This window comes from Nocardioides ganghwensis, from assembly GCF_014779655.1.
GTDB classification, from domain to species: domain Bacteria; phylum Actinomycetota; class Actinomycetes; order Propionibacteriales; family Nocardioidaceae; genus Nocardioides; species Nocardioides ganghwensis.
This window is the reverse complement of record NZ_JACXYX010000009.1, coordinates 56190-112521: the sequence shown is the minus strand read 5'-3', so window position 1 is coordinate 112521 and position 56332 is coordinate 56190. Positions and strand designations below refer to the sequence as shown.

The window sequence follows — 56332 nt, the reverse complement described above, 5'->3', positions numbered from 1 at the left end:
ACCGCGTGCCCGGACCGACCGGCGCACCAGCGCGACGTCGGAGTGCTGGGTGCAGTCGAGGGTCGTGGACCCCACGGGCGGGACGGCCACCGCGGACAGGTCCGTGAGCATCGCGAGCGGGTCCTGGAAGCCGGGGTTGGCCGCCACCGATCCGCCCCGGCGCATCCCGCCGTGGGAGTGCACCGCGATGTCGAGCAGGTCGCTCGGGAGCGCGGTGTCGTAGGGGCACAGCAGGTCGACGGGGTGCTCGGCGAAGACGAGGTTGATGGCGGACTCGAGCCGGCGGTAATCGACCAGCTCGGCCGGGGTCCGTCGCCCGAATCGCTGCTCGGCGATCACGCACGAGCGCACGTCGGGGGCTGCGGCGGCGAAGTCGAGCAGCACGCGGTAGGCGTTCCACTGCGGCGCGTAGGCGATCGAGTCGTCGACGAAGGTCACCTCGTCGGCGTCGTTGCCCAGCTCGGACCGGAGCAGCTCGGTCCGCGACGGTGGCGCCATGACGAGGGTGCGGTGGCCCCGTTCGAGCCCGTCCCGGAGGAACCCGCCGGCCTCCGCGGCGTAGTCGCGGTCGGTCCCGTAGAACATGCTCGTGTGGGTGGCGGACGGGCTCATGGCTCCAGCCTCAATCTGTCGTGCCCGAGTCCGGTGGCGTCCAGGATGCGGCGTACGACGGCGGGCACCTGCGCGAGGACGAGGTATCCGCTGTCGGGCAGTGCGGCGGCGATCGAGCGGAGGCGCGCGACGGTGCCGACGTCGGCGAACGTCAACCCGGCCAGGTCCAGGCGCAGGCGCGGCACCACGGCGGCCCGAGACTGGACCATCCGGTGGAGGAGGTCGCGGTTGGAGACGTCGACCTCCCCGGTGACCCGCAGCCCCCACGGCTCGTCGACGGCGAGGAAGGTGGCGATCGGCGGCACGTCGAGGTCGGGGGCCAGGCCGTCGTGCTCCGACGCGAGGGCCGCGCCCTGCCCCTCGACGAGCGCGCCGGCGTCGTAGAGGCAGACCGAGCTGACCTCGAGCTCGCGCTGCAGGCCGCCCGCCATCCGCTCCCACTCCACGACCTCGTCGAACGAGCCCAGCAGGTCGGCCAGCGGATCCATCCGGGCCGCCACCCGCAGCCCCGGGAAGCCTCGCTTGCGCGCCAGTCCGGCCGCGGCGCGGAAGCCGTCCGCGACGGTCGCGAGGTCCTCGGGCCTCGACGAGCCGTAGGCGTCGCCGAACGAGCTCGTCATCAGCTGGCCGGTCCCGACCGCCTGCCGCGCGTCCAGGTTCCCGGGGAGCACCCGGAGGAGCTCGCCGACCTCCTGCTCGGAGGCGATGTAGAGCACCTGGTCGCCGGCCGCCAGGCCCTGGGCGACGAACGTCGCGGCGACCCGGTCGAGCCGTGCGCTGCCCTGCTCCAGCGCGCACAGGTGCGTGCCTGGCTCCATCGAGCCGAGGTCGGAAGGCGCGCGGTGCGTCCCGAGAATCATCCGCTCACTGTAGGCGGGGACCGGACCCCGGAGTCCACACTTTCACCGCAGGTTCTCGGGTCCGGCCCACCCGGGAGGCGGGGACCGGCGACCGACTCGCCGAGATCTGGGTACTGGGCGCAGGTGACCGAGCGGCGCCCCACCCGCGTACGTGACGACGGGGGCCGCACCAGACTCCGACCGGAGGCCCGATGCCACAGCACGACCAGTCCACCCAGCTGATCCTCGTCCGCCACGGCCAGTCGGAGGGCAACGTCGCCGCCGAGGCCGCTCAACGCGACGGCCTCGAGCGCATCGACGTACCCGCACGTGACCCCGACGTCACCCTGTCGGAGACCGGCCGCGAGCAGGCGGCTGCGATCGGTCGCTGGCTGTCCGCGCTGCCCGCGGACCAGCGGCCCGAAGTGGTGTGGAGCAGTCCCTACCGGCGCGCCCGCGAGACCGCCGAGGTCGCCCTCGAGGTCGCCGGCCTGGACCTCGACCAGCGCGTCGACGAGCGACTGCGCGATCGCGACATGGGCGTCACCGACATGCTGACGGCAGCCGGTATCCGGGCGGCGTACCCCGAGGAGGCCGAGCGACGCGACTGGCTCGGGAAGTTCTACTACCGCCCGCTCGGCGGAGAGTCCTGGGCAGACGTGGCCCTGCGCGTCCGCGCCGTGCTGACCGACCTGGCCACCACCGAGCACCAGCGGGTCCTGGTCACCGGGCACGACGTCGTGCTGCTGCTCTTCTGCTACGTGGCCGAGGGGCTCGACGAGGAGCAGGTGCTCGCCCGCGCACGCGACAACGCGCTCGGCAACGCTGCCATCTGTCGTCTCCGGAGCAACCCGGACTCCGCCACCGGCTGGGACGTGACGGACTACAACGTCGACGAGCACCTCAGGGAGGACGACGTGCAGGTGACGGACGAGCCGGGTGCCGACGCCGAGGTGGAGGACGACGATGCCTGACGCCCGTGACGAGGCCACGACCGGGGGAAGCCCCGACTCACCGCGGGTGGTGACCGCGGACCTGCTGCGCTCCTGGCCGCTGCCCGAGCCGGCAGGAACCAAGTACGCACGTGGCCAGGTGCTGGTGGTCGGGGGCTCCTGCACGACGCCGGGCGCGGCCATCCTCGCCGGCACGGCAGCGCTGCGGATGGGTGCGGGCCGGCTGACCGTGGCGACGGCAGAGGGGGTGGCGACGCAGCTGGCCGTGGCCCTGCCCGTCTGCGGCACCCTCCCCCTTCCCCAGGACGAGCGGGGTTCCGTCACCGGCGAACGGGTCGCCACGCTGCTCGAGGACGAGGTCGGGCGGGCGGACGCGGTCCTCGTCGGTCCGGGACTCCTGGGCGGCGACGGAACCGTGCGCCTGCTGGCGGAGATCGCCGGCGTGCTACCCGACGACCTCCCCGTCGTGCTGGACGCCGCGGCCGCCACCGCCCTGCCCGACCTCGACCGCGAGTCGGCCCAGGCGTTGGGTGGACGCCTGGTCCTGGCCCCCAACACCCGCGAGCTCGCTCGCCTCCTCGACGTGGACGAGGTCGACGAGGAGGACCTCGCCCGGGCCACGGCCCGGGTCTCCACACGGTTCGACGCCGTGGTCACCTGTGGTTCCTGGGTCGCGGCGGACGGCGGCCTGTGGCACGTCTCGACGGGCGACACCGGCCTGGGCACCTCCGGCAGCGGGGACGTGCTCTCCGGGGCGCTGGTGGGGCTGGTCGGCCGCGGGGCGAGCCCCGTGCAGGCGACGGTCTGGGCCACCCACGTCCACGCGGCGGCCGGCGACGTGCTGGCGGCTCGGTGGGGCCGTATCGGCTACCTCGCCGACGAGATCACGGCCGAGCTCCCGCACGTGCTGCGGTCGCTCGGTGGGGACTGAGACTGCTGCGGGTCACCGGCCCACCGACAGCCGGCGACCGGCGTCTCGGCCCCTGCCCTACCGTGTCGGCATGAAGGCTTTGGTCCTGGAGAACATCCACCCGACGGCCGAGGAGGTCCTGAGGTCCCGAGGCTACGAGGTGGAGGTGCGCTCAGGAGCCTTGCCCGAGGCTGAGCTGATCGAGTCGCTCGACGGCGTCCAGCTGCTCGGGATCCGATCCAACACGACGGTGACCAGACGGGTCCTGGAGGCGGCTCCGGCCCTCGAGGCGATCGGCTGCTTCTGCATCGGCACCAACCAGGTCGACCTGCTCGCGGCCGCGGAGCAGGGCGTCGGTGTGTTCAATGCGCCGTACTCCAACACGCGGAGCGTGGTCGAGCTGGTGATCGGCGAGATCATCGCGCTGGCCCGACGGCTGCCCGAGAAGACGCAACGGATGCACGACGGCGTGTGGGACAAGTCAGCACGGGGCAGCCACGAGGTACGGGGCCGGACGCTGGGGATCGTGGGCTACGGCAACATCGGCACCCAGCTGTCGAACGTCGCCGAGGCGCTCGGGATGCGGGTGATCTTCTACGACAAGGCGGATCGTCCGGCCCACGGCAACGCGCGCCGGATGGCGTCGCTCGCGGAGCTGCTCGAGAGCGCCGACGTGGTCAGCCTCCATGTCGACGGCCGGCCCGGGAACGCAGGCCTCTTCGGTGCCGAGGAGTTCGCGGCCATGAAGCCACGGTCCCTGTTCATCAATGCCTCGCGCGGCATGGTGGTGGACTACGACTCGTTGCGCAGCCATGTGGTGTCCGGCCACGTCGCAGGTGCGGCGGTCGACGTGTTCCCGGTCGAGCCGAAGGCGCAGGGCGACGCGTTCGAGTCGGTGCTGCGCGGGCTCGACAACGTCATCCTGACCCCTCACGTCGGCGGGTCGACCCAGGAGGCGCAGGAGGAGATCGGATGGTTCGTGGCGGAGAAGCTCGCCGGTTTCACGCTCCACGGGAGCACGGCGCTGTCGGTCAACCTCCCGCAGGTCCTCCCGCCCTCCCTGGACGAAGGGCACCGGCTGGGCTTCCTCCACCACAACGTTCCCGGCGTGCTGGCCAGGCTCAACGCGGTGTTCGCGGACGCCGGCGACAACGTGATCGGTCAGCACCTGTCGACCCGGGACCACCTCGGCTACGTGATCACCGACGCGTCGGAGCCCCTGTCCGCCGAGGCCATCGACGACCTGCGGCGCTCCGAGCACTGCGTGTGGGCGCGCACCTGGTGACGCAGGTCGTTCCGCCGGGCTGAGGACACGCTGCCGCTGGCACTTGCCTCGCGCGATCGATCGGGTGAACAGTGAGCGGACACTCGCACCGTCGTACCGAGGGGGAGGAGTCGTCGCGGTGAGCAAGGAGGCCGGTGGCAGTGTGAGCCAGGGCCCTCCGGTCGCGACCCGGCCGGAGGCGATCCGCAACGTCCTGGTCGTGGGTGCGGCGGGTGGGGGGAAGACCACCCTCGTCGAACGGCTGCTGGTCGAGGCCGGTGTGCTGAACCGGGCCGGGAGCACCGAGGACGGCACCACGGTGTGCGACTTCGACGAGATCGAGCACCGTCAGCGGCGCTCAGTCGCGCTCGCCCTCGCACCGCTGGTGCACGACGGCGTGAAGGTGAACCTGCTGGACGCGCCCGGGTACGTCGACTTCGTCGGCGAGGTGCGGGCAGGCCTGCGGGCTGCGGACTGTGCTCTCTTCGCCATCGCCGCGAACGAGGGCGTCGACGAGCCGACGCGGGCGCTCTGGCGCGAGTGCGCCGACGTGGCCATGCCCCGCGTGGTCGTCATCACGAAGCTCGACCACGCCCGCGCCGACGTCGACGGCGTGGTGGCCCAGGCGCGCAGCGCCTTCGGCGACCGGGTGCTGCCGGTCCACCTGCACGAAGGCGGTCGTCTCGTCGGTCTGCTCACCGACGACCACGGGCACGCGGAGCAGCGGGCGGCGCTCGTCGAGGGCATCATCGAGGAGTCCGAGGACGAGACCCTGATGGAGCGCTACCTGGGCGGCGAGCAGGTCGACCCCGACCTGCTCGTCCGAGACCTCGAGCTCGCAGTCGCTCGGGGATCGCTGCACCCGGTCGTCCCCGTCGACGCGATGAGCGGTGTGGGAGCCAGGGAGCTGCTCGACCTCATCGTGTCCGCCTTCCCCTCACCGCTCGAGCACCGGACGCCGCCGGTCTACACCCCCGCTGGCGGGCCGGGCCCGGAGATCGAGTGCGACCCGTCCGGTCCGCTGGTCGCGGAGGTGGTCAAGACGACCACCGATCCCTACCTGGGGCGGGTCAGCCTGGTCCGGGTGTTCTCCGGGACCCTGCTGCCGGACGCAAGCGTCCACGTGTCGGGGCACCGCTCGGCCTGGGCTCCCGACGACGACACGGCGTCGAGCCATCCGGACCACGACGAGGTGGAGCGGATCGGGACCCTCTCGGTGCCGTTGGGCAACACCCATCGACCGGCTCCGGCCGTGATTGCGGGCGACATCTGCGCCATCGGCCGGTTGAGGCGGGCCGAGACCAGCGACACCCTCGCCCCGGTCGACACGCCGCTGGTGCTGCAGCCGTGGCAGATGCCCGACCCCTCGTTGCCCGTGGCGATCCAGGTCCTCACCAGAAGCGACGAGGACAAGCTCGGACCGGGACTTCAGCGCCTTGCTGCCGAGGACCCCACCCTGCGCGTCGAGCACCACCCCGAGACCCACCAGGTCGTGCTGTGGACGATGGGCGAGGCCCACGCCGACGTGCTGCTCGACCGACTTGCGCACCGCTACGGCGTGGCCGTCGAGGAGGTCGAGCTCCTCGTGCCGCTGCGGGAGACCTTCGCGCGGCCCGCCACCGGGCACGGGCGGCACGTCAAGCAGAGCGGAGGGCACGGCCAGTACGCCGTGTGCTCCATCGAGGTCGAACCTCTGCCGCAGGGCAGCGGCTTCGAGTTCGTCGACCGCGTCGTCGGCGGTGCGGTCCCCCGGCAGTTCATCCCCTCGGTCGAGAAGGGCGTCCGGTCGCAGATGAGTCGCGGGGTCGACACGGGGCACCCGATGGTCGACCTCCGGGTGACCCTGACCGACGGCAAGGCCCACAGCGTCGATTCCTCCGACATGGCGTTCCAGACGGCCGGCGGGCTGGCGCTGCGCGACGCTGCGACGCGTGGGGGGACGTGCCTCCTCGAGCCGGTCGACGAGGTGGAGGTGCTGGTCGACGACTCCCTGGTCGGCACGGTCATGGGCGACCTGTCCGCGCGACGGGGAAGGGTCCTCGGCAGCGAGCCCGCCGACCGCCCCGGCATGGTGGTGGTCAGGGCGCACGTGCCACAGCTCGAGCTGCGCCGCTACTCCGTCGAGCTGCGCTCACTGACCCACGGGTCCGCGTCCTTCACGCGCGCGTTCGCCCACTACGAGCGGGCTCCGGACGGGATCGCCTGATCCCTCTCCCGGCCCGGACCATCTCCGTCGCTCACCTGCGCAGGAGCAGCGCCGAGTCCCCGAACTCGTGCCAGAGGTAGCCCTCGGCCACTGCCGCGTCGTACGCCGCCTGCGTGAGGCGCGGCCCGGCGACCGACTCGACGAGGAGGAGGTGCGAGGCCATCGGGTCGTGCCAGCCCGTGACCAGGCCGTCGACGACGCGCGGCGGCTGGGCGGGCGAGACCACGCGCGAGGTCCAGCCCCGGCTGGCGACGACGTGCCGGCCGAGGACGGCCGACTCGACCGCACGGGTGGCGGTGGTGCCCACGGCGACGACGCGGCCGCCGTTGTCCCGCGCCTGGTTGATCACCCGCGCGCTCGTCGCGGGCACCTCGAACCACTCCGGCCCCGGCGCCTCACCTGCCTCCTGCGAGGAGACGCCGGTGTGCAGCGTGACGGGCGCGAGCTGCACGCCGGCGGTCACCAGGCGGGTCACCAGCACGGGGGTGAACGGTCGCCCCGCCGAGGCCATCTCGGCGCTGCCCGGACGGGTGCCGAAGACGGTCTGGTAGTCCGCGAGCGGGTAGCGGCGGTCGAGGTAGCCGTACGAGATCGGCCGCCCGTTCCACGCGAGCTGCCGGTCCAGGTCCCCGCGGACCGAGGCGCGCCAGAGCCGGTTGCCGGAGCCGGTCGGCGACGACGCCCCGCCCGGCCACGGCGCGCGGAGGGTCAGGCGTACGTCCCCCACGCGGACGACCGCCCCGGCGCTCGCGTCGAGCACGGCGCGCGCAGCGTCGGGAGCCGTGCGCAGCTCCACGACGCTGTCGCCGTCATCGAGGCGGTGCGCGACGTGCAGCACGACGGCGCGCCCGTCGAGGTCGGCGTCGACCTCGGCGGCGACGGTGGCGGAGGTGTTCACGACCAGTACGTCCCCCGCGCGCAGGTGGTCGGGCAGGTCGCGGAACTGACCGTGGGAGATCCCGTCCGGTGTCGCGACCAGCAGCCGCACCTCGTCGCGGGCGAGCCCCCGCGCCTCGGGCGGCTGCGGTGCGAACGACGACGCCTCGAAGCGGGTGTGCGGGGTCTCGTGGAGCAGCGTCATCGGACGTCACCTCCGAGGTCCGCAGCCCGGTAGCGGCCCGACGCCGGTCGCTCGTCCAGCAGCGCCACGAGGTGCGGCACCACGGTCTCCGGAAGCGGCCGGTCGGAGATGTCCTCACCGGGGAAGGCGTCCTGGTGCATCGCCGTCCGCATGTCGCCGGGGTCGACCGCGTACGCCCGCAACCCGGTCTCGGCACCGTAGGTCAGCGTCACGTGGTCGAGTGCCGCCTTGCTCGCGCCGTAGAGGCCCCACCCCTCGTAGTGGTGGACCGCGGCGTCCGAGCTGATCGAGAGGAGCACGCCGTTCGCCTCCCGCAGCCACGGCAGGAGCGCCGAGGTGAGGACCAGCGGTCCGCCGATGTTCGTCCGCCAGACCTGCTGGAGGTCGGCGATGTCCACCTCGGCCAGCGGTCGCATCGGCAGCGGGCCGAGCGTGCTCGCGTTGTGCACCAGCAGGTCGAGCCGGCCGTACGCCGACACCTCGCCGACCAGCGCCTGCCGGTGGTCGGCATCGGTGAGGTCGCCCACCACGACGGTCACCGCGTCAGGGAGATCGGCCTCCTTGAACTTCTCCTCGCTGCGGCCGTCCGTGATCACCCTCCACCCCCGGCCCGCGAGCTCCCTGCACAGGGCCAGCCCGAGGCCGGCCGATCCCCCGGTGACCAGTGCCACCCGTGCTGCTGTCGTCTTGTCAGTCATGGCACCATGGTTCAAGTTGAAGTGAACTTGAGTTCAAGGGGTGATGTCGGATGGATGCCAAGGACCTCCTGCCGATGGGCGAGATCACGCGGCGCAGCGGCTTCGCGGCTTCGGCGATCCGCTACTACGAGGCCGAGGGGCTCATCGAGGCGCACCGCTCCGGCGGCGGCCAGCGGCGGTTCGAGCGGGGCGTGCTGCGCCGTCTCGCCTTTATCCGCGCGGCGTCCAACGTCGGGCTCAGCATCGAGGAGATCCGGGACGAGCTCGGCCGCCTTCCCGGCAACCGCACGCCGACGAAGGCCGACTGGCACCGCATCTCGCGGCACTGGGGACGTCGCCTCGACGAGCAGATCGCCGCCCTCCAACGGCTCAAGGGCGGCCTCGACGGCTGCATCGGCTGCGGGTGCCTGAGCCTGCGGTCGTGCGCCTTCTCCAACCCCGACGACGTCCACGGCGAGGACGGCGCGGGGGCGCGGCTGCTGCCGGACTCGCTGCGGCGACCGCACCCGACGAAGCGGGCCTCCGGCTAACCGGTGGGCTTCTCGAACGACCTGACCAGCGCCTCCAGGGTGGCCGTCCGCTCCCGCCGCGCGAGGACGCGCAGCAGCGGCTTGCCGAACGCGTAGATCCCGTTGGCCCTCAGCCGCGCGTCGTGACGCACCAGCGTCTCCCGCTCCCCCACGGCTTCGAGCGTGTACCCCGGCCAGCCCTCCATCTTCACCCGGCCGGAGGAGGTGGCGTCCCACCAGTGGTACACCAGCCGGTGGGGCGCGTCGTGCTCGACGACCTCGCCGGGCGTGCGGCCCAGGCGGGTGTCGTCCTCGTACGTCGTGCCGACCCCGACGGGTCCGGGCGACGTCTGGCGTGAGCTTCGCAGGATGCTGCCCCTGCCGGGCACCCAGCGGTTGTGGCCCTCGATGTCTGCGAGGCGGGCGAAGACCTCGGCGACGGGTGCCGGCACGGTGCGCTGGATCTCGAGCTCTACCTCGGCCATCTCCTCATGATCGACCCGCCCCGGCCGCCGGACAAGACCGGTCCAGCACGTCGGCGATGATGCACCCGTGAGCGATGCCTACGAGATCCGCACCGACCTCGCCGACATGGACCTCGACCTCGTCCACGAGTGGCTCAGCACCGACGCCTGCTGGTCGCTCGGCCGCACACGTGAGGCGGTGGGCACGGCCGCCGAGCACTCGCTCAACTTCGGTGCGTTCGCCGGCGACGGGCGGCAGGTGGCGTACGCCCGCGTCGTCACCGACCACGCCAACTTCGCCTGGCTGTGCGACGTGTACGTCGACCGCGACCACCGCGGCCGCGGGCTGGGGACGCGGCTGGTTGCGACCGTCACCGAGACGCTGGACCCGCTCGGCATACGGCGGATCCTTCTGGCGACTCGCGACGCGCACGAGGTCTACGCGGGCTTCGGGTTCGAGCCGCTGCCCGACCCCACCATGTGGATGATCAGGACGCCGCCAGCGACGTGAGGTGCATGCCCGGGGGGGGGCGCGGGCCTCCTGGATGGAGTTCCACCCGCACGCGTGGAAGTTCAGGCGAGCTTGCGCCCCTCGAGCGTGGGGCGGGATGAAGTTCCGCCCGTACGCGTGGAAGTTCAGGCTCGACCTCGGGTCAGGGCTCCTCGCCCAGCGTGAACAGCGTCAGCTGCATCCCGTCCGGCGCGGCGACGCGGGCGTTGCGGTCGCCCCACGGCGTGTCCACAGCCGGCGCGACCGGGGTGGCGCCTGCCGCGACGAGCGAGGTGGCGGCCGCGTCCGCGTCCGGCACCTGGAGCGCGAACCGGACCTTGCCCGAGACCCGGTGCCCGACCTCGAGGTCGTCGACCATCGCGGCCTGCGCCTCGTCGAAGAGCTCGAGGGTCGCGCGGCCCGCGTCGAGCAGCAGCACGCGGCCCCGATCGCTGCTCCAGTCGGCGACCTCGGGCAGTCCGAGCGCGTCGCGGTAGAGGCGTACGGCGGCGTCGAAGTCGTCGACGGTCAGCGTGATCCGGAACTCCTGGACGTCGGTCATGGGGACGATCGTCGCGGCTCAGGTGCACCTGAGGTCAAGGCCTACCCGCGGCGGAGCTCGCCGATCACCGTCACGCCGTCCTGCGCGTAGAGCGGCACGTCCTGGCCCTCCGGGCTGGGGCTCGCCAGCTCCTGGTCGAGGGTCCTGGCCGGCTGGGGGAGGTCATCGGCGCGGACGAAGCCGCAACGGCCGTTGCTGCCGTACGCAGCGACGAGGTCCGGCCCCGGGTCGTCCTCGTCGACGCCGGCGCCGGCGCCGTAGGTCATCCCGTTCTCGTTGACCGGGTAGGGCGGCGCGGCGGGGAGACGCGGGCAGTCCTCGAAGACGACCTCGTCGGTCATCTCGTCGGCGTGGGCCCGCGGGTCGATCGCCCGGGCCACCGGCTCCGGCTCCCCCGACGCGGCCACCACCTGCTGCACCTGCACCCCGCCGAGGAAGCCGAGCACGACCGCGGCGACGCCGAGCACGATCCTGGTGAGCACGATCCTGGTGAGCACGGTCCTGGCGAGCATGGGGGTGGGACGAGGCCGGGCGCCCGGAAGTTGTCAGCCGACGGCGACCGGCGTCGGGCTGCTCCCGACCAGGCGGCGTACGACGTCGGCGCAGCCGCCGCAGCCGGTCGTCGCGCGCGTCCGGTCGACGCACTCCCCCACCGTGCCGCAGGCGCGGATCTCGCCCGCGCTCACCCCGGCGCAGGCGCAGACCTCGGCCTCGTCGGGCAGGGGCGTCGGAGCGTCCGCCGCCTCCGGCAGCAGGAGCTGGCCGGGCTCGTCGGGTCCGAGCAGGGTGCCGCGGTCGTAGAGCTGGGTGATCAGCCCGACGCGCGAGAGGTCGCCGACGAGCGCCGCCGCGACGATCCGCCCGCCGTGCACCACGAGCCGGCGGTGCGAGCCGACGATCGGGTTCGACATCTCGACGATCTCCCCCTCGGCGTGCTCCGGGTCGCCGAGCACGGCGACCTCCAGCCCGGTGGCCCGCAGCCGCGCGACGCTGCGCCGGCCGTCGTACGCCGCGTCCTCGCCGCGCAGCACGCGGGCGAGCACCTCCGCCTGCTCCCACGCGGGCGGGACGAACCCGGTCGTACGCCGGCGGTGCTCGGCGCAGTCGCCGATCGCGTGGATGCGGTCGTCGGTGACGCTGGTGAGGGTGGAGTCGACCACCACGCCGCGTGCGACCATCAGCCCTGCCCGTCGGGCGAGCGCGGTCGACGGGCGGCCGCCGGCGGTGAGGACGACGAGGTCCGTCGGGAGGACGTAGCCGTTGTCGAGCTGCAGTCCGTCGTCGGTGAGGCGTACGGCGCGGGCGCCGGTGTAGACCTCGGTGCCGAGGCGCCGGAGGTCGCGCGCGAGGACCCGCCCCGCCCCGGGGCCGACCTGGCTGGCGAGCAGGTGGTCGGCGCCCTCGACGACCTCGGTCTGCAGGCCGCGGACCGAGAGCGCGCGGGCGACCTGCAGCCCGAGCAGGCCGCCGCCCACGACGACCGCGCGAGTGCCGGGCGTGAGGGCCTCGTCGAGCCGGCGGCAGTCGGCGAGCGAGCGGAAGGCGTGGACCTTCGGGTGCAGCGTGCCGTCGCGCCGGACCAGTCCGCGGATCGGGGGCAGCGTGGGGATCGATCCGCAGGCCAGGACGAGCCTGTCGAATGCGAGTCGTTCCCCGTCCACGAGGACGACCTCGCGCGCCTCGCGGTCGATCTCGAGCACCCGCGCACCGAGCCGCAGCTCGATGCCGTGGTCGGCGAACCACGCCTCCGAGCGCAGGGTCAGCGCGGACGGCGCGTGGGTTCCCTCGAGGACGGCCGAGAGCAGGATCCGGTTGTACGGCGCGTGGGGCTCGTCGGCCAGGACGGTCACCGCGAACCGGTCGTCGTCCGCCAGGTGCTCGGCGAGGCGGACCGCGGCCATGCCGCCGCCGACCACGAGGATGCGCTCAGGCATGCGCCACCGAGGCCGCGCAGACCTTGAACTCCGGCATCCTCGAGGCCGGGTCGAGGGCGTCGTTGGTGAGCCGGTTGGCGCCGACCCAGTGGAACGGCACGAACACCGTGTCGGGCCGGATCGTGGCCACCACCCTCGCCGGGGCCGTCATCTGGCCGCGGCGGGTCGCGACGCGTACGGACTGCCCCGTCGCCACGCCGAGGCGTCCGGCCAGCAGCGGGTGCAGCTCGACGAACGGGCCGTCGTCGGGCAGCGACCGCGTGCGCCGGGTCTGCGCGCCGGACTGGTACTGCGCGAGCACCCGCCCCGTCGTGAGGTGGACCGGGTAGTCCGCGCACGGCTGCTCCGCGGCACCGCGGTGCTCGACGGCCAGCATCCGCGCGCGACCGTCGGGGTGCGCGAAGGACTCCCCGAAGAGCCGCTCGCCGCCCCAGAACACGCCGTGCTCGGCGCGGATCCGGTCGTAGGTGATCGCGGAGTAGTCGGCGGGCCCGCCCTCCGAGGCCCGGCCGAGCTCGGCGAAGACCTCCTCCGGGTCGGTCGGGAAGGACGCCGTCGACCCGAGCCGCTCGGCGATCCCGGCGATCACGTCGAGGTCCGACCGCACGCCCGACGGAGGCGTGATCGCCTTCTGGCGCAGGACCACGCGGCCCTCGAGGTTGGTCATCGTCCCCGTCTCCTCGGCCCACTGCGTCACGGGCAGCACCACGTCGGCGAGCGCCGCGGTCTCCGACATCACGATGTCGCACACCACGAGCAGGTCGAGCGACTCCAGCCGCGACGTGACGTGGGTGGCGTTCGGCGCGCTGACGACGATGTTGGAGCCCAGCACCAGCAGCGCCGACGGCCCGTCGGGCGTGCCGAGGGCGTCGAGCAGCTCGTACGCCGACCGGCCGGGGCCGGGCAGCGAGTCGGGCTCCACGCCCCACACCCCGGCCACGTGGGCGCGGGCCGCGGGGTCGTCGATGCGGCGGTAGCCGGGCAGCTGGTCGGCCTTCTGGCCGTGCTCGCGACCGCCCTGGCCGTTGCCCTGCCCGGTGAGGCAGCCGTAGCCGGCGCCGCGCCTGCCGACCATGCCCAGCGCCAGCGCGACGTTGATCCAGGCGAGCACGGTGTCGGAGCCCGTCGAGTGCTGCTCGGCGCCGCGGGCGGTGAGGACCATGACCCGCGGCGAGCCGGCGAGCATCGCGGCGAGGGCGCGCACCTCGTGCGCGTCGATCCCGGTCACCCGCTCGACCCGCTCGGGCCACCAGGCTGCGACCGAGTCGCGGACCTGCTCCCAGCCGGTCGTCCGCTCGGCGAGGTACGCCTCGTCGACCGCGCCGCCGGCGACGAGCAGGTGCAGCAGCCCGAGCGCCAGCGCGAGGTCGGTGCCCGGCACCGGCTGGAGGTGGAGGTCGGCCCGGTCGGCGGTCGGCGTACGCCGCGGGTCGACCACCACCACGCGACCGCCCCGCTCCCGCAGCCGGTCGAGGTGCCGCGCGGCGGGGGGCATCGTCTCGGCGAGGTTGGAGCCGACGAGCACGAGGACGTCGGCCTCCTCGACGTCGGCCAGCGGGAACGGGAGCCCGCGGTCGAGGCCGAAGGCACGGATGCCCGCCGACGCGGCCGACGACATGCACCAGCGGCCGTTGTAGTCGATCTGCGAGGTGCCGAGCGCGACCCGGGCGAGCTTGCCGAGGGCGTACGCCTTCTCGTTGGTCAGCCCGCCGCCCCCGAAGATGGCGACACCGTCCGGCCCCTTCGCCGCCTGCGCCGCGCGGAACCCGTCGACCACCCGGTCGAGCGCGTCGTCCCACGTCACCGCCGACCACTCGCCGGTCTCCCGGTCGCGCACGAGCGGCGACGTGATCCGCTCGCGCCCGCCGTACAGCCCGGCCGCCGACCAGCCCTTGCGGCACAGCGCGCCTTCGTTGACGGGGAACTCCTCCCACGCCGACACCTCGGGTGCCCGCCGGCCGGTCAGCCGCATCCCGCACTGCAGCGAGCAGTAGGGGCAGTGGGTCTCGGTCGCCATCAGGTCAGGTCTCCGCTCAGATCCCGGCGCCGGCCAGGCTCTGGGCGCGGACCTCGGCGGGGCGCCGCAGGTAGACCGCCCAGGTCACCGCGCCGCAGACGACGTAGAACGCGGTGAAGACCACGAAGGCGCCCTTGGTGGCGGACATGGGGTCGGCCACCCACGGTGCGCTGAAGGCCATGGGGATGAGGAAGCCGCCGATGGCGCCCACCGCGCCGATCACGCCGATCGCGGCGGAGGCCTGCTTGGTGCCGGCCAGCAGGGCGGCGGTGCGCTCGGGCGTGCCGGGCGACGTGGCGCGCTCGGCCTCGGTGCGCCAGATCGCCGGGATCATCTTGTAGGTCGAGCCGTTGCCGATGCCGGTGGCGGCGAAGACACAGAGGAAGAAGCCCAGGAACCACGGGAACCACGACTGGTTGGCCGACGCGATCGCCGGGTCCGCGGTCGGGTTGGGGGTGAGCTGCATGAGCGTCCACAGTACGGCCAGCGTGAAGGCGACCATCGCGCCGAACGCGCCCAGCGTCACCTTCGCGCCACCGAGGCGGTCGGCCAGCCAGCCGCCGAACGGCCGGGTCGCCGAGCCGACGAGGGCGCCGAGGAACGCGAAGTAGGCGAAGTAGATGCCGGTCCCCAGCGGCGCCGGCTCCGGCACCCAGAAGTTCAGCTTGATGAGCAGCGGCATGGCGGCCGAGTAGCCGATGAAGGAGCCGAAGGTGCCGATGTAGAGGAAGGCCATGATCCAGGTCTGCCGCTTGCGCACGACCTGCAGCTGCTCGCGGGGGGAGGACTTCGCGGTGCTCAGGTTGTCCATGAAGAAGTACGCCGCGAGCGTCGCGACGACCGCGAGGCCGGCGTACACCCAGGCCGCGCGCTGCAGGTCGATCCCGCCCTCCGACGCCTTGACCAGGCCGAAGATCCCGGCCCCGCCGACGATGACCGGCAAGAAGAGCTGGATCAGGGAGACACCGAGGTTGCCACCGGCCGCGTTGAGGCCCAGCGCGGCGCCCTTCTTGGCCGAGGGGTAGAAGAAGTTGATGTTGGCCATCGAGCTGGCGAAGTTGCCGCCGCCGAGGCCGGCCGTGGCGGCGATGAGGCAGAACACCCAGTACGGCGTGTCCGGCCTCTGCACGGCGTACGCGAACCCGAGCGTGGGGATGAGCAGCAGCGCCGCGCTCGCCATCGTCCAGTTGCGGCCACCGAACTTCGGCACCGCGAACGTGTACGGCAGCCGCAGCAACGAGCCGACGAGGTTGGGCAGGGCCACCAGCAGGAAGAGCTGCTGCGGCGTGTAGTCGAACCCGGTCGCCACCAGGAAGGCCGAGCTCACGCTCCAGATCAGCCACACCGAGAAGCCGAGGTGCTCGGCGAAGATCGACCAGATCAGGTTGCGCCGGGCGACCTGGCGTCCGGTCGTCTCCCAGAAGTCGGGATCCTCGGGACGCCAGTCCTCGATCCAGCGGCGGCTACGACGGGTGGGGGTCTGCATGCTCATGACAGGAGGGTGGCCACCGACTGTGACGAGCGAACTGCCGTCGCGGTGGCAGGACCGTCACATTCTCCTCACGACCTCACGAGGCCGCGGGCGCTTCGTGGTCTGGTCCGCCGACAGGGCCTGTTGACGCCGCGCACGGGCGGGAGTAGAGCTCGTACGAGGTCGGGAAACGCACCACGTTCGTCACGCGCACACGCAGGCGCGATCCGCTACGAGCACGGGAGTTTCCAATGCATGGAAGAAGGCTGTCCAGGGTCCCAGGGGCCCTGCTGGCGGTGGGAGTGCTGTTCGTGGCACCCGCCGCCGTCGGCGCGCAGGCAGGCTGGCCGAGCGCCGGTCACGACCTCGCGAACACGAGGAACGGCGACAGCACGATCGGCGTCGGCGGTGCCGCCAAGCTGGCACTGAAGTGGAAGGTGGCGACCGCCGGCAACGTCTCGGCGACCCCCTCCGTGGAGAACGGGGTCGTCTACGTGCCCGACGACAAGGGCAACCTGTACGCCCTGGCCGCCGCTACCGGCGCCGTCATCTGGCAGAAGAACCTGAGCACCGACTACGGGGCACCCGATGGGGACTACTCCCGGGCGACCCCGGCGATCTCCGGCAACACGCTGGTCCTCGGCGACCAGGCCGGCAAGGTCTTCAGCCCGGACGGATGGGTGTTCGCCGTCGACAAGCGCGACGGCTCCCTGCTGTGGAAGACCACGGTGGAGGGCGGCTACCCGATCCTCACCCAGTCGGCGACGATCGCCGACGGCACGGTCTACATCGGCGCGGCGTCCTACGAAGAGGTCCTCGTGCGGTTCGGGGTGCCGTTGACCTTCCGAGGCTTCTTCATGGCGCTGGACCTCGCGACCGGTCAGGTGAAGTGGAAGACCTACATGACCCCACCCGGATACACCGGTGCGGCGGTGTGGGGCAGTGCGCCGGCGGTGGACACCAAGCGCGGGACCGTCTACGTCGCCACCGGAAACAACTACTCGATCCCCGACTCCGTGACCGCCTGCGTCGCCGCCGCGACCTCGGACGAGGACCGAGCGGCCTGCGTGCCGGCCGACAACATGTTCGACGCGATCGTCGCGCTCGACACGGGAACCGGCGCGGTGAAGTGGTCCACGCGGGCACTGCCCGTCGACGCCTGGAACGTCGCCTGCGGCATCCCCGTGCCCGGTTTCGAGGACCCGGTGGAGGGCTGCCCCGAGAACGCCGGCCCCGACTACGACTTCGCGCAGGCACCGATGCTGTGGAGGACGGGCGGCAGGGACTTCGTGGGCGCGGGCCAGAAGTCAGGAATCTTCTGGGCCCTGGACCCGGACACGGGTGCGGTGGTCTGGAAGACCCAGGCCGCTCCCGGCGGCCTGGCGGGCGGCCTGCAGTGGGGATCGGCCACCGACGGGACGCGGATCTACGTCGCCTCGGCCAACACCGACCAGAAGTCGTGGACGCTGAGCGACGGGACCACCATCGACCACGGTCACTGGGCGGCGCTCGACGCCGCCACGGGCCGCCTGATCTGGGACCGTGCCAACCCGGCGGCGGCCACCGCCTCCGGCGCGGTGACCGTGGCCCGCGGTGTGGTCTACGCGTGCTCCGGCGACGCGGCGGGCCACATGTACGCCCTCAAGGCGAGCGACGGCAGCCAGCTGTGGGACCACTCGTCGGGGGACTTCTGCTACAGCGGCGCTGCGGCCGTGGACGGAGCGCTCTACTGGGGCAGCGGCTACAACCTCGGCGTCGAGCTGCCCGGGCAGGCGATCCACTCGTTCACCGTCAACGGAAGGTAGGAACGCCCGTCGCTACCCAACCTGGGGACTACGTCCGCCCCGCGCTCGCGCGTACCGTGGCGAGGGTGGACCGTCGCGCCTGACGCTGCGCGACCCGACCTTTCGTCAGGCGCGACCACCCGCCTCACGGACCCCACTCGCAGAAGGGCCCCGACCGCAGCTGCGGTCGGGGCCCTTCGTGAGTGCGTACGTCAGACGACGCGGACGTTCTCGGCCTGCGGGCCCTTGGGGCCGGCGGTCACGTCGAACTCGACCTTCTGGTTGTCGTCGAGCGACTTGTAGCCGCTGGACTGGATCGCGGAGAAGTGGACGAACACGTCCTCGCCGCCGCCGTCCTGCGCGATGAAGCCGAAGCCCTTGTCAGCGTTGAACCACTTGACAGTTCCCTGAGCCATGATCTTTTCCTTTGTTTCGTGTCGGGGCTGTCTGCCCCTGAACTGCTGAAGACATCCATGCGTACTGATGTCCAGCGAACCGAAACCAGGAGTACGAGATACGAGCCACGCATCGTGCGCGGCCAGGACGACTGGGTGCTCCGTCCCTTCAACACCCTCGACTGTACGGCACTGGGCCCCAGCCGACGACTCCTCGCCGCTGCCGAGCCGCGCTGACCGCTCGTCGTACGCCGCCGACCGCTGGGCGACCGGCCGCACCCACCGGTCGCCCAGGCCGTGCGCGACCCTCCCGGCCGGGAGGTGAGCGGTGTCACGGTGACCGCGGTCACAGAGGTGACCGCCAGCCACAGTTCGAGAGGACGAAGCCGTGACTATCGAGGCACCCGACCAGGCCGCGCGCCACGATCCGGTCTATGACCGGCTGCACGAATCCAGTGAGTACACCGAGCTGAGGAAGCGCTACCGCGGCTTCGTCATCCCGGCCACCGCCGCCTTCCTGGCGTGGTACCTGCTCTACGTGATCATGTCGAACTGGGCGGGCGGCTTCATGGCCACCAAGCTGGTCGGCAACATCAACGTCGCCCTGGTCTTCGGGCTCCTCCAGTTCGTCACGACCTTCGGCCTGGCCTGGATGTACAGCCGCTACTCCAACGCCAGGCTCGACCCGCTGGCCCGCAGCCTCGAGCAGTCCTACCGCGACCAGGCCGGCACCGACGCGAAGCGGGGCCAGGCATGAGCCAGCGCAGCGAGCGAACCATCCAACACAGTGCGACATGTGCCTCATGCGCGCACGGAGCGAAGCGAGTACGCGCATGAGCGACCAGTTCCTGACCACGTTCCTGTTCCTGTCGGTCGTCGCACTGACGGTCGGCATCACCTTCTGGGCCAGCCGCCAGACCAAGACGGCCACCGACTTCTACTCCGGCGGCCGCTCCTTCTCCGGCTTCCAGAACGGCCTGGCCATCGGCGGCGACTACATGTCGGCCGCCTCCTTCCTCGGCATCTCCGGGGCCATCGCCGTCTACGGCTACGACGGCTTCCTCTACTCCATCGGCTTCCTCGTCGCCTGGCTCGTCGCGCTGCTCCTCGTCGCCGAGATGCTCCGCAACGCGGGCCGCTACACGATGGCCGACCAGCTCGCCTTCCGGATGAACCAGCGCAAGGTCCGCACGGCGGCGTCGGTCTCGACCGTCGTGGTCTCGATCTTCTACCTGCTCGCCCAGATGGTCGGCGCCGGCACGCTGGTGGCGCTGCTCCTCGGCGTCGAGAGCGAGGCGATCAAGAACATCACCATCATCGGCGTCGGCATCCTGATGATCTTCTACGTCGTCGTCGGCGGCATGAAGGGAACGACGTACGTCCAGATCGTCAAGGCCGTGCTGCTCATGCTCGGTTCGGCGCTGATCGTGCTGCTGGTGCTCGCGGAGTTCAACTTCAACCTGTCCTCGCTCCTCGGCGCCGCTGCCGAGAACTCGGGCAAGGGCGACGCCTTCCTGCAGCCCGGCCTGCAGTACGGCAGCTCGCTGACGTCGCAGATCGACTTCCTGTCCCTCGGCCTGGCCCTGGTGCTCGGCACCGCCGGTCTGCCGCACATCCTGATCCGCTTCTACACCGTCCCGACCGCGCGTGACGCGCGGAAGTCGGTGCTGTGGGCGATCGCCCTGATCGGCGCCTTCTACCTGATGACGCTGATCCTCGGCTTCGGTGCGGCTGCCCTGCTCGACCGTGAGGTCGTCGACCCGGCGGCGGGCGGCAACCAGAACCTCGCGTCCCCGCTCCTCGCCGAGGCCGTCGGCGGTGGCGACGGGTCCACCGGTGGTGCGATCCTGCTCGCCCTCATCGCGGCGGTCGCCTTCGCGACGATCCTCGCCGTGGTGGCCGGCCTGACCCTGGCCAGCTCCTCGTCGGTGGCGCACGACCTCTACAAGGGGGTCCTCAAGAAGGACCAGCCGGTCAGCGAGAAGGACGAGGTGCGGGTCGCCCGCATCGCCGCCTTCGGGATCGGTGCCGTCGCGATCGTGCTGTCCATCCCGGCGCAGCGCCTCAACATCGCGTTCCTCGTGGCGCTGGCCTTCGCGGTGGCCGCCTCGGCCAACCTGCCGGCGATCATCTACAACATGTTCTGGCGCCGCTTCAACACCCGCGGTGCGACGTGGAGCATCTACGGCGGCCTGCTCTCCGCCGTGGGCCTGGTGCTGCTCTCGCCGGTGATGTCGGGGCTGCCCACCTCGATGTTCCCCGACTCCGACTGGGCGATCTTCCCGCTCAACAACCCGGGCATCGTCTCGATCCCGCTGGGCTTCCTGCTCGGCTACATCGGCACGATCACCAGCCAGGAGCCCACGGCGGAGGACCGCTTCACCGAGCTGGAGGTCCGCGCCCTGACCGGTGCGGGTGCCGAGGGCGCCACGCACCACTGATCGAGCACCCCACCGGGCTGGTTCACCCGTGACCCCCTCGCCGAGCCGGAGTAGGTTCGGCGAGGGGGGCGGCCACCGCCCCACCCCTTCTTCAACGCCGCACCCGATCCCGCACGTCGACCCCGTACGAGTCCCGCCAGAGGAGAGAGCCTTGTCCGAGCAGACCCTGTCGAACCTGATGCACGAGGACCGTCGATTCGAGCCGCCGGCCGACCTGGCGGCGGACGCCAACGTGAAGGAGGAGGCGTACGCACGTGCCGACTCCGACCGCGAGGCCTTCTGGGCCGAGGCCGCCGAGCGCCTCGACTGGGGGAAGAAGTGGGACCAGGTCCTCGACTGGTCGAACCCGCCGTTCGCGAAGTGGTTCGTCGGCGGGACCCTCAACGCCTCGGTCAACTGCGTGGACCGCCACGTCGAGGCCGGCAACGGCGACAAGGTCGCGATCCACTGGGTCGGCGAGCCCGACGACGATACCCGCGACATCACCTACGCCCAGCTCAAGGACGAGGTGTCCCGGGCGGCCAACGCGCTGACCGAGCTGGGCGTCCAGAAGGGCGACCGGGTCGCGATCTACATGCCGATGATCCCCGAGGTCGTCGTCGCGATGCTGGCCTGCGCCCGCCTCGGCGCCCCGCACACCGTCGTGTTCGGCGGCTTCTCCGCCGACGCCCTCGCCTCGCGCATCACCGACTGCGAGGCGCACGTGGTGATCACCTCCGACGGCGGCTACCGCCGCGGCGCGGCCAGCGCCCTGAAGCCGGCGGTCGACGAGGCCGTCGCCAAGACCGGCGACCTCGTGCGCCACGTGCTGGTCGTCCGGCGTACGGGCCAGGACGTCGACTGGCACGGCCGGGAAGAGGGTGGGCGAGACGTGTGGTGGCACGACGCCGTCGACGGCGCCTCCGCCGAGCACGAGCCCGAGATGCACGACTCCGAGCACCCGCTCTACGTCATGTACACCTCCGGCACGACCGGCAAGCCCAAGGGCATCCTGCACACCACCGGCGGCTACCTCACCGGCACGTCGTACACCCACTGGGCGGTCTTCGACCTCAAGGACGACGACGTCTACTGGTGCACCGCCGACGTGGGCTGGGTGACCGGGCACTCCTACATGGCCTACGGGCCGCTGGCCAACGGCGCGACCCAGGTGATGTACGAGGGCACGCCCGAGAAGGGCCGCTGGTGGCAGATCGTGCAGGACTACAAGGTCACCATCCTCTACACCGCGCCCACCGCGATCCGGACCTTCATGAAGCAGGGCCGCGAGATCCCCGACGGCTACGACATGTCGTCGCTGCGGCTGCTCGGCTCGGTCGGCGAGCCGATCAACCCCGAGGCCTACGTCTGGTACCGCGAGGTCATCGGCGGCGACCGCTGCCCGGTCGTCGACACCTGGTGGCAGACCGAGACCGGCCAGATCATGATCAGCCCGCTGCCCGGCGTCACGGCCGGCAAGCCGGGCTCGGCGATGAAGGCGCTGCCCGGCATCTCCGCCGACGTCGTCGACGACGACGCGAAGTCCGTCGGCAACGGCAACGGCGGCTACCTCGTGCTCAAGGAGCCGTGGCCGGCCATGCTCCGTACGCTCTGGGGCGACGACCAGCGGTTCAAGGACACCTACTGGTCGCGCTGGCCGGGCCTCTACTTCGCCGGCGACGGCGCCAAGCTCGACGAGGACGGCGACATCTGGCTGCTCGGCCGTGTCGACGACGTGATGAACGTGTCGGGCCACCGCCTGTCGACCACCGAGATCGAGTCCGCGCTCGTGTCGCACCCCAAGGTCGCGGAGGCCGCAGTGGTCGGTGCCGCCGACGAGACCACCGGCCAGGCCGTGTGCGCCTTCGTCATCCTGCGCGACTCCGCGGGCGACGGCGGCGAGGACATCGTCGAGGAGCTGCGCAAGCACGTCGCCAAGGAGATCGGCGCGATCGCCAAGCCGCGCCAGATCATGGTCGTGCCCGAGCTGCCCAAGACCCGCTCCGGCAAGATCATGCGCCGCCTGCTCAAGGACGTCGCCGAGCACCGCGAGGTCGGCGACGTCACGACGCTGGCCGACTCGACGGTGATGGACCTGATCAAGACGAGGGAGGGCTCGTCCTCGTCGGAGGACTGACCCGCGTCGGGTGCGCTCACTAGGGTTGGCCCGGTGAGCGCACCCATCGCCGAGGTCGCCGTCATCGGCGGCTCCGGCTTCTACTCGTTCCTGCCCGACGCGACCGAGCACGCGGTCACCACGCCGTACGGCGACCCGTCCGCCCCGATCGCGGTCGGGGAGGTGGCGGGCCGGTCGGTCGCCTTCCTCCCGCGCCACGGCCGCCACCACGACCACCCGCCGCACGGCATCCCCTACCGCGCCAACGCGTGGGCGCTGCGCTCGCTCGGCGTACGCCAGGTGCTGGCGCCCTGCGCCGTCGGCGGGCTCCGCGACACCGTGGCGCCCGGCGACCTCGTCGTGCCGGACCAGCTCGTCGACCGCACCCACCGACGGGTCGGCTCGTTCGTGGAGTCCGGCGCGGTCCACCTGCCGTTCGCCGACCCCTACTGCCCGGGCGTCTCCGCGGCGCTCGCCGGCGCGGACCCCGACGTACGCGCCGGCGGCACCATGGTCGTGGTCGAGGGGCCGCGCTTCTCCACGCGCGCCGAGTCGCGCCACTACGCCGACCAGGGCTGGGACCTGATCAACATGACGGGCGCCCCCGAGGCGGCCCTGGCCCGCGAGATGGGCCAGTGCTACGCCTCCCTCGCGCTCGTCACCGACATGGACGCCGGCGCCGAGTCCGGCGAGGGCGTCGGGCAGGAGGAGGTCTTCGCCCTCTTCCGTGCCAACCTCGAGCGGCTCACCCTGCTCCTCGGCGCGGCCATCGAGGGCCTGCCCGGTCCCGACGGCTGCGCCTGCGGGTCGTGGTGGGACGGCGTCGACCTGACCTACGAGGTGCCGAACCGGTGAGCCGCTGACCGGGGCCGCCGGCCGACCACGCCTCCTCAGTCCTCGAGGGCCTGGCGCACCGGGTCCGGTTCCTGGTCGGGCTCGTGGTGGTCGTCGTCGTAGGTGCGACCGCGTGTGCTCGCCAGCAGCATGACCACCCCGACCACGGCGGCGAGGAGCGAGGCCATGAGGATCGCGATCTTCGCCTCCTCGGTGAGCAGGTCGGATCCCGGGAACGACAGCCCGGCGATGAAGATCGAGACGGTGAAGCCGATGCCGGCGACCGCGCCGAGGCCGAACACCATCGACCACGAGGTGTTCTCCGGCAGCTTCGCGATGCCGAGGCGTACGGCCAGGAAGGACGTGAGGAAGATGCCGACCGGCTTGCCGACCACCAGGCCGAGGATGATCCCGAGGCCCACCGGCTCGGTGAAGACCTCGCTGATCGCACCCAGCTCGACGCCGGCGTTGGCGAGCGCGAAGATCGGCAGCACGACGTACGCCGAGAGCGGGTGCAGCGAGCTGATGAGCCGCTCGACGACGGACACCGACTCCTTGAGCAGGAACCGGAGCCGGGCCAGCTCGTCGGGGTTGAGGTGGCGGTCGCGCAGCGCCCGGGTGGCGTACTCGCGGGCCACCTCCTCGTTGAGCAGCGGCCGCGCGGGGGCGAGCAGGCCGATGGCGACGCCGGCCAGGGTGGCGTGCACGCCGGACTCGAGCAGGGCGAACCAGACGCCGACGCCGAGGATCGCGTAGACCACGACCGTCCAGATCCGCAGCACCCGCGCCACGACCATCGCGCCGAGCAGGCCGATCGCGATCGCCAACCAGGTCAGCGACAGGTCGCTGGTGTAGAACACCGCGATCACGAGGATCGCGCCGATGTCGTCGACGATCGCCAGGGTCAGCAGGAAGAGCCGGGCGGCCGACGGGATCCGGCGCCCGAGGACGCCGAGGACGCCGACCGCGAACGCGATGTCGGTCGCCATCGGGATGCCCCACCCGGCGCCGCCGTCACTGCCCGGCGGGTTGAGCGCGAGGTAGAGACCGGCCGGCAGGACCATGCCGCCGACGGCGGCGACGATCGGCAGGGCAGCCGTCTTGGGGTCGCGCAGGTCGCCGTTGACCAGCTCGTACTTGATCTCCAGGCCGACGACGAAGAAGAAGATCACCATCAGGGCGTCGTTGACCCAGTGCTGGAGCGACTCGTCGAGGTGCAGCGGACCGACGTCGAGCGTCAGGTGGGCGTGCCAGAGCGCGTCGTACGACTCGGCCCACGGGCTGTTGGCCCACAGCAGGGCGGCGGCCGCCGCGACGAGCAGCAGGATCGACCCGGCCGCCTCCACCCGGAGGAACTCGCGCATCGGTCGCGCGACCAGTCGGGCCAGCGGCTTGTCGCTCGCGATGTAGACCGGGCCGGTCTGCCAGACCTCGTCGTCGGGCCGGGGGTCCTGGGGCTTGCGGGGTGAGGCCATGCGGCGGCGCATCCTTCGGGGGTCGTCGGGGAACCGTCACCGCGGATGATCACCACGGGCCGACCAGACTTCCCGGCTCACCTGCAGCTCAGTCTAGACGGAGCGGTGATGCGCGCGGACCCGTTGGTAGGGTCGCAGCGTCAGCTCCCCCGGCGTACACCGAAGGACCGCAGCACATGGCCAACGAACCGATCCAGGACGGCGATCCGACGCTCGGCAAGCTCGTCATGGACGCGCAGCGGGACATCTCGAGCCTGATCTCCAAGGAGATCCAGCTCGCGAAGAGCGAGATCAAGGTCAGCGTCAAGCACGGCGGGGTCGGCATCGGCCTGTTCGCGGGGGCGGCGTTCATCGGCCTGCTCGCGATCATCATGCTCTCGGTCGCGATCGCCTACTTCATCCACTGGAACGGCCAGGGCCTCGACCTGCACTGGGCCTTCCTGATCGTCTTCGCGCTCTACGTCCTCATCGCCGGGCTGCTCGCGCTGGTCGGCCTCAAGCAGGTCAAGCAGGTCAAGGCGCCCGAGCGCGCGATCGAGCAGGGCAAGCAGATCCCGCAGGCCCTCAAGGGCCGGGGCTGACGCAGGCCGTACGTCTCCCCGGCTCAGCGCACGCATGTGCCGGTGTCGACCGGTGATCCCCGCGTCAGGCCCTCGGCCGCGGACTCGGCGACCTGGTCGGCGGTCAGTGCGTAGCCGGTGTCGGGGTCGCTGACCGAGGCGGCGAAGACCATCCCGGCGACGTCGCCGGCGGAGGTCACGATCGGTCCGCCGGAGTTGCCCGGGCGGATGAGCGCGCGCAGGGAGAAGACCTGGCGGATGACCGTCCCGTCGCCGTAGATGTCGGGCGAGCGCAGCCGCTGCTCGGCGCGGATGCGCCCGGACTCGACGGAGTAGGGCCCGTCCTGCGGGTAGCCGAGGACCGCGACCGGGTCGCGCGGCTCGGCCTCGGTGTCGAACGCGAGCTGCGGCACCCCGGTGTCGGGCAGCGCGAGCACGGCGATGTCGAGGTCGGCGTCGTAGAGCACGACCGACGCGGTGACCGACGTCCCGCCGACCTCCACCTCGGGGCGCGTCACGCCCGCCACGACGTGGGCGTTGGTCATCAGCCGGCCGGGGGCGTAGAAGAAGCCCGTGCCCTCCACGCCGCTGCCGCAGCCGTTGGCGCCGCGGACCTTGACGACGCTGGCCTCGGCGGCGAGCACGTCGGGGTCGGTGAGCATGCGCGGGTCGCCGGGCCGGACCGCCACGATCCGCTCGGGCGCGAAGGGCTCGAGGTAGCGCGGGAAGAAGGTCGTCCCGACGACGTTGTTGAAGGTCTGCAGCACCTTGCCGGAGTCGGTCGGGAGCGTCTGGTCGACCTTGGCGAGGATCGCCGAGTCGCGCACCATCGGCGTGATCGCGCCGATGCGGGTGCCGGAGACCGCGACGCCGAGCGCCCACGCGACCAGCAGCACGGCCACGGCGCTGAGGGCCGAGCCGCCCACCGCGTCGACGGCGCGGATCGGCTGCCAGGTGATGCTGTCGCGGATGCGCGCACCGACGTACTGGAAGAGTGCCTGGCCGAGCGAGGCGGAGATGATCACGATGAACAGCGCGCCCAGCGACACCCACAGCGACGGGGCCGCGTCGCCGAGCGCGACCGGGGCCACCCAGATGCCGCCGAGCCCGCCGAGCAGCAGGCCGGCGGTCGCGCTGGCGCCGGTGATGAAGCCCTGCCAGTAGCCCGAGAGGGCGTAGATCCCCACGAGTGCGACGAGGCACCAGTCGAGGACGTTCAATGGCCTACTCCTCGAGCCTGGTGTTCTGCGGCGTGTTGGGAGCGAGGTCCGTTCCCCTGGGGACACCTTGCAGCATGTGGTCGGGGAGGTCACGCACCCGCGCCCGGTCCCAGTCCTCCGCCCAGCCGAGGTAGCTGAACAGACGTGCGATGATCCCGGCGGTGAAGCCCCAGAGGATGACGTCCTTGTCGGGCCCGATCAGGAAGCCCGGTCCCGTCCAGCCGCTGGGGTGCCGGACGTTGATCCGGTGCTCCGGGTCGAGCAGGTCGGCGATCGCCACGTGGTGGATCTCGTGGACCTCCTCGGGGCTCTCGATCCGGACCTCGCCGCGGTCGCGCCAGTAGCCGAGGATCGGCGTCACCGCGAAGTTGCTCGGCGGCAGCCACAGCTCGGGCAGCTCGCCGAAGACCTCGACCTCGGCGGGCTCGAGGCCGATCTCCTCGTACGCCTCGCGCAGCGCCGCCTCCACCGGGGTCTCCCCCTCGTCGAGCGAGCCGCCCGGGAAGGACACCTGGCCGGGGTGGGAGCGCATGTAGTGGTTGCGCTCGGTGAGCAGGAGCTCGCCCCGGTGGGCGAGGTCGTCGGGGGTGGTGGGGTCGGACTCGCGGTCGGCGAACACCATCAGCACCGCGCCCCGCCGCGGGTCGCTGCCCTCGGGCGGCATGAACCGCGTCAGCTCGTGGACGGTGATCGTGGAGGCGGCCTCGACCACCGGGGCCAGCCAGCCCGGCAGCGAGGTGCTCACAGCGCGATCCCCAGGTGCTCGGCGACCTTGGCCTTGATCTCCGCCACGGACTCCACGCCGCCGGAGTCCTGCGCCACGACCTGGCCCTCGGCGTCGACGAAGACGAAGGCCGGCAGCCCGCGCCGCGCCACCGCGAAGGCCTCCTCGGCCATCAGCTCGCCACCGGGATCGGCGATCGAGGGATACGTCGCGCCGGTCTCCTCGGCCAGCGCCAGCGCGCTGTCGGGGTGCACGTCGTTGAAGTCGATGCCGAGCACCGGCACCCGGTCGCCGTACTGCTGGTGGAACTCCTCCAGCGCCGGCATCTCCTCGCGGCACGGCTCGCAGAACGCCTGCCAGAGGTTGATCACCACGGGCCCACGCAGCGACGAGAGCTCGATGTCTGGGCCGCCACCCAGGCACGGCAGGGTCAGCTCGGGCAGCCCGCCCTCGACGGGCTCGCCGGTGCCGGGCTCGCAGTCCTCCATGCCGATGCGCGCCTTGACCTCCCGCAGCGCAGGCGTGTCGACGTCGATGTCGGGAGGGCGTACGTCGATGCGCCCGCCGTCGGACGTGCACGCGGTGAGTGCTGCCGCGAGGAGCAGCACGAGGACAGCCCGGATCATGCGGGGCCCTGGGTGGTGACGAGCTTCTCCGCCTCGACCGGGTCGGTCGGGCCGGCGCCGAAGGACGGGCACAGCCGCGCGACCGGGCAGGCTCCGCACGCGGGCTTCTTGGCGTGGCAGCGGCGACGGCCGTGCCAGATGAGGTGGTGCGACAGCATCGTCCAGTCGCGCTTGGGGAACAGCGCCCCGACCGCGTGCTCGACCTTGACCGGGTCGGTCTCCTCGGTCCAGCCGAGGCGGCGCGCGAGCCGGCCGAAGTGGGTGTCGACGGTGATGCCCGGCTTGCCGAAGGCGTTGCCGAGGACGACGTTGGCGGTCTTGCGACCGACGCCGGGGAGCGTGACGAGGTCCTCGAGCCGGTCGGGCACCTGGCCGTCGTAGCGCTCGACGAGCGCCTGGCTGAGCTTGAGCAACGAGTCGGTCTTGGCGCGGAAGAAGCCGAGCGGGCCGAGCAGCTGCTCCATGTGCTCGCGCGGGGCGGCCGCCATCGCCTCGGGCGTGGGATAGGCGGCGAACAGGGCCGGACTGGCGGCGTTGACCCGCCTGTCGGTGGTCTGCGCGGACACCACGGTGACGACGAGGCACTCGAACGGGTTGGTGAAGTCGAGCTCGGCACGGGCGTCGGGATAGGTCTCGGCGAGGATCCGGTCGACCTTGCGTGCGCGCCGCACCAGTGACGTGTCGGGCTTGGCGATCGCGACCTGGGCGGCCTTCTTGGCGGGGGCGGGCACGCGCCAAGCGTACGGTCCGGGTCCGACACCGCCACACGCGGAGAGCAGCCGGCAAACCGCGCACATCTGGCGCGGAGTCGCGGTTGTGAGCCGGACCACGGCTAGGATCGTGCCGGATCCCGAGCACCACTGGACGGGACGCACCCCAATGGGAGGAATGACGTGGACAACGACGTGCTCCGGCAGGCACCGCTGTTCAGCTCGCTCGACGACGAGGCGGCGACCGCGCTGGGCGGCTCGATGGCCGAGACCAAGCTCCGTCGCGGCGAGGTGCTCTTCCACGAGGGCGACTCGGGCGACAAGCTCTACATCGTCACCGAGGGCAAGGTGAAGCTCGGCCGCTCCTCCTCCGACGGTCGCGAGAACCTGCTCGCCATCATGGGTCCCGGCCAGATGTTCGGCGAGCTCTCCCTCTTCGACCCGGGCCCGCGCTCGGCGACCGTCACCGCCGTCACCGACGCCTCCTTCGGCTCGCTGTCCCACGACGACCTGCTGCGCTGGCTCGACGGCCGCCCGCAGGTGGCCCGCGGCCTGCTGTCGCAGCTCGCCTCACGGCTGCGCAAGTCCAACGACGTCGTCGCCGACCTCGTCTTCTCCGACGTGCCCGGCCGCGTCGCCAAGGCGCTGCTCGACCTCGCCGACCGCTTCGGCCGCACGGCCGACGACGGCGTCCACGTCCACCACGACCTCACCCAGGAGGAGCTCGCCCAGCTGGTCGGCGCCTCCCGCGAGACGGTCAACAAGGCGCTCGCCGACTTCGCCTCGCGCGGCTGGCTGCGCCTGGAGCCCCGCTCCGTGGTGATCATGGACCTCGAGCGTCTCTCCCGCCGCGCCCGCTGAAGCTTCCTCGCACCATTTCCTGACAGCTGACCCCCGATCCGGCGCCCGCGTGCGTCGTACGTCGTGAAGGGGGTGCTCGATGAACGATCGATCCGGGTTCGACGCGTTCGTGCACGCGCGCGGGCCGGTGCTCGCACGCACGGCCTACCTGCTCACCGGTGACCACCACCTCGCCGAGGACCTGGTGCAGGCCGCGCTCGTGCAGGCCGCCAGGCACTGGGAGCGCATCCACACCTCGCCCGAGGCCTACGTCCGCCGCGCGATGTACCACCAGAACATCTCGTGGTGGCGTCGCCGCCGGTTCACCGTGACCTCGCTGGAGTCGTACGACTCCCCGGCGCCGGCCTCCGACCCGACGCTGCGACTGACCCTCGAGCAGGCTCTTCGCCGGCTGACCCCGCGCCAGCGCACGGTGCTGGTGCTGCGCTACTTCGAGGACCTCACCGAGGTCCAGACGGCCGCCGAGCTGGGCATCTCCAGCGGCGCGGTCAAGTCCATGTCGCGCCAGGCCCTCCAGCGGCTGCGCGTCCTGGCCCCCGAGCTCGCCGACCTGGTGGGAGCAGACGCATGAGCACCGACCTGCGCGGGGAGCTCGACGCCCTCGCCCGCACCCAGACCTTCTCGCCCGACCCGTCCGCGTGGGACCGCGGGCGCCGCGCCCGCCGCCGCTCGCGGATCGCTCGCGGAGCCGCGGCCCTCGCGGTGGTCGCGGCGGTGGCGGGCGCCGCCGCGCTGGCCGTACGCCCCGGTCCGGTGGCCCCGGCCGGCGACGTCGTCAACGACGGGGACGGCGCCATCCCGAGCGTCATCGAGCCCACGAACGGCGACTTCGAGGACGACTGGGCGATCGGGCGGGCGTCAGTCGCGCTCGGGGGCAACCACCTCGTCCTGGTGGGCGCCGAGGACGGCCGCTACCACCGCTTCGCGGTCCCCGGCATCGCGGTGGCCCTCTCGCCGGACGGCTACCGCGTCGCATGGTGGAGCGGCGGTGACGCCACGCCCGACGGCGACCGGATCCTGATCGCCGACCTGCGCACCGGTGACATCCTGCGCTGGGCGCACAACCGGGGCAGTGGTGCCCGGGTCACCACGCTGACCTGGCGCACGGACTCGACGCAGCTGCTGTGGAACGGTCGGTCCGAGGGGACGGCCGCCGCCGGGCTGATCGACGTCACCGGGCCATCGGAGTCCCCGGACATCGAGGGTCGCTACGGGTCGCGCGGTATCCCGTCCTCCAGCACCGAGGAGGTCGCCCTGCCGTCGGACGGCGAGGTGACGGCAGCGCCCTTCCTGCGCGTCCCGGCCGACCGAGGCGGGACGACCGGCGAGCGGGTCGACCGCGCCCTGCCGACCGACCTCTACCCCGACGGCGCGACGGTGACCCCTGTCGGCTGGGTCGACGAGGACCACGTGGTGGCGATCATCGACCCGCCACCGAGCGACGTCGTCGAGCGGCCGCGGCTCGCTGTCTTCACGGCCCCCGACGTCGCTGAGTCGGAGTGGACGTGGCGCGAGTTCCTCCCACGGCTGCCACCCGAGGCGACGAGCTTCGCCGTGGACCTGATCCCCGACCTCGACGGCGACCCCGGTCAGGAGCTGACCCACGACTTCGGCGAGGCCTCCGCCTCCGAGGAGGGCCCCAACCGGGTGCCGTACGTCCTGGGCGGACTGGTGGCCCTGCTCGCCGGGGTCGCCTTCCTCCGGATGATGCAGAAGCAGGCGTAGAACTTTCCTAGGATCGGTGCCACCCGGCACGACGCGGGCCTGCGTCGTACGTCGTGAAGGGGGTTGCAGTGATCACAGCGGACGAGGCGGGGTTCGACGCCTTCGTGGCGGGACGCCAGGCAGCGCTGTCACGGACGGCGTACCTGCTGACGGGCGACCACCACCTCGCCCAGGACCTCGTGCAGGCTGCGCTGCTCCAGGCGGCACGGCACTGGAAGCGGATCCACACCTCGCCCGAGGCGTACGTCCGGCGCGCGATGTACCACCAGAACATCTCGTGGTGGCGCCGGCGGCGGCTCACCGAGTCCCCTCTGCTGGCTCATGACGCGACGGCCGACGCCGCCGACACGGACCTGCGGCTCTCGCTGGACCAGGCGCTGGCCCGCCTCACCCCCAAGCAGCGGACCGTCCTGGTCCTGCGGTTCTACGAGGACCTCACCGAGGTCGAGACGGCTCGCGCACTCGAGCTGTCCACGAGCACCGTGAAGTCCACGACCCGGCAGGCACTGGCCCGGCTGCGCGTGCTCGCGCCCGAGCTCGCCGAGCTGATCGGAGCAGACGCATGACCGACGACCTGCGCACCCGCATGCACCGCGTGGCCGACGACGTCACCCCGCTCCCCGTGGCCGACGACCTCTGGCAGCGGGGGCAGACCGCCCGCCACCGAGGCCAGGCGCTGGTGGTGGCCGCGGTCCTGGTTGTCCTGGCGTCCGTCGGCGGCGGCGTCGCGCTCTGGTCCGCGCCGGACCGGGAGGTGCGTACGGCCTCGGCCGAGGTCCCGGAGGGCGGTGCGATCCCCAGCCGGATCGAGGACCCGGGCGACCCGGAGGTGGCCACCGACCTCGCCCTGGGGCCGGCGTCCGTCGCGTTCGTCGGGTCGGGCGGCCAACCTCTCCTCGTCACGGCCGCGGACGGGCGCTACCACGCGCTCGAGCTGGCGGGCTGGGACCGCGGGCTGCTGTCGCTCAGCCCCGACGGGACCTTCCTCGCCTGGACGATCTCGTCCGACGCGGAAGGACGGCCGCGTGAGGGATTCGCCCTCGTGGACCTCGAGAGCGGCGAGACCCGGCTCGTGTCCAGTGGTTCCACGGGCTCGATCACCCCCGAGGAGATCTCTTGGTCACCCTCGGGCCAGTGGCTCACCTGGTTCGCCGACGATGCCGTGTCACGGATGCCGATCGACCGTGTCGGCATCTTCTCGCAGGAGACGATCACGACCGGCAAGCAGGTGGAGTGGTCGGCCGTCGACCACGAGGGCAACGTGACGTTCCATGCACAAGGGCCTCGCCAGTGGATGCGCGACGGGTCCTACGGGCGGATGAAGACGTCGGAGCAGACGACCTTCGACGCCGGGCGACGCGGTCGCAACCACGCCGCCACCGCCTCGCCCGCCGGGGACACCTTCGCGCTCGCCTCGAGCGCGGACGCCGCGGCGCTCGACTTCCTGACCGGCGGCCGGTTCGCCGGGCGCCCCCTGGCCAGCGACCTCTACCCCGACGGCGCGGCCGTACGGCCACTGGGCTGGGCGACCGACACGCTCGTCGTGGCACGCGTCGACGCGCCGAAGGGCTCCTACGTCGAGGGACCGCACCTCGCGCTCCTCACCGCCCCCAACGCTCCCGAGTCGCACTGGACCTACCGGATCCTGGTCCGCGACATCCCCACCGCTGCTCTGAGCCTCGCCGTGGACCTGGTCCCCGACCTCGACGGGACCTCCTCCCAGGAGCTGACCCACGACTTCGGCGACACCACCGACGACCCGCCGGCGCCGCTGGGGATCGAGCTCTCGCTGTTCATCGGCCTGGCCGTCGCCGCGGCCATCGCGCTGCTGCTCGCGCTGCGGTGGCTCTGGCGCCGGCTCGCGTAGACGCGCGGACATAACCTCCCGCACGCTGTTCCGCCGAGCGTGACCGACACCCGCTGACGCATTTCTGTCCGCGCGTCTCCGGGCCGTCGTGCGGACCCAACGACCCCGGACCACCCCACCGCACGCGGGAGCCGCCGACGGCAGCGGCCGTTCGGTCCGTACGACGGTCAGGCCCGCGGGTCGCGCCCGGCGAACGCCACGAGCCGGTCGTACGCCGACGCGTCGTCGGGCACGGACACGGCCGGGCCGAAGGCGCCGCCGCGGTTCTCGTCGGTCAACCCCTGCTGCATGAAGGCCAGACCGCGCTCGGCCACCTCCTCGTCGAGCGGCAGGGTGCGACCCGTCGCGCGCAGCAGGTCCCAGGTGTGCACGCCGAGCTCGGCGCTCTGCCAGTCGGCCTGGGCGGCCTGCTCGTCGGACTGGCCGTGCCAGTGGTGGATCAGGTCGTCGGCGTGCGCGCGGAAGTGCGCGGTGAGGGCAGAGGGCTCGACGCCGGTGCCGGCCGTCCAGTCGACCTCCTCCCCGCGGGCCATCTGCAGGAAGTGCTCGGGCGCGGCCGCCAGGTGGTCGGCGAGCTCGCGCACGGTCCATCCGTGGCACGGTGTCGGCTTGTCGAGGTCCTCGGCGCGCACGGCGGCGAGGGCGTCGCCGGCCTGGTCGAGGGCGCGGGACAGGACGACGACGGGCTGGTGCGGGCTGTCCATGCACCCACTTCACTCCCTGCGGGACCGGCCGCGCAAGCCCTACTTCGGGGAGGAGAGGTAGGCCAGCTGGGCGCGCACCGACAGCTCGGCGGCCCCCCAGAGCACGGGGTCGACGTCGGCGTAGACGATCTCGACGATCGCGCGCGGCAGCGTCTCGTGCGGGAAGTCCCCGCCCTCCCGGGCGATCGCGTGCAGGTCGCGCAGCGCGTCGCGGACCTGGTCGAGCCGCTGCCGCCGGTGGGCGAGGTAGAAGTCGAGCGCACCGAGCGCGTCGTCGATCACCGGGCCGTGCCCGGGCCAGACCGAGCTGATGCCCTGCTCTCCGCAGAGCGCGTGCAGCCGCTGGAGGGAGGAGAGGTACGCCCCGAGCTGGCCGTCCGGGTGCGCGACGACGGTGGTGCCGCGGCCCAGGACGGTGTCGCCGGTCAGCACGGCGCGGTCCTGCGGCACGACGAAGGACAGCGAGTCCGCTGTGTGCCCCGGCGTCGCGACGACGTGCACCTCGAGGCCGCCGACAGCGACGACGTCGCCCTCGCCGAGGCCCTCGGAGCCGAGCCGGTAGGCCGGGTCGAGGGCGCGTACGCCGCAGCCGTGCCGCTCGGCGTACTCCCGGGCGGCCTCGCTGTGGTCGGCGTGGTGGTGGGTCAGCAGGACAACGGACACGTCGCCGGCGGCGGCGTCGATCGCGTCCAGGTGCGAGGCGATGGAGGGACCGGGGTCGACGACGACCGAGCGCGACGAGTCGGGGTCGCGCAGCACCCACGTGTTGGTGCCGTCGAGGGTCATCACGTCGGCGTTGGGAGCCAGCACGCAGGTGCCGGTCTCGCCGAAGGAGCCCCCGGTCCAGCTCACCGGGCGGCCATCAGCTCGGTGTAGTGCGGCGGCGTGGAGAGGATGAACTCGTCGCCGTCGGCGACCACCTCGGGCATGAACATCTCGACCGTACGCTCCCGCGCCGCCACCAGGACGGAGTCGGGGTCGGCGTGCTGGCCGACCTCGAGGCAGGTCAGCCAGGTCGGGGGCAGCATGAGGATCTGCTCCTGCTCGACCTGCTCGACCGCGTCGAGCGCCCCGGCCCAGGTCACCGACGACGACTCGGTCGACACGTCGCGGGTCACCTGGCCCTCGGGCAGCCGCGCCACGAAGAACCACGTGCGGTAGCGGCGGGGCTCGAAGACCGGCGTCAGCCAACCCGACCACGCGCCGAGCAGGTCGGTGCGCAGCACCAGCGAGCGCTTCTCGAGGAACTCCGTCAGCGACGTCTCGCGCGACTCCAGCGCGACCCGGTCGGCCTCCCAGTCGTCGCCGGTGGTGTCGGCCACCACGGAGTCGGCGTGCGCCCCGGCGAGCAGGACGCCCGACTCCTCGTACGTCTCCCGCACGGCCGCGCACACGAGGGCACGGGCCTTGGCCTCGTCGCAGCCGAGGCGGGAGGCCCACTCGGCGGGCGTCGGACCGGCCCAGAGGCCGCGGTCGACCAGCTCGTCGTCGAAGTCCCGCGGGTCGACCCCGCCGCCGGGGAAGACGCACATCCCGCCGGCGAAGGCCATCGACGTCTGCCTGCGCAGGAGGTAGACCTCCGGCCCGGCCTGCGAGCCGGCGGCGCCGGGGCGCAGCAGCACCACCGTGGCGGCGTCCCGCGGCTCGGCGGGCGCGGCCTCGCCCGAGGCGTACGAACGGGCCTGCGCCACGAGGGCGTCCGGGAGCGGGAGGCGCTGCACGGAGGGCTCAGACCTCGACGATGATCTCGACCTCGACCGGGACGTCGAGCGGGAGCACCGAGACGCCGACGGCGGATCGCGCGTGCTTGCCGGCGTCGCCGAAGACCTCGCCGAGCAGCTCGGACGCGCCGTTGGCGACCTTGGGCTGGCCGGTGAAGTCGGGCGTGGAGGCGACGAAGACGACGACCTTGACCACCCGCTTGACGTCGTCGAGCGAGCCGATCTCGGCCTTCACCGCGGCGAGAGCGTTGAGGGCGCACTGGCGCGCGCACTCGTAGCCCTGCTCGTCGCTGACGTCACTGCCGAGCTTGCCGACCGCGATCATCTCGCCGTCGCGCGCGGGCAGCTGGCCGGCGGTGAACACGAGGTTCCCGGTGCGGGCGGTGGGCTGGTAGGCGGCGACCGGCGGGACGACCTCCGGGACCGTGATGCCCAGCTCGGCGAGACGGGCCTCGGCCGACACGTCAGGCCGCCTTGGGGCGCTTGAGGAAGGCCACCAGGCCACCCTGGGCGTTGGTGTGGATCGCCACCAGCTCCCAGCCGTCCTGGCCGAAGTTGTTGAGCATGAGCGCTTCGTTGTGGAGCGGAATCGGCGCCACTTGGTATTCCCACTGGGTCATGTCGGCACCCTACTCGGGCGCCACCGGGGTCGCACCGGCGTCCTCCCGTGGTCTGACGTGCCCGCCCCACCGGGCGTCTAGGGTCCGCACCATGGACTCGCACCCCTGGCGGCTCGGCGCACGCGGCCGGCGGTGGTTCGACGCGTCCCTCACCCTGGGGCTGCTCGTCCCGGGCTTCCTGGGGCACCTGCTGGCGGGGCAGCCGCTCGCCGCCCTCCTGACGGCGGCGCAGGTGACACCGCTGTGGTGGCGCCGGGCCCACCCCAGCACGGTCTTCGCGGTGGTCGCCCTCGCGAGCGCCGCCCAGGCCCCCCTCCACCACCTGCCGATCGTCGGGCAGCTGGCCTTCCCGGTCGCCACCTACTCCGTGGCCCGGTGGAGCCCCCGCGGGCACGGCCGCGGGGCGCTGGTCGTCGGCTACGCCGGAGCCGTCGTGGCCGCGTGGAGCTGGATCGGCGGCTTCGGCGCCCCGGCGATCACCCTGTCGGCCGTCACGCCGTACGTCGTGACGATCACGGCGATCGTCACCGCCGCCTGGGCGCTCGGGTTCGCCGCGCAGCAGCGGGAGAGGTACGTCGCCTCGCTGGTCGCCCGCGCCGAGCAGGCCGAGCGGATGGCCGAGCGCGAGGTCGAGCTGGCGGCGCGCGACGAACGCGCACGCATCGCGCGCGAGATGCACGACGTGGTCGCGCACGGCCTGTCGGTGATCGTGGTGCAGGCCGACGGTGCCCGCTACGCCGCCGCCAAGGACCCCGACGTCGCCGTGGGCACGCTGGAGACGATCTCGACCACCGGGCGCGAGTCGCTGACGGAGATGCGACGGCTGCTGGGGCTGCTGCGCGACGGCGACACCGGCGTGGCCCCGCAGCCCGGTCTCGACGACGTACGCCACCTCGTCGCCGAGGCCCGCGCGGCCGGGATGCGGGTCGAGGCCGAGCTCCCGAGGACCGCGCCGGACGTCCCGGACGGCGTCGGGCTGGCGGCGTACCGGATCGTGCAGGAGTCGCTCACCAACGTCCGCAAGCACGCCGGCCCCGGAGCCACGGTGGCGCTGCGCGTCAGCGTCGGTCGCGCGGTCGAGGTGGAGGTGCGCGACGACGGGCGCGGGGCGGCCGCGGGCTCGGACGGACGGGGCCTCGGCCTGACCGGGATGCGCGAGCGAGCCGCGGTGCACGGCGGCACGCTCGAGGCCGGCCCCGCCCCCGGCGGCGGGTTCGCGGTGTCTGCGAGGCTGCCGCTGTGAGCGAGCCCGACGTGACGACGCCGATCCGCGTCTTCCTGGTCGACGACCAGCAGATGGTGCGCGCCGGCTTCCGGATGCTCGTCGAGAGCCAGGACGACATGGTCGTCGTGGGCGAGGCCGGAGACGGCGGCGAGGCGCTCGAGCGGCTCGCGGTCACCGCCGCCGACGTCGTGCTGATGGACGTCCGGATGCCGCGGCTCGACGGCGTCGAGGCCACCCGGCGGCTGCTGGCGGAGTCCGGTGCGCCACGCGTCATCGTGCTGACCACCTTCGACCTCGACGAGCACGCCTTCGCCGCAATCCGCGCCGGCGCCTCGGCCTTCCTGCTCAAGGACGCCGCACCGCCCGAGCTGCTGGGAGCGATCCGGCTGGTCGTGGGCGGCGACGCCGTCGTCGCTCCCAGCACCACCCGCCGGCTGCTCGACCACTTCGCCGCCCTGCCGGACCCCGCCGTCACGGCCGTGTCCGACGGCCGGCTCGACCTGCTCACCGAGCGCGAGGTCGAGGTGCTCACCCTCATCGCGCGCGGCCGCACCAACACCGAGATCGCGGCCGACCTCGTCGTCGCCGAGACGACCGTGAAGACGCACGTCGGGCGGATCCTGGCCAAGACCGGTTCGCGCGACCGCGTCCAGCTCGTGGTGCTGGGCTACGAGTCCGGTCTCGTCGCTCCCTGACCGTCCTCCCCAGGTCGTACGCCGGGACCCGGCGTACGACCGCGGACCGAGCGCAGGTCCGTGCCCGGGGCCGACGATCGAGGGCCCGCCGACGACGAGCGTTGTCCCCATGACGACGACACTCGACACCGGCACCGGCACACCGACCGGCACCGCCACCGCGGCGAGCGCCCGCGGACTGACCCGCACCTACGGCGACGGCGACAGCACCGTCCACGCCCTGCGCGGCGTCGACCTCGACCTGCCGGCCGGCCGCTTCACCGCCATCATGGGCCCGAGCGGCTCCGGCAAGTCGACCCTCATGCACTGCCTGGCCGGCCTCGACGCCGCCACGAGCGGGACGGTCACCGTCGCGGGCCGCGACCTCGCCGGCCTCGACGACACCGCGCTGACCCTCTTCCGCCGCGAGCACATCGGCTTCGTCTTCCAGGCCTTCAACCTGCTCCCGATGCTGACCGCCGGGCAGAACATCCTGCTCCCCCTCGAGCTCGCCGGCCGTGCGGTCGACCGGGACCGCTACGACCAGGTGGTCGCGGTCCTCGGCCTCGCCGACCGGCTCGGCCACCTGCCCAGCCAGCTCTCCGGCGGACAGCAGCAGCGCGTCGCGATCGCCCGCGCGTTGGTCACCCAGCCCGACATCGTCTTCGCCGACGAGCCCACCGGCAACCTCGACAGCGAGGCCAGCGCCGAGGTGCTGGGCCACCTGCGCCGCTCGGTGCGCGAGCTCGGCATGACCGTGGTCATGGTGACCCACGAGCTCGATGCCGCGGCGTACGCCGACGACGTCGTCGTCATCCACGACGGCGCCGTCACCGCCCACCTCACCGACCCCGGCCAGGACCAGCTGGTCGCCGCGCTGCGCGGGCGGGTCGCCTGATGCGCACCGTGCTCGTGGCGTCGATGCGCCACCACACCCGCAGGTACGTCGCCGCGTCCGTCGCGGTCGCCATCGGCGTGGCCTTCATCGTCGTCGTCGGAATGCTCACCGGCGCCACCCGCTCCGGCCTCACGGCCGACGTCGGCGCGCCCGTACGGGGTGCCGACCACGTCGTGTCGACGTCCACGACCGAGGAGGTGGACCGCCTCGTCGAGGCGGCCGCCGACAGCGGCGTCCCGGCGCTGACCCTCGGCTACGCCATGGAGCCGGTCACCCGCGACGGCGTCCAGCTCGCCGCGACCGTCGACGTCGCGGAGGCGTCGCTCGACCCGCGCCTGCAGTGGCAGCAGCTGGAGGACGGGCGCTTCCCCGCCGCGGCCGGCGAGGCCCTGGCCGACGTCAACCGCGCCAAGAGCAACGACGTCCGGCTCGGCGACGTCGTCCGGGTCGGCACCGGTGACGCCGCGGTCGACGTGGAGGTCGTCGGCATGGTCGACAGCCCGGCCGCGATGGGCGCCTCGCTCTACGTGCCGTGGCACGACCTGCGCCGCCTGGAGGACACCCTCTGGGTCCACGCGGTCGCCTGGGGCGGGTCGGCCGCGGAGGCCCGTACGGCCGCCCCCGACGCCACCGTCGAGCCCGCCGCCGACTGGGTCGCCGCCCGCCAGGCCGAGATCTCGCGCGGCGTCGACGTCATCGCGATCATGGCGCTGCTCTTCGTCGCGATCGCGCTCTTCGTCGGGGTGCTGGTCATCACCAACACCTTCTCCATCCTCTTCGCCCAGCGGATGCGCGACTTCGCGCTGCTGCGCTGCGTCGGGGTGACCCGGCGACAGCTGCGGCGCGCGATCCGGCTCGAGGCGCTCGCGCTGGGCCTGGTGGCGGCCGGAGTCGGGGTCGTCCTCGGCGCGCTGGCCGGCGCCGGGCTGGTGGCCCTCGTGCGGCGCTGGTTCACCGACATGGGCCCGGCCGCGGTCGACCCCGTGTGGACGGGCTCGGCCTTCGCCGTCGGCACCCTGGTCACGCTCGGGGCCGCCTGGCTGCCGACGCGTACGGCGACCCGCGTCCTCCCGCTGGCCGCGCTCCGCCCCGACACAGGCGTGGACGTCCGCTCCGCCGCGGGCCGCTGGCGCCTCGGCCTCGCCGCGCTCTGCCTCTCGGGCGGCACGGCCCTGCTCGCCCTCGCCGTGGCCGGCAGCTCGCTGCCCGCGATGCTCGCCGGCGGCGTCGTGTCCTTCGTCGGTGTGCTGCTCGTGGGACCGGTGCTCGTGCCGTGGCTGATCCGCCTGGCCGACCGCCTCCCCGCGTCCGGCCCCGTACGCCGCCTCGCCACCGGCAACGCCGTGCGCAACCCACGCCGTACGGCGACCACCGCGGCGTCGCTGCTCGTCGGCGTCACCCTCACCACGGCCATCCTCACCGGGCTGGCGTCGTCGCGGACCGCGATCGACCGCGACATGGACGAGTCCTACCCGCTCGACGCCTCGATCACCGCCGTCGACGCGCCGCTCGAGGCGTCGCTCGTCGGCCGGGTGGCCGGGACCGCGGGGGTGACCGACGCACGCGGCCTTGACGGCACCGTGGCCACTGTCGGCCGGGTGGATCTGCCGCTGCTGGGTGTCGGAGGCGACACCGGCGTCGTGCGCGGACCTGCCGACCTGGCGCCCGCTGACGGAATCGTGCGGCTGCCGTACGCGGTGGTCGAGGAGCTGCCCACGCGGCTGGGCGACCGGGTGTGGGAGGACGCCGAGATCACCGTCGTGGTCGCCGGCCGCGAGCGCACGCTGCGGGTCGAGACCGGCAGCGGGTGGGGCCGGGCGGGCCTGGTCTCGCCGGCCACGCTCGCGGCACTCGACCCCGAACCGCGCCCGATGGCGGTCTGGGCGCGGGCCGGCGACGGCACGGACGCCGAGGACCTCTCGGGCGACCTCGCGGCGCTCGCGGGAGCGGCCGGCGCCGAGCTGGGCGGCGGGTTCGCCAACCGCACCTGGGTCGACCTGCAGGTCGACATCCTGACCGGTGCGGTCGTCGGGTTGATGGCCGTCGCCATCGTGATCGCCCTCGTCGGCATCGCCAACACCCTCGGCCTGTCGGTGCTCGAGCGGGCCCGGGAGAACGCGCTGCTGCGGGCGATGGGCCTGACCCGCCGGCAGCTCCGGCGGGCGATGGCCGTCGAGGGCCTGCTGCTCTCGTCCGTCGCGACGGTCCTCGGCACCGCCGTCGGCCTCGTGTTCGCGTGGGTGGGCGTGCAGGTCATGGTGGCGGGCGTCGTGGACGGAGCCGGGTTCACGGTGCCGGTGTGGCAGCTCGCCGTCGTCGCCGCCGTCGCGGGGCTCGCCGGTCTGGCCGCGTGCGTCGTGCCCGCCCGCCGGGCGGCCCGCGTGACGCCGGCCGCCGGGCTCGCGCTGGACTGAGTGCAGCGAGCCTCGAGACCACGGCGGACCGTGGTCTCGAGGCTCGTCGCCGGAGCTCAGTGGGTCTTGCGGCTGACCAGCACCCCGAGCACGCCGTACCCGACGACGAGGTGCGCGACGGCCACGACGTGGGCCACCGCGTCGCCGAAGATGCCCATCGTCGGGATCACGACGACCGCCCAGCTCTCGGCGACCATCGGCCAGAAGCGGGTGGCGCCCGTCCAGCGGCCGGCGACCGCGATCCGGATGCCGATGAGGAACATCCCGAGCATCGACAGTGGCCAGAAGGCGTCGAGGACGACGTACTGGACCTGGTCGAAGTCGGTCAGCCCGAGGCCGTCGCTGGCGGTGGAGCCGATGGCGAGGGAGACCGCGACCGCCTCGGCCCGCAGCACGAAGCGGGCCAGACGACCCTCGCCGAGGGCCTGCGTGCGCCAGAGCGTACGGAGCAGGAAGAGCAGGCCGACCTGGAACAGGCCCGACGAGAGCGAGTACGCGACCTCGTCGGCGTGGCCCACCGGGTCGATGCCGACGACGGCCATGGTGGCGGCCCAGGCGAGGGCGCCGGCGGTGAGGACCCGGCCGTGGACGGCGTACGGGTGGCGGGGGCTCGAGCCGGCCGGCGCCGGGGTGGCGACGTCGGAGCGGGCGGGGGCGGGTGAGTGGTGGATGGTCACGGTGGTGACTCCTGTCGTCCTGTGGGTTCCGGGTGGATGGGCCGCTCGGTCGCGGCATGCCGGAAGGTTCGCCCGCCCGACGACCCGCCCCACAGGGATGCGGGTCCCGTCCGGGGTCCCCTCGTGAGGTCCTCCCCACCAGGGACCGCAGTCCCCTGACGACGGGACGTCCGCGCGGTGATACTGCTCGCGTGAGCAGACTCCTCGAGCCCGTCGCGGTCGCCGCGGTGTCGCTCGCCGCCGTCGGCACCGCGGTGTGGCTCGACCTCTCCACCACCGACGCGGAGCGGGCCGCGGCCTCGACCGGGCTGGCCACCGCCACCGCTCTGCCCGGTGTGCTGCTGGCCGTCGCGTCGGTGGTCGTGCTGCTCGCCCGTCCGCGCGACACGGTGGGACGGGTCCTCGGCGCGGTCGCCCTGGTGTGGACCGTCGACGGCTCGCTCGACGGCTGGATCTCCTGGAGCCTGGCGCGGGACGTCCCGGGCACCGACTTCTCCTACTGGTTCGTCGCGCGCGTGGGCGCCTTCCTCCTCACGGGTCTGGTCGCCCTGCTGCTGCTCTACCCGACCGGGCACCTGCTCGCGGGCCGCTGGCGGGCCGTCGCCGTCGTCGTCGCCTGCGCCTCGCTGGCCCTCCCGGTCGCGCTGCTGGTCGCCCCCGACACTGTCGTCTTCAGCGCCGGCGAGCCCGTCGGATCGACCGAGCTCGTGCCGTTCCCGTGGTCCGACGACGCTGCCGAGGTGGTGCTGCGCGTCGCACAGGTGATGACCCTCGGCTCCATCGTCGCCGCCGTCGCCCTCGTCTGGGTGCGCCACCGGCAGGCGTCGGCGACGGAGCGTACGCAGCTGCGGTGGCTGCTGTGGGCCGGGATCATGTGCGTGCTGATGGTCCTGGCAGCCGTGACGCTGTCGGTGGGCGGCGTCGTGACCGCGGTCCTCCTCGACGCGGCCGTCGCGGCGCTGGCCGTGTCGGTGACGATCGGCCTCGTGCGGCCCGGCCTGGGTGACGTGGACGCTCTCGTGGCGTGGACGCTGACGACCGCCGTGGTGGCGGCGTTCGTCGTCGCGGTCGACCTCGCCGTGCTCGCCGCCGGAACCGCGCTCCTCGGCGAGCGGCTCGACGAGCGCGACGTCACCCTGGTGGTCCTGGTGCTCGCGGTCGTCGTCTACGGCCCCCTGCGCAGCTGGCTCGGCGGGCTGGTGCACCGGCTGCTGCTGGGCCGTCGCGGCGACCGCTACGGCGCGGTGTCGTCGCTCGCCGCCCGGCTCGAGACGACCGGCAGCGTCGACGAGCAGCTCCCCGCCCTCGCCGGGGCGGTCGCCGACACCTTCAAGGTCGGCTACGTGCGCGTCGAGGTGCTCACCCCCGACGGCGGCCGCCTGGCCGCCGCGCACGGCGACGAGCCCGCCGAGGTGCAGGAGATCGACATCGCCTACCGCGACGAGCGCATCGGCCGCCTCGCCCTGCCGGTGCAGGGGTTCCGGTCGATGCTGTCGCACCGCGACCAGGGGCTGCTCGTCGACCTCGTCCGCCAGGCGGCCGTGGCGATCCGCGCCCGGCTCCTCGCCTCCGAGCTGCAGGAGAGCCGCGAGCGCCTCGTGATCGGCCGCGAGGACGACCGCCGACGGATCCGCCGCGACCTCCACGACGGCCTCGGCCCCGCGCTGGGCGGCGTCGCCCTCCGGTTGCAGGCCGCCGGCAACGCGATCGACGCCGACCCCGTCCGCGCCCGCGACCTGGTGGCGCTGGCCCGCACCGAGGTGGGCGAGGCGCTCGACGACGTACGCCGCCTCGTGCACGACCTGCGCCCACCGGCCCTCGACGACCTCGGCCTCGAGGCCGCCGTGCGGCAGCAGGCCGAGCGGGTGCGGTCGGAGGTCGAGGTGACGGTCGCCGCCGAGGACCTGTCCGGCCTGCCCGCCGCCGTCGAGGTGGCCGCCTACCGGATCGTGTCGGAGGCGCTGACCAACGTGGTCAGGCACGCCGGCGCCCGCCGGGCCGACGTACGCCTCGAGGCCGGGTCGTCCGCGCTCACGGTCACCGTCGCCGACGACGGCCGTGGCATCGCCGAGGACGTCACCGCCGGGGTGGGGCTGCTGTCGCTGCGCGAGCGGGCCGAGGAGCTCGGCGGGCGGTGCGAGGTGCGGTGCCCCGAGGGCGGCGGCACGACCGTGCGCGCGGTGCTGCCCTACGGCGCCGGGGTCGTCCACACTGAGGACCCCACCGATCTCCACCCGGACGTGGAGAGGAGCGCCCGATGACCGCACCGATCCGGCTGCTGATCGCCGACGACCACCCGGTCTACCGCGACGGCCTGGCCTCGCTGCTCGACCCGCTGCCGGAGATCGAGGTCGTCGCCCGCGCCTCCGACGGGGCCGAGGCGGTCGCCCTGGCCGCCGAGCACCGGCCCGACGTGGTGGTCATGGACGTGCAGATGCCGGTGATGAACGGCATCGAGGCCACCCGCGAGGTCGTCGCCGCGCACCCGGGCACCGGCGTGCTCGTGCTGACGATGGGCGAGGACGACGGCACCGTGCTGTCGGCCCTGCGCGCCGGGGCTCGGGGCTACCTCCGCAAGGGCGCCGAGCAGGACGAGATCGTCCGGGCGATCTCGACGGTCCACGGCGGCGGCGTCGTCTTCGGCGCCTCGCTGGCGGCCCGGATCGCGGAGGTGCTCACGCCGCCCGCCCGTCCCGAGCGACCGTTCCCCGAGCTGACCGAGCGGGAGACCGAGGTGCTCGACCTGATCGCCGCGGGGCGCTCCAACCCGCAGATCGCGCAGGAGCTGTTCCTGTCCCCCAAGACCATCCGCAACAACATCACCAGCATCCTCGCCAAGCTCCAGGCCACCGACCGGGCCGACGTCATCATCCGGGCGAGGGACGCCGGCCTCGGCAGGCACTAGATTCCGGACATGGAGCGCACCGACGCGGCCGAGAGCCGTGAGAAGAACGACGGGCTCGACCCGTTCGAGAGGTTCGTCGAGCTGTCGACGAAGGCGATCAGCCGGGCGCCGTTCTTCGCGGTCGTGGTCGCGGTGCTGGTCATCTGGGCGGCGAGCTACCCGCTGTGGGGGTCCACCACCAAGTGGGAGCTGGCGATCCACACCTTCGGCGCGGTGCTGTCCCTGCTGCTGCTCGTGCTGCTCGAGAACGCCGGGCGCCGCAACACCGAGGCGATGCAGGAGAAGCTCAACGTCATCGCCGAGGCCCTCGCCGCGCTGATGGACTCACGCGCCGCCGACGACCCCTCGCTGCGCAAGGCCGCCGACGACCTCCGCGACGCGGTCGGGCTCGAGGAGCGCCACTAGCCCACCAGCAGGCGCAGCGTCTCCTCGCGCGCCGGCGACGTGCGTACGTCCGTCCCCGTCGCCGCGCCCGCCACGGGGTGCACCATCACCTCGTCGACGCCGTACTCCTGGGCGAGCTCCTCGAGGCGCGTACGCGCCTGGGCGGGCGAGCCGACGATCCAGCGCGCGGCCATGGCGTGGCCCAGCGAGCGCTGGTCGGGTGTCATCTCCACTGCTTCGGCCTGCTCGACGAGGCGCTGCGGGTGGAGCGGGGCGCCGGTGCGGAGCGCGATCATCTGCTGCACGTTGGGCAGCGCCCGGCGGTGCGCCTCCTCCTCGGTCTCGGCCACGACGGCGTTGACGGTGAGGAAGGTGCGCGGCTCGGGGTGCTCCGGCGAGGGCCGGTAGGACGAGCGGTAGAGATCCAGGGCGACGCCGGTGCCCTCCCCGGAGAAGTGGTGCGCGAAGACGTACGGCAGACCCTTCTCCGCGGCGAGCCGGGCGGAGTAGTCGGACGAGCCGAGGAGCCACATGTCGGCGACCGACCGGGCCGACGGCGTCGCGCGCAGCGGCTGGCGGCGCGGGCCGATCTGCAGCTCGACCCCCTCGGTGGTCATCAGCGTGCGGACGTCCTCGACGTACTCGGCGAACCTGCTCACCGCCTCGTCCGCGGACTCCGCGCTGCCGCCGCGCAGGACGTACCTGGTCAGCGGGTCGGTGCCGGGGGCGCGGCCGATGCCGAGGTCGATGCGGCCGGGGTGGGCCGCCTCGAGCAGCGCGAACTGCTCGGCCACCACGAGCGGTGCGTGGTTGGGGAGCATCACGCCGCCGGAGCCGACCCGGATGCGCTCGGTCGCCGCGGCCAGCATCGCGATCAGGACCGGCGGGTTGGTGGCCGCGACGGCCGGCATGTTGTGGTGCTCGGCGACCCAGTAGCGGCGGTAGCCGAGCTCGTCGGCGACCTGCGCGAGGCCGCGTGACGCGGCGATCGCGTCGCCGGTGGTCTGGTCGCTGCGGACGGGCACGAGGTCGAGCACGGAGAGGGCGGTCACTGTCTGCCCAGCGCCTCCGGGGGTGCGGATATTCCGATTGACCTCACGTGCACCTGAGGTCCTACCGTCTCGACAGTGAGCACGACCACCACCACCACCACCGAGCCGCGGGAGCGGATCCTCTCCCCCGCCTATGCCGCGACGACGGTCGCGATGTTCGGCCTGATCGCCTTCGTGGCCTTCGAGGCGATGGCCGTCACGACCGTGATGCCGACCGTCGCGCGCGACCTCGGCGGGCTCGAGCTGTACGCCCTCGCGTTCGCCGCGCCGCTCGCGAGCGGGGTCGTCGGGATGGTCGCCGCCGGCATGTGGAGCGACCGCACCGGACCGGTGGTGCCGTTGCTGGCGTCGCTGGCGCTGTTCTCGGCCGGCCTGCTCGTGTGCGGCCTGGCGCCGTCGATGGAGGTCCTGCTCGCCGGCCGGGTGCTGCAGGGGCTCGGGGGCGGCGCGCTCACCGTGGGGCTCTACGTGGTCGTCGGGCTGGTCTTCCCGGCCACGTTGCGACCGGCGGTCTTCGCCTCGTTCGCGGCCGCGTGGGTGCTGCCGGCGCTGTTCGGCCCGGGGCTCGCGGCACTGGTCGCGGACGCCTGGTCCTGGCGCTGGGTCTTCCTCGGCACGGTCGCCTTCGTGGCGGTCGCGCTGCTGCTGCTCGCCCCCGCGCTGCGCGGGCTGGAGCCTCACGCCGAGGGCGTGACCACCCCGTCCGTACGCCTGTGGTGGGCCGGGCTCGGCGCGGTGGCGGTGCTCGTGCTGGAGCTGGCCGGCTCGGCGCGCGGGGTCGCCGCCCTCGGTGCGGTCGCGGCGCTGGCGGGGGTCTGGGTCTCGCTCGGCCGGCTGCTGCCGCCCGGCAGCCGTACGCTCCGCCGCGGGCTGCCCGCGGTGGTCGCCACCCGCGGCCTGCTCGCCGGGACGTTCTTCTGCGCCGAGGCCTACATCGTGTACGTCCTGCAGGACCACTGGGACCTGTCGCCGGGCCGCGCCGGCATCGCGCTGACCTGCGTCGGGCTCGTGTGGGCCGCCTCCAGCCAGGTGCAGTCCCGGCTCGGTGAGCGCGTCTCGCACACGCGCGCCATGGTGGTCGGCACGGGCCTCGTGCTCACCGGCCTGACCGCGCTCGCCGCGTCCGTGCTGGCCCACGACGCCGGCGCGCACCCGTCCGCGCTGCTGCCGGCAGCGGCGTACGTCCTGGCCGGCGCGGGCATGGGATTCGCCTACCCGCGCACCGGGGTGGCGATGCTGGAGGCGTCGACCGACCGCGACCGGGGCTCCAACTCCTCAGCCCTGACGGTGGCCGACTCGCTCGGCGCCGCGCTGGCGCTGTCGGTGGCCGGGGCCGCGTTCGCTGCGGCCGAGCGGCAGGGCCTCGACCCGTTCCTGACGGTCTTCGCCTTCGCGGCCCTCGCGGCGGTGCTCGGGGTGCTGGCGGCGTCGCGGACGCGTACGGCCTGAGTCCGGCCGGCCCCACGGGGGTCGGGGCCGACCGGACGGATCGAGGGAGCCGTCAGGCCCCGGTTCAGGAGGCCTGCTCGAGGGTGGGGTAGTCGGTGTAGCCCTCGGCGCCACCGCCGTAGAAGGTGTCGGGGTTCGGCGCGTTGAGCTCCGCCCCGGCCCGCCAGCGCTCCGCGAGGTCGGGGTTGGCGAGGAACTGCCGACCCACGACGACCGCGTCGGCGAGCCCGGTCTCGAGCAGCTGCTCGACCGACTCGAGCGTGGTGAGGTCGCCGAAGCCGTCGTTGAGGAGCACGACGCCGTCGAAGCGCTCGCGCAGGTCGCGGACCAGCGACTCGAGCGGCTCGAGCGGGCTGGCCAGCAGGCTCAGGTAGGCGAGGCCGAGCGGGGAGACGGCATCGACCACGGCTCGGTAGGTGGCGGTCAGGTCGGCGCCGATCTCCTCGCCGATGCCGTTGAACTGGTGCGCCGGGCTCAGCCGCAGGCCGACCCGCTCCGCGCCGATCGCCTCGGCGACGGCCGTGACGACCTCGATGACGAAGCGCGCGCGGTTCTCCGGCGAGCCGCCGTAGACGTCGTCGCGCAGGTTGACCGTCGGGTCGAGGAACTGGTGGAGCAGGTAGCCGTTGGCCGCGTGCACCTCGACACCGTCGAGGCCGGCCGCGACGGCGTTGCGGGCCGCGGTGACGAAGTCGGCGACCAGGCCGGCGACCTCGTCGCTCTCGGGGGCGCGGGGCACGTCGTGGGGCTTCGGCCCGGATGCGGTCACCATGTCACCCGGGGCCTGCACGGCGCTCGGGGCGACCGTCTCGACGCCGTCCTTGTTGTCGGCGTGGGCGATGCGACCGGCGTGCATGAGCTGCGCGACGATCACGCCGTCGCGGGCGTGCACTGCGTCGGCGACGAGACGCCAACCGGCGACCTGCTCGTCGGTGTAGAGGCCCGGCACGTCCAGGTAGCCCTGGCCGACGTGGCTGGGGGCGGTCCCCTCGGTGACGATCAGCCCGGCGCCGGCTCGCTGCGCGTAGTACTCCGCGTTGAGCTCGGTGGGGGCGTTGCCCTCCCCGGCGCGGTTGCGGGTCAGCGGGGCCATCACGAAGCGCTGCGGGAGCTTCCAGGGGCCGACGGCGAGGGGCTCGAATGCACGGGACATGGAAGGACTGCCTCCAGAAAGGTTGAGGACTGTACGACTCCCTCAGCCAGCCGACGGCCGTCGATGTTCCCCGACGAGATCAGGCTCACACGCCTGCGCGGCCCCGCATCCGTCCGGGAAGCACCACCTGGAAGAGCGGGATCGGGGAGCGCCGGCCTGCCCAGGGCGAGCCAGCACTCCCCGATCCCGGGAGGGCTCAGACGAGCTCCGGCTCCGTCTTCTCCCGCACCTCGTCCTCGGTGACGCCGGGGGCGAGCTCGACCAGCTTGAGCGCGCGGTCACCGAGGGTGCCCGACGGCGCCACCTCACCCGTCGCGGGGTCGATCACGTCGATGACGGCCAGGTCGGTGATGATCCGCTGCACCACGCGCTTGCCGGTGTAGGGCAGGTCGCACTCGTCGAGGATCTTCAGCGACCCGTCCTTGGCGGTGTGCTCCATCAGCACGATCACCCGCTTGGCCCCGTGGACCAGGTCCATCGCGCCGCCCATGCCCTTGACCATCTTTCCGGGGATCATCCAGTTGGCGATGTCACCGACCGCGGAGACCTGCATCGCACCGAGGATCGCGGCGTCGATCTTGCCGCCGCGGATCATCCCGAACGACTGCGCGGAGTCGAAGAACGACGCACCCTTGCGCAGCGTCACCGTCTCCTTGCCCGCGTTGATCAGGTCGGGGTCCTCCTCGCCCTCGAAGGGGTAGGCCCCCACCCCGAGGATGCCGTTCTCCGACTGCAGCACCAGCTCCACGTCGTCGGCGACGTAGTTGGGCACCAGCGTCGGCAACCCGATCCCGAGGTTGACGTACGACCCGTCCTTGAGCTCCGAGGCCGCCCGCGCGGCCATCTCCTCACGCGTCCATGCCATGCCGCTCAGCCTCCCAGTCCGTGCGTCGCCGCGTCGTCAGCGGGAGCAGCACCCGCCCCGTCAGAAGTGGGCCGTGGTCGCGTCGTGACCCGCTCGATCCTCTTGTCCGTGGCCTGCTCCGGGGTCAGCTCCACGACCCGCTGCACGTAGACACCCGGGGTGTGGATGTCGTTGGGGTCGAGCTCGCCGGGTTCGACCAGGTGCTCGACCTCCGCGATCGTCACCCGCCCGCACATCGCGGCGAGCGGGTTGAAGTTGCGCGCGGACTGCCGGTAGATCAGGTTGCCGTGCCGGTCGCCCTTCCAGGCCCGTACGAGCCCGAAGTCGGCCACGATCGCCTCCTCGAGGACGTACTCCCTGTCCCCTTCGGCGGTGGAGAACACCTTGGTCTCCTTCGGCGGCGAGCTCACGACGACGTTGCCCTCGGAGTCGTACTTCCACGGCAGGCCGCCCTCGGCGACCTGGGTGCCGACACCGGTCGCGGTGTAGAAGCCCGGGATCCCCGAGCCGCCCGCGCGCATCCGCTCGGCCAGCGTGCCCTGCGGGGTCAGCTCGACCTCGAGCTCGCCGTGCAGGTACTGCCGCGCGAACTCCTTGTTCTCCCCCACGTAGGAGGAGATCATCCGCCGGATCCGCTTGGCGAACAGCAGCCTGCCCAGCCCCCACTCGTCCACGCCGCAGTTGTTCGACACCGCCTCGAGGTCGGTCGTGCCGGCCTCGAGCAGCGCGTCGATGAGCACCGACGGGATGCCGGAGAGGCCGAAGCCGCCGACCGCGAGGGTCGCACCGTCCGGGATGTCAGCGACCGCCTCGGCCGCGGAAGAGACCACTTTGTCCATGCCCGAGACCCTAGCGGCCATGTGACCGACGCCACCGTGTGGGCAGGGACCACAGTCCGGGGCGTCTGGTGTGTGGATCAGCCGGGCCCGGGGGGAGGCACCCTCCCCGGACCCGGCTGAGTCTCGGTGCCGGCCGTGCTGCGCCGGCAGGTCGCGTCAGCGCTTCGCCAGGCGCTCCCTCACCTGGGCCAGCAGGGCCGCGCGCAGCTCGCCGTCCAGCTTGGTGCGGACCAGCTTGCGCAGCTGCTTCAGCTCCTTCCTCGCCGCCTTGCGGTCGCCGGAGCGCTCGGCCTTGCGGGCGTCCTTGTCGGCCTGGAGCAGCTTGTTGGCGAGCTTCGGCCCGATCTCGTCGCCGGCGGCCAGTGCCTTCACCACCTTGGTGAGCGACTTCCCGGTCGCCTGCACGGTGAAGACCACCGTCTGCGACCTGGTGTTGCCGGCCACGTCCGTCGCGGTGACGGTCAGGACGTGGCGACCGGTGGAGAGCGTCCACATGGACCACTCGCCCGCCTGGACCGCCTCGCCGTCGAGCGTGGCCCGTACGCCGCGGACCCCGGACGTCGCGTCCGTCGCCGTCCACGTCACCGACGCCTGCTGGTGGCTGGGGTAGGTGCGTGCCCGGATCCCGGAGATCGCGACCTCCGGCTCACCGGTGTCGACCGCGATCTCGCGCGACTGCGCCGTCTCGACGTTGCCGGCCTCGTCGACCGACCGCACCTCCAGGACCTGACGGCCCTGCGCGGTGACGGTGAACGGAGCGGTGTACGCCGTCCACGCGCCGCTGCCGAGGCGGTACTCGGTGCGTGCCACCCCGGACCCGGCGTCGGTCGCGCTGAGCGTGACCTTCGGAGCCGAGGTGAACCAGCCGGCGCTGCCGTCGGGCGAGGTCGGGTCGGTCCGCACGGTGGTCACCGGTGCCGTGGTGTCGGCGGGCGGACCGTCGACGGTGACGTCGATGGACCCGGCCTCCTCCATGTTGCCCGCGACGTCGGTCGAGCGGTACCCGACCGTGTGCTCACCGGCTCCGGTCACGACGACCGGGTCGGCGTACACCGTCCAGTCGCCGCCGTCGAGGCGGTACTCCGTGGAGGCCACGCCGGACGTGGCGTCGCTGGCCTCCAGCACGACCCGTACGCCGTCGCCGGCCTTCTCCTGGGTCGCCCCCGTCGCCGGGGTGACCGTGTCGACCGCCACCTCCGAGGCCTGCACGTCCTCCTGGTTGCCCGCCTCGTCGGTCGAGCGGAACTCGACGGTGTGCTCCCCGTCGGGGACCTCCACCGCGGCCTCGTAGGTAGTCCAGGCACCGTCGTTGATCCGGTACTCGGTCGACGCGGCACCCGAGCCGTCGTCCTCCGCGTCCAGGGTGAAGCTCGGTCCGGTGACGTACCAGCCCTCCTCGCCGTCGGCCTCGGCCGGTGACCAGGTGATGGTCGTGGTCGGCGCGTCGGTGTCGGCGGCCTCGACGACGACCTCGATGCTCTTCGTCGCCTCCTCGTTGCCGGCCACGTCGGTCGAGCGGAACTCGACCGTGTGGGTGCCGGGCTCGGTGACGGTGAACGGACCGGTGTAGGCGGTCCACGCACCCTCGTCGACGCGGTACTCGGTGGAGGCCACACCCGACCCGCCGGACTCGTCGGTCGCGGTCAGCGTGACCCGCACGCCGCCCTCGACCACGGCCTGGCCGGCGGTGGTGACCGGCGCGGTCGTGTCGACCGGCGGCTCCTCCCCTCCGTCGAGGTGGAAGTGGTCGAACTCGACCGTGACCGGCTCCTCCTGGTCGGGACCGATCGCCATCAGGCCGATGGAGTTGAGCGGTCCGTCATAGGTGATGCCGTCGCCGACGGGCGTCCAGGAGGCACCCGCGGTCGACTTCACCGCGGCGGTGTACCTCGTGCCGGCCTTGGTCACCTGCACCCACCAGTAGCCGCTCTCGGTGGTGTCGGCGATGTTGACCTGGTCGCCGCCGCTGACGCCGGCGCCCCCCTTCTCCGCGGCCAGCTCGGCACGCAGGTCGAGCGCAGCGCCCGGCGCGTTGTAGGCGACGATGTCGGCCTTGGCGTAGTTGTCGTCATCGCCGTACATCAGCAGCCCGGCCAGCTGCCAGCGGTGCTTGAGCGGGGCCTTGAGCTTGGTCTCGGCCACCCAGTCACCCTCGGGCGCGTCCTGCAGGATGAAGTTGCGCGGCTGGACCGGGTTGTTGCCGTTGATGTCACCCGGCTCCGTCACGATCTTGAGGTGACCGTCCGCCACCGACTCGGTGTTCGAGCTGTAGCGCACCGACTCCGCCCAGCGGCAGCCGTCGAGCGCACTGCCGTCGAACTCGTCGTCGGCCTCGACCGCGGGAGCCGTACGGTCCGGGGTCACCCGGAACCAGTCGACCTGCGCCACGCGCGGCGTGGTGCCGAGGTCACCGGCCGCCATCAGCCCGATCCGTGCAGCCGACCCGGTCTTGAGGTCGAGCGTGCCGGTCAGCGCGGTCCAGGCGGCCCCGTCGGCGGAGTACGCCCCGCTGAGCTTGCCCGCGACGTTGGTGAGCCGCAGGTGGATCGTGCTCGGGAAGTCCGCCGCCACGACGGGCGCGGCGGGCGTGGTGCGCGAGCCGTTGGTCTCCGACTGGAACTCCACGAGCCGGGTCCCGTTCTGGTGCCGCACGAACGCGAGCTTGTTGTACTCGTCGTCCGACTGGTGCACGACCAGGCCGGCCCACTGCCAGTGGGAGCTGTGCTCCAGCGTGATCTTCGTGGTCGCGGTCCAGTCACCGGCGGGCACCGGCTGCCCGGCGAAGCTCACCGGTCCGGGGCTCGCCTCGTTGATGTCACCGGTCGTGACGGGCAGGCGGAGCGAGCCGCCGGCCTGCGTGATCGGTGCACCGGGGGCGTTGCGCATCGCCCACTTGGGCAGCAGCGCCGGGGAGTCGAACTCGTCGGAGACGGGTCCGGTGACGCAGCTGAGCGGCTCGCTCGGGGTCTCCGGCTCGGGCTCCGGCTCCTGCGGGTCGCTGTCGATCGCGAACTGCGAGAAGTCGGCCGTCCGGACGCCTGACTCGTGGGCCATGATGAACATGCCGACGTCCTGCGTGCTGGCGATGCCGGCCAGGGTGACGGCCGCGCCGACCTGGGTCCACGACGTTCCGTTGTTGGACCAGTACGCCGACACCTCGTTGCCGCGGCGGCTGAGCTTCAGCCACTTGGGCACCGTGCTGGTGCCGCCGGCGACGGACGCGTTGAGCTGGCCGTTGCCGTCGGGGTCGGTGAGGAACTCCATCCCGTTGGCGCGGCGCCACGCGAGCATGGCGTAGCCGGGCGAGGTGCCGGGCTGCGTCATGTCGTTGCGGATGATGAGACCGGCCTTGCCGGAGTTGTTGAGGAGCGTGCTGGCGTCGACCCGCACGATGGCGTCGTACTCCTCGTCACCGCCTCCCGGCTTGAACAGCGTCGTGTACTGGTCCGTCCCCTGCCAGGCGTTGGCGCCGGCACCGGAGATCCGGAACGCACCCGCGGCGAGGCGCTCGAACTCGCCGTTGACGTTGCTGAAGGGGACCAGGTCGCCGAAGAGCTCGCCCACCTGCACCTGCACGAGCCGTGACGTGGTGGCGTTCCCCTCGTCGTCGGTCGCCCTCGCAGTCAGCTCGTAGAGCCCCTCCTCGGCCGGAGCGGTCCACGTCGCGGCGTACGGCGCGGTGTCGTCCTCGCCGATCTTGGTGTCACCGGCGAAGAACTCGACCTTCGTGACCGAGCCGTCGGCGTCGGACGCGTCGGCGGCCACGGCCACCTCGGCGCCGGGGTCGAGCTTGTCACCGTCGACCGGCTCGGTGATGGAGACGACCGGCTTGGCGGTGGGCGAGATGCCCTGGCCGACGGCCTCGAAGAAGTTGAGCTTGATGTCGCCCGCCCCGGTGAAGACCAGGTGGAGGTCCATCGACTCGTCGCCGAGACCGCTGACGTCGACCGCGACGTCACGGAACTGCTGGCCGGTGGCCGGGACCTCCGCGGTCCCCACGACCTCACCGGTCGGGCTGCCCTTGCGCAGCTCGATGGTGCCGCCGGCGGCCGCCGCCTGGACGCGCAGGTGGAAGGCGTCGATCCGGTGGAAGCTCACCGGCTCGAAGCTCACCCACGCGCCGCCCTTGCCGACCACGACCTGGCCGCCGCCGGCCGGGTCGCGTCCGGGCGCCACGGTGGCGGTGTCCGACTTGGCGTCGAACCACTCGGCCTGCCGCAGCTTGGGGAAGATCACCGACGTGTCGGAGCCCAGGAGCGGGTTCTCCCCGTCGGCACCTCCGGTGTCGGTGTAGCGGGCGTCGATGGCGTAGAAGATGTTCTCGTCCGCCGCGTGGCCGCCCACGCTGGTCTCGGTGCTGCCGGTCAGGCCGCGGGAGGCGACCAGCGGGTGCGCGTGGTCGTCGTGGCCGAGGGCAGGCTGCACCTCGACGGCCTGCGGGTCGATCGACTCCTCCTCCGGGTCGGTCACTTGGACCTGCCAGCTGATCTCGTCGCCGAAGTCGAAGAACGAGCCGTCCGGCGGGGTCTCGAGCTCGACCACCGGGCGCGTGTTGCCGACCGTGATCGGCGCCGTCGTCGTACCGGTCTTGCCGGCCGGGTCGGTGACGGTCAGGCGGGCGTCGAAGACCCCCTCGGAGGTGTAGGTGTGGGAGGCCGTCGCACCGGTGGCGTCGGTGGTGCCGTCGCCGTCGAAGTCCCACTCGTAGGTGAGCGCCTCGTCCTCGGGGTCGGTCGAGCCGCTGCCGTCGAAGGTCACCTCGAGCGGAGCCTGGCCGGAGTCGGGTGCGGCGTCGACGCGGGCGACCGGGGATCGGGAGCCGCTGATGTAGTCGATGCGGTAGAGGCCGGACGTGGGGTTGTCACGTCCGTATCCGCCGCCCCAGTCGAGGACGTACATCGAGCCGTCGGGGCCGAACTTGGAGTCGATCGGAGCCAGGAACGGCACGTCGGGCAGGAACGGGTTGACCTTCTCCACCTGGGAGCCCTGCGCGGCGGCAGGGTTCTTCAGCTGGATGTTGTACATCTTGTTGCGGGCCCAGTCGTAGAAGAACGGCTTGCCGTCGAACGACTCGGGGAACTTGGTGTCGGACTCCAGGTTCTCGTCGTAGCGGTAGATCGGTCCGCCCATCGGGGCCAGGCCGCCACCCTGCGGGATCGCGCCCACCGAGGACCGGCGGTAGCCGTAGTACATGTCCGCGGCGCGGGCCGGGGGCAGGTTGGTCAGGCCGGTGTTGCGCACCGAGTCGTTGACCGGGTTGGCGCAGTCGAAGAAGTCGCCCACGACCGGCGGGTTGAGCGGCGTGGTGCTGCCGTAGTCGACGTCGCGGAACGGCTCGCCGTTGGGGTACTGGCCGTTGTGGTTGCCGCCCATGCACAGCGGCCAGCCGTAGTTGCCGGCGCTCTTGATGAGGTTCCACTCGGCG

General features: G+C 72.7%; 52 protein-coding genes (2 of these 52 only partly in view). 25 read left to right on the top strand and 27 right to left on the bottom strand.

The genetic code is table 11. From position 1 onward, the window contains the following. On the bottom strand, window positions 1–612 hold the 5' portion of the coding sequence (locus IEZ24_RS12510) for a sensor histidine kinase (RefSeq protein WP_129454185.1). Its footprint begins 309 nt before the window's first position; only the first 612 of its 921 coding nucleotides appear in the window; it begins with the start codon at window positions 610–612; its stop codon lies beyond the left edge, outside the window. Next, the gene (locus IEZ24_RS12505; RefSeq protein WP_129454184.1) at window positions 609–1472 is read right to left on the bottom strand and encodes an MEDS domain-containing protein; all 864 of its coding nucleotides are present in this window, start codon (window positions 1470–1472) and stop codon (window positions 609–611) included. Before IEZ24_RS12505 ends, IEZ24_RS12510 begins: the two co-directional genes overlap by 4 nt. Before the next feature lie 191 nt (window positions 1473–1663). On the opposite strand from IEZ24_RS12505, the gene IEZ24_RS12500 reads away from it, so the two are divergent. From IEZ24_RS12500 to IEZ24_RS12485, 4 genes are all read left to right on the top strand, one after another. Beyond that, a complete protein-coding gene (locus IEZ24_RS12500) occupies window positions 1664–2425 on the top strand; it encodes a histidine phosphatase family protein (RefSeq protein ID WP_129454183.1) in 762 nt (253 codons plus the stop codon). Next, window positions 2418–3335, top strand: coding sequence for an NAD(P)H-hydrate dehydratase (locus IEZ24_RS12495; RefSeq protein ID WP_129454182.1), 918 nt, complete (start codon window positions 2418–2420; stop codon window positions 3333–3335). Before IEZ24_RS12500 ends, IEZ24_RS12495 begins: the two co-directional genes overlap by 8 nt. A 70-nt stretch (window positions 3336–3405) precedes the next feature. Beyond that, on the top strand, window positions 3406–4599 hold the full coding sequence (gene serA / locus IEZ24_RS12490) for a phosphoglycerate dehydrogenase (RefSeq protein WP_129454181.1): 1194 nt from the start codon (window positions 3406–3408) through the stop codon (window positions 4597–4599). A 118-nt stretch (window positions 4600–4717) separates the two neighbouring features. Then, entirely contained in the window at window positions 4718–6784 is a 2067-nt protein-coding gene (locus IEZ24_RS12485) for an elongation factor G-like protein EF-G2 (protein ID WP_129454180.1), read from the top strand. Between the two features lie 31 nt (window positions 6785–6815). Here the strand turns inward: IEZ24_RS12485 and IEZ24_RS12480 are convergent, their stop codons facing one another. Further along, entirely contained in the window at window positions 6816–7865 is a 1050-nt protein-coding gene (locus IEZ24_RS12480) for an S-adenosylmethionine:tRNA ribosyltransferase-isomerase (RefSeq protein WP_129454179.1), read from the bottom strand. Next, window positions 7862–8563: an SDR family oxidoreductase gene (locus IEZ24_RS12475; RefSeq protein ID WP_129454178.1), complete on the bottom strand. Its 702-nt coding sequence runs from the start codon at window positions 8561–8563 to the stop codon at window positions 7862–7864. The genes IEZ24_RS12480 and IEZ24_RS12475 overlap by 4 nt, the downstream gene beginning before the upstream one ends. Window positions 8564–8613: 50 nt before the next feature. Between IEZ24_RS12475 and soxR the strand changes: the two genes are divergently transcribed. Then, window positions 8614–9093, top strand: coding sequence for a redox-sensitive transcriptional activator SoxR (gene soxR, locus IEZ24_RS12470; protein ID WP_129454177.1), 480 nt, complete (start codon window positions 8614–8616; stop codon window positions 9091–9093). On the opposite strand, the gene IEZ24_RS12465 is transcribed toward soxR, so the two are convergent. Further along, the gene (locus tag IEZ24_RS12465) at window positions 9090–9557 is read right to left on the bottom strand and encodes an SRPBCC family protein (protein WP_129454176.1); all 468 of its coding nucleotides are present in this window, start codon (window positions 9555–9557) and stop codon (window positions 9090–9092) included. The two genes, soxR and IEZ24_RS12465, sit on opposite strands and share 4 nt — an antisense overlap. Window positions 9558–9624: 67 nt before the next feature. On the opposite strand from IEZ24_RS12465, the gene IEZ24_RS12460 reads away from it, so the two are divergent. Further along, entirely contained in the window at window positions 9625–10047 is a 423-nt protein-coding gene (locus IEZ24_RS12460) for a GNAT family N-acetyltransferase (RefSeq protein ID WP_207206738.1), read from the top strand. Between the two features lie 142 nt (window positions 10048–10189). Here the strand turns inward: IEZ24_RS12460 and IEZ24_RS12455 are convergent, their stop codons facing one another. The 5 genes from IEZ24_RS12455 to IEZ24_RS12435 are packed head-to-tail and all read right to left on the bottom strand — an operon-like array spanning window position 10190 to window position 16031. Then, complete coding sequence (locus IEZ24_RS12455) at window positions 10190–10588, bottom strand: VOC family protein (protein ID WP_129454175.1); 399 nt, start codon at window positions 10586–10588, stop codon at window positions 10190–10192. A gap of 41 nt (window positions 10589–10629) precedes the next feature. Continuing rightward, window positions 10630–11100, bottom strand: coding sequence for a hypothetical protein (locus IEZ24_RS12450; RefSeq protein ID WP_129454174.1), 471 nt, complete (start codon window positions 11098–11100; stop codon window positions 10630–10632). Between the two features lie 33 nt (window positions 11101–11133). Then, window positions 11134–12522, bottom strand: coding sequence for an FAD-dependent oxidoreductase (locus tag IEZ24_RS12445; protein WP_129454173.1), 1389 nt, complete (start codon window positions 12520–12522; stop codon window positions 11134–11136). Beyond that, entirely contained in the window at window positions 12515–14539 is a 2025-nt protein-coding gene (locus IEZ24_RS12440; RefSeq protein ID WP_129454172.1) for a molybdopterin oxidoreductase family protein, read from the bottom strand. The genes IEZ24_RS12445 and IEZ24_RS12440 overlap by 8 nt, the downstream gene beginning before the upstream one ends. A gap of 16 nt (window positions 14540–14555) precedes the next feature. Then, the gene (locus IEZ24_RS12435) at window positions 14556–16031 is read right to left on the bottom strand and encodes an MFS transporter (protein ID WP_129454171.1); all 1476 of its coding nucleotides are present in this window, start codon (window positions 16029–16031) and stop codon (window positions 14556–14558) included. A 275-nt stretch (window positions 16032–16306) separates the two neighbouring features. Between IEZ24_RS12435 and IEZ24_RS12430 the strand changes: the two genes are divergently transcribed. Next, window positions 16307–17815 (top strand): outer membrane protein assembly factor BamB family protein, encoded by a 1509-nt coding sequence (locus IEZ24_RS12430; RefSeq protein WP_165356020.1) that lies wholly within the window; start codon window positions 16307–16309, stop codon window positions 17813–17815. A gap of 191 nt (window positions 17816–18006) precedes the next feature. On the opposite strand, the gene IEZ24_RS12425 is transcribed toward IEZ24_RS12430, so the two are convergent. Further along, window positions 18007–18210 carry a cold-shock protein gene (locus tag IEZ24_RS12425; protein WP_129454169.1) on the bottom strand — a complete coding sequence of 68 codons (204 nt, stop codon included), beginning with the start codon at window positions 18208–18210 and terminating at the stop codon, window positions 18007–18009. A gap of 367 nt (window positions 18211–18577) precedes the next feature. On the opposite strand from IEZ24_RS12425, the gene IEZ24_RS12420 reads away from it, so the two are divergent. The 4 genes from IEZ24_RS12420 to IEZ24_RS12405 all read left to right on the top strand — a co-directional run bounded on the left by IEZ24_RS12420 (window position 18578) and on the right by IEZ24_RS12405 (window position 23580). After that, window positions 18578–18946 carry a DUF485 domain-containing protein gene (locus tag IEZ24_RS12420; RefSeq protein ID WP_129454168.1) on the top strand — a complete coding sequence of 123 codons (369 nt, stop codon included), beginning with the start codon at window positions 18578–18580 and terminating at the stop codon, window positions 18944–18946. Window positions 18947–19022: 76 nt separating this feature from the next. Continuing rightward, the gene (locus tag IEZ24_RS12415) at window positions 19023–20630 is read left to right on the top strand and encodes a solute symporter family protein (RefSeq protein ID WP_129454167.1); all 1608 of its coding nucleotides are present in this window, start codon (window positions 19023–19025) and stop codon (window positions 20628–20630) included. Window positions 20631–20808: 178 nt separating this feature from the next. Continuing rightward, window positions 20809–22746: an acetate--CoA ligase gene (acs, locus tag IEZ24_RS12410; RefSeq protein ID WP_207206750.1), complete on the top strand. Its 1938-nt coding sequence runs from the start codon at window positions 20809–20811 to the stop codon at window positions 22744–22746. Window positions 22747–22779: 33 nt separating this feature from the next. Then, entirely contained in the window at window positions 22780–23580 is an 801-nt protein-coding gene (locus tag IEZ24_RS12405) for an S-methyl-5'-thioadenosine phosphorylase (RefSeq protein WP_129454165.1), read from the top strand. A gap of 35 nt (window positions 23581–23615) precedes the next feature. Here IEZ24_RS12405 and nhaA read toward each other — a convergent pair whose 3' ends face one another. After that, a complete protein-coding gene (gene nhaA, locus IEZ24_RS12400) occupies window positions 23616–25034 on the bottom strand; it encodes a Na+/H+ antiporter NhaA (RefSeq protein WP_129454164.1) in 1419 nt (472 codons plus the stop codon). A 176-nt stretch (window positions 25035–25210) separates the two neighbouring features. On the opposite strand from nhaA, the gene IEZ24_RS12395 reads away from it, so the two are divergent. After that, the gene (locus IEZ24_RS12395) at window positions 25211–25615 is read left to right on the top strand and encodes a phage holin family protein (RefSeq protein WP_129454163.1); all 405 of its coding nucleotides are present in this window, start codon (window positions 25211–25213) and stop codon (window positions 25613–25615) included. Between the two features lie 23 nt (window positions 25616–25638). Here IEZ24_RS12395 and IEZ24_RS12390 read toward each other — a convergent pair whose 3' ends face one another. From IEZ24_RS12390 to nth, 4 genes are read right to left on the bottom strand one after another with little or no spacing between them, the layout of a single operon-like run. After that, the gene (locus IEZ24_RS12390; protein WP_129454162.1) at window positions 25639–26814 is read right to left on the bottom strand and encodes a MarP family serine protease; all 1176 of its coding nucleotides are present in this window, start codon (window positions 26812–26814) and stop codon (window positions 25639–25641) included. 4 nt (window positions 26815–26818) lie between these two features. Further along, on the bottom strand, window positions 26819–27559 hold the full coding sequence (locus IEZ24_RS12385) for an NUDIX hydrolase (protein ID WP_129454161.1): 741 nt from the start codon (window positions 27557–27559) through the stop codon (window positions 26819–26821). Beyond that, entirely contained in the window at window positions 27556–28164 is a 609-nt protein-coding gene (locus IEZ24_RS12380; RefSeq protein WP_129454160.1) for a TlpA family protein disulfide reductase, read from the bottom strand. The genes IEZ24_RS12385 and IEZ24_RS12380 overlap by 4 nt, the downstream gene beginning before the upstream one ends. Continuing rightward, window positions 28161–28895, bottom strand: a complete 735-nt coding sequence (nth, locus tag IEZ24_RS12375) for an endonuclease III (protein ID WP_242498414.1) — start codon at window positions 28893–28895, stop codon at window positions 28161–28163. Before nth ends, IEZ24_RS12380 begins: the two co-directional genes overlap by 4 nt. Before the next feature lie 162 nt (window positions 28896–29057). Here nth and IEZ24_RS12370 point away from each other — a divergent pair, with 162 nt between their 5' ends. The 5 genes from IEZ24_RS12370 to IEZ24_RS12350 all read left to right on the top strand — a co-directional run bounded on the left by IEZ24_RS12370 (window position 29058) and on the right by IEZ24_RS12350 (window position 33327). Then, a complete protein-coding gene (locus tag IEZ24_RS12370; protein ID WP_129454159.1) occupies window positions 29058–29735 on the top strand; it encodes a Crp/Fnr family transcriptional regulator in 678 nt (225 codons plus the stop codon). A 79-nt stretch (window positions 29736–29814) separates the two neighbouring features. Beyond that, entirely contained in the window at window positions 29815–30306 is a 492-nt protein-coding gene (locus tag IEZ24_RS12365) for a SigE family RNA polymerase sigma factor (RefSeq protein WP_129454158.1), read from the top strand. After that, window positions 30303–31460 (top strand): hypothetical protein, encoded by a 1158-nt coding sequence (locus tag IEZ24_RS12360; RefSeq protein WP_129454157.1) that lies wholly within the window; start codon window positions 30303–30305, stop codon window positions 31458–31460. Before IEZ24_RS12365 ends, IEZ24_RS12360 begins: the two co-directional genes overlap by 4 nt. Before the next feature lie 68 nt (window positions 31461–31528). Further along, window positions 31529–32026, top strand: a complete 498-nt coding sequence (locus IEZ24_RS12355) for a SigE family RNA polymerase sigma factor (RefSeq protein ID WP_129454156.1) — start codon at window positions 31529–31531, stop codon at window positions 32024–32026. After that, window positions 32023–33327 (top strand): hypothetical protein, encoded by a 1305-nt coding sequence (locus IEZ24_RS12350; RefSeq protein ID WP_129454155.1) that lies wholly within the window; start codon window positions 32023–32025, stop codon window positions 33325–33327. Before IEZ24_RS12355 ends, IEZ24_RS12350 begins: the two co-directional genes overlap by 4 nt. 167 nt (window positions 33328–33494) lie before the next feature. Here IEZ24_RS12350 and IEZ24_RS12345 read toward each other — a convergent pair whose 3' ends face one another. Genes IEZ24_RS12345 through IEZ24_RS12325 form a run of 5 tightly spaced genes read right to left on the bottom strand, consistent with a single transcriptional unit; the run spans window position 33495 to window position 36372 of the window. After that, window positions 33495–34031 carry a TIGR03086 family metal-binding protein gene (locus IEZ24_RS12345; protein ID WP_129454154.1) on the bottom strand — a complete coding sequence of 179 codons (537 nt, stop codon included), beginning with the start codon at window positions 34029–34031 and terminating at the stop codon, window positions 33495–33497. A gap of 39 nt (window positions 34032–34070) precedes the next feature. Next, on the bottom strand, window positions 34071–34883 hold the full coding sequence (locus IEZ24_RS12340; protein WP_242498413.1) for an MBL fold metallo-hydrolase: 813 nt from the start codon (window positions 34881–34883) through the stop codon (window positions 34071–34073). Beyond that, window positions 34880–35752, bottom strand: coding sequence for an NUDIX hydrolase (locus IEZ24_RS12335; RefSeq protein WP_129454153.1), 873 nt, complete (start codon window positions 35750–35752; stop codon window positions 34880–34882). Before IEZ24_RS12335 ends, IEZ24_RS12340 begins: the two co-directional genes overlap by 4 nt. A gap of 7 nt (window positions 35753–35759) precedes the next feature. Continuing rightward, window positions 35760–36215 carry a RidA family protein gene (locus IEZ24_RS12330; RefSeq protein WP_129454152.1) on the bottom strand — a complete coding sequence of 152 codons (456 nt, stop codon included), beginning with the start codon at window positions 36213–36215 and terminating at the stop codon, window positions 35760–35762. A gap of 1 nt (window position 36216) precedes the next feature. Then, window positions 36217–36372, bottom strand: coding sequence for a hypothetical protein (locus tag IEZ24_RS12325; protein WP_165356019.1), 156 nt, complete (start codon window positions 36370–36372; stop codon window positions 36217–36219). A 91-nt stretch (window positions 36373–36463) separates the two neighbouring features. Here IEZ24_RS12325 and IEZ24_RS12320 point away from each other — a divergent pair, with 91 nt between their 5' ends. The 4 genes from IEZ24_RS12320 to IEZ24_RS12305 all read left to right on the top strand — a co-directional run bounded on the left by IEZ24_RS12320 (window position 36464) and on the right by IEZ24_RS12305 (window position 41583). Continuing rightward, a complete protein-coding gene (locus IEZ24_RS12320) occupies window positions 36464–37615 on the top strand; it encodes a sensor histidine kinase (protein WP_129454151.1) in 1152 nt (383 codons plus the stop codon). Between the two features lie 11 nt (window positions 37616–37626). Beyond that, the gene (locus tag IEZ24_RS12315) at window positions 37627–38292 is read left to right on the top strand and encodes a response regulator (RefSeq protein WP_207206747.1); all 666 of its coding nucleotides are present in this window, start codon (window positions 37627–37629) and stop codon (window positions 38290–38292) included. Window positions 38293–38401: 109 nt separating this feature from the next. Further along, a complete protein-coding gene (locus tag IEZ24_RS12310; protein ID WP_129454149.1) occupies window positions 38402–39169 on the top strand; it encodes an ABC transporter ATP-binding protein in 768 nt (255 codons plus the stop codon). Further along, complete coding sequence (locus IEZ24_RS12305; RefSeq protein ID WP_129454148.1) at window positions 39169–41583, top strand: ABC transporter permease; 2415 nt, start codon at window positions 39169–39171, stop codon at window positions 41581–41583. Before IEZ24_RS12310 ends, IEZ24_RS12305 begins: the two co-directional genes overlap by 1 nt. Window positions 41584–41639: 56 nt before the next feature. Here IEZ24_RS12305 and IEZ24_RS12300 read toward each other — a convergent pair whose 3' ends face one another. Further along, window positions 41640–42260 (bottom strand): hypothetical protein, encoded by a 621-nt coding sequence (locus IEZ24_RS12300; protein WP_129454147.1) that lies wholly within the window; start codon window positions 42258–42260, stop codon window positions 41640–41642. A gap of 191 nt (window positions 42261–42451) precedes the next feature. Here IEZ24_RS12300 and IEZ24_RS22365 point away from each other — a divergent pair, with 191 nt between their 5' ends. The 3 genes from IEZ24_RS22365 to IEZ24_RS12285 are packed head-to-tail and all read left to right on the top strand — an operon-like array spanning window position 42452 to window position 45570. Next, entirely contained in the window at window positions 42452–44521 is a 2070-nt protein-coding gene (locus IEZ24_RS22365) for a sensor histidine kinase (RefSeq protein ID WP_242498412.1), read from the top strand. Next, window positions 44518–45165 (top strand): response regulator transcription factor, encoded by a 648-nt coding sequence (locus tag IEZ24_RS12290; RefSeq protein ID WP_129454145.1) that lies wholly within the window; start codon window positions 44518–44520, stop codon window positions 45163–45165. Before IEZ24_RS22365 ends, IEZ24_RS12290 begins: the two co-directional genes overlap by 4 nt. Before the next feature lie 9 nt (window positions 45166–45174). After that, complete coding sequence (locus IEZ24_RS12285; RefSeq protein WP_129454144.1) at window positions 45175–45570, top strand: low affinity iron permease family protein; 396 nt, start codon at window positions 45175–45177, stop codon at window positions 45568–45570. On the opposite strand, the gene IEZ24_RS12280 is transcribed toward IEZ24_RS12285, so the two are convergent. Beyond that, window positions 45567–46601, bottom strand: coding sequence for an LLM class flavin-dependent oxidoreductase (locus IEZ24_RS12280; protein ID WP_129454143.1), 1035 nt, complete (start codon window positions 46599–46601; stop codon window positions 45567–45569). The two genes, IEZ24_RS12285 and IEZ24_RS12280, sit on opposite strands and share 4 nt — an antisense overlap. Window positions 46602–46676: 75 nt before the next feature. Between IEZ24_RS12280 and IEZ24_RS12275 the strand changes: the two genes are divergently transcribed. Further along, on the top strand, window positions 46677–48050 hold the full coding sequence (locus IEZ24_RS12275; protein WP_129454142.1) for an MFS transporter: 1374 nt from the start codon (window positions 46677–46679) through the stop codon (window positions 48048–48050). 64 nt (window positions 48051–48114) lie between these two features. Here the strand turns inward: IEZ24_RS12275 and IEZ24_RS12270 are convergent, their stop codons facing one another. From IEZ24_RS12270 to IEZ24_RS12255, 4 genes are all read right to left on the bottom strand, one after another. Continuing rightward, window positions 48115–49203: an alkene reductase gene (locus tag IEZ24_RS12270; protein ID WP_129454141.1), complete on the bottom strand. Its 1089-nt coding sequence runs from the start codon at window positions 49201–49203 to the stop codon at window positions 48115–48117. A 196-nt stretch (window positions 49204–49399) separates the two neighbouring features. Continuing rightward, window positions 49400–50068 carry a 3-oxoacid CoA-transferase subunit B gene (locus tag IEZ24_RS12265; protein ID WP_129454140.1) on the bottom strand — a complete coding sequence of 223 codons (669 nt, stop codon included), beginning with the start codon at window positions 50066–50068 and terminating at the stop codon, window positions 49400–49402. A 5-nt stretch (window positions 50069–50073) separates the two neighbouring features. After that, complete coding sequence (locus tag IEZ24_RS12260) at window positions 50074–50907, bottom strand: CoA transferase subunit A (protein ID WP_129454139.1); 834 nt, start codon at window positions 50905–50907, stop codon at window positions 50074–50076. Between the two features lie 156 nt (window positions 50908–51063). After that, a protein-coding gene (locus IEZ24_RS12255) for an OmpL47-type beta-barrel domain-containing protein (protein ID WP_165356018.1) crosses the window boundary here: on the bottom strand, window positions 51064–56332 show its 3' portion. The gene runs 1667 nt beyond the window's last position; the window shows 5269 of its 6936 coding nt (coding positions 1668–6936); its start codon lies beyond the right edge, outside the window; it ends in the stop codon at window positions 51064–51066.

Excerpts from the sequence above, each read along its gene's own strand:
- IEZ24_RS12505 (WP_129454184.1), bottom strand. The coding sequence starts at position 1,472 with ATGATTCTCGGGACGCACCGCGCGCCTTCCGACCTCGGCTCGATGGAG.
- IEZ24_RS12500 (WP_129454183.1), top strand. The coding sequence starts at position 1,664 with ATGCCACAGCACGACCAGTCCACCCAGCTGATCCTCGTCCGCCACGGC.
- IEZ24_RS12495 (WP_129454182.1), top strand. The coding sequence starts at position 2,418 with ATGCCTGACGCCCGTGACGAGGCCACGACCGGGGGAAGCCCCGACTCA.
- serA (WP_129454181.1), top strand. The coding sequence starts at position 3,406 with ATGAAGGCTTTGGTCCTGGAGAACATCCACCCGACGGCCGAGGAGGTC.
- IEZ24_RS12480 (WP_129454179.1), bottom strand. The coding sequence starts at position 7,865 with ATGACGCTGCTCCACGAGACCCCGCACACCCGCTTCGAGGCGTCGTCG.
- IEZ24_RS12475 (WP_129454178.1), bottom strand. The coding sequence starts at position 8,563 with ATGACTGACAAGACGACAGCAGCACGGGTGGCACTGGTCACCGGGGGA.
- soxR (WP_129454177.1), top strand. The coding sequence starts at position 8,614 with ATGGATGCCAAGGACCTCCTGCCGATGGGCGAGATCACGCGGCGCAGC.
- IEZ24_RS12465 (WP_129454176.1), bottom strand. The coding sequence starts at position 9,557 with ATGGCCGAGGTAGAGCTCGAGATCCAGCGCACCGTGCCGGCACCCGTC.
- IEZ24_RS12455 (WP_129454175.1), bottom strand. The coding sequence starts at position 10,588 with ATGACCGACGTCCAGGAGTTCCGGATCACGCTGACCGTCGACGACTTC.
- IEZ24_RS12450 (WP_129454174.1), bottom strand. The coding sequence starts at position 11,100 with ATGCTCGCCAGGACCGTGCTCACCAGGATCGTGCTCACCAGGATCGTG.
- IEZ24_RS12445 (WP_129454173.1), bottom strand. The coding sequence starts at position 12,522 with ATGCCTGAGCGCATCCTCGTGGTCGGCGGCGGCATGGCCGCGGTCCGC.
- IEZ24_RS12440 (WP_129454172.1), bottom strand. The coding sequence starts at position 14,539 with ATGGCGACCGAGACCCACTGCCCCTACTGCTCGCTGCAGTGCGGGATG.
- IEZ24_RS12435 (WP_129454171.1), bottom strand. The coding sequence starts at position 16,031 with ATGAGCATGCAGACCCCCACCCGTCGTAGCCGCCGCTGGATCGAGGAC.
- IEZ24_RS12425 (WP_129454169.1), bottom strand. The coding sequence starts at position 18,210 with ATGGCTCAGGGAACTGTCAAGTGGTTCAACGCTGACAAGGGCTTCGGC.
- IEZ24_RS12415 (WP_129454167.1), top strand. The coding sequence starts at position 19,023 with ATGAGCGACCAGTTCCTGACCACGTTCCTGTTCCTGTCGGTCGTCGCA.
- acs (WP_207206750.1), top strand. The coding sequence starts at position 20,809 with ATGCACGAGGACCGTCGATTCGAGCCGCCGGCCGACCTGGCGGCGGAC.
- nhaA (WP_129454164.1), bottom strand. The coding sequence starts at position 25,034 with ATGGCCTCACCCCGCAAGCCCCAGGACCCCCGGCCCGACGACGAGGTC.
- IEZ24_RS12395 (WP_129454163.1), top strand. The coding sequence starts at position 25,211 with ATGGCCAACGAACCGATCCAGGACGGCGATCCGACGCTCGGCAAGCTC.
- IEZ24_RS12380 (WP_129454160.1), bottom strand. The coding sequence starts at position 28,164 with ATGATCCGGGCTGTCCTCGTGCTGCTCCTCGCGGCAGCACTCACCGCG.
- IEZ24_RS12365 (WP_129454158.1), top strand. The coding sequence starts at position 29,815 with ATGAACGATCGATCCGGGTTCGACGCGTTCGTGCACGCGCGCGGGCCG.
- IEZ24_RS12360 (WP_129454157.1), top strand. The coding sequence starts at position 30,303 with ATGAGCACCGACCTGCGCGGGGAGCTCGACGCCCTCGCCCGCACCCAG.
- IEZ24_RS12350 (WP_129454155.1), top strand. The coding sequence starts at position 32,023 with ATGACCGACGACCTGCGCACCCGCATGCACCGCGTGGCCGACGACGTC.
- IEZ24_RS12345 (WP_129454154.1), bottom strand. The coding sequence starts at position 34,031 with ATGGACAGCCCGCACCAGCCCGTCGTCGTCCTGTCCCGCGCCCTCGAC.
- IEZ24_RS12325 (WP_165356019.1), bottom strand. The coding sequence starts at position 36,372 with ATGACCCAGTGGGAATACCAAGTGGCGCCGATTCCGCTCCACAACGAA.
- IEZ24_RS12320 (WP_129454151.1), top strand. The coding sequence starts at position 36,464 with ATGGACTCGCACCCCTGGCGGCTCGGCGCACGCGGCCGGCGGTGGTTC.
- IEZ24_RS12310 (WP_129454149.1), top strand. The coding sequence starts at position 38,402 with ATGACGACGACACTCGACACCGGCACCGGCACACCGACCGGCACCGCC.
- IEZ24_RS12305 (WP_129454148.1), top strand. The coding sequence starts at position 39,169 with ATGCGCACCGTGCTCGTGGCGTCGATGCGCCACCACACCCGCAGGTAC.
- IEZ24_RS12290 (WP_129454145.1), top strand. The coding sequence starts at position 44,518 with ATGACCGCACCGATCCGGCTGCTGATCGCCGACGACCACCCGGTCTAC.
- IEZ24_RS12285 (WP_129454144.1), top strand. The coding sequence starts at position 45,175 with ATGGAGCGCACCGACGCGGCCGAGAGCCGTGAGAAGAACGACGGGCTC.
- IEZ24_RS12270 (WP_129454141.1), bottom strand. The coding sequence starts at position 49,203 with ATGTCCCGTGCATTCGAGCCCCTCGCCGTCGGCCCCTGGAAGCTCCCG.
- IEZ24_RS12265 (WP_129454140.1), bottom strand. The coding sequence starts at position 50,068 with ATGGCATGGACGCGTGAGGAGATGGCCGCGCGGGCGGCCTCGGAGCTC.
- IEZ24_RS12260 (WP_129454139.1), bottom strand. The coding sequence starts at position 50,907 with ATGGACAAAGTGGTCTCTTCCGCGGCCGAGGCGGTCGCTGACATCCCG.